Source organism: Halomonas sp. CnH100-B (assembly GCF_024124605.1).
Classification (GTDB): Bacteria; Pseudomonadota; Gammaproteobacteria; order Pseudomonadales; family Halomonadaceae; genus Vreelandella.
On record NZ_JAMXRX010000007.1, the window covers coordinates 1 to 57,515 of the forward strand.

Consider the following 57,515-nt stretch of genomic DNA (forward strand, 5'->3'; position numbering starts at 1 on the left):
ATCAATAACGAGACGGTGCTAACTTCCTGACAAACCAGAGGTTTTTAACCTCATTCACCGCTGGTAACGCTTGGCGTCCCCGGCAGCGGATGCGTACTTTACGGATTCGAAGCCGGGTTGGCAAGAGCTAATGTGAAAAAGTTTTCAGAAAGTTCACACCAGGGTCACGCGAGCGTAACGCTTCTTGCCCGCTTGAATCACATACACTTTACCAGTGGCGAGCATGGTGTCTTGAGCAACGACCTCACCATCCACTTTGACACTGCCGTTTTTCAGCATGTCTTTCGCTTGCGCGCTGTTTTTGGTCAGACCAGAGCGGTTGAGCACGGCTGCAATCGGCGCCTGCTCGCCACCCTCGAAATCGACCTCTACTTCCGGCAGGTCTTCCGGCAGCTCACCATCGGCCAGTTGGTTACCCGCCGACTTGTGCGCATTCGCGGCGGCTTCATCACCGTGGTAACGAGCGATGAGTTCACGAGCCAGCTCCATTTTCACATCGCGAGGATTCGCACCCTGCTCGACACTCTGCTTCAGCGCCTCGATCTCTTCGTTCGATTTGAGCGAGAGCAGCTCGAAGTAACGCCACATCAAGCTGTCGGGCATGGAGACCAGCTTATTGAACATGGACCCCGGTGCTTCATCCACGCCCACGTAGTTGCCAAGCGACTTGGACATTTTCTGCACGCCGTCCAAACCTTCTAGCAGGGGCATCGTGATGACCACCTGAGGCTCCTGGCCGAAGTGCTTCTGAATCTCGCGCCCCATGAGCAGATTGAATTTCTGGTCGGTACCGCCCAGTTCCACGTCGGCTTCCAGCGCGACCGAGTCGTACCCCTGTACCAGCGGGTAGAGGAATTCATGAATGGCGATGGACTGGTTGGCTTTGTAGCGCTTTTCAAAGTCATCGCGCTCCAGCATCCGCGCTACAGTACTTTGCGCGGCCAGCTCGATCATCTTGGCGGCACTTAGCTCGCCAAACCACTCGGCGTTGAAGCGCACCTCGGTCTTTTCTGGATCGAGGATTTTGAACACCTGCTCTTTATAGGTTTCAGCGTTCGCCTTGACGTCGGCTTCGGTCAGCGGCTTGCGGGTGACGTTTTTACCGGTCGGGTCACCAATGCGGCCAGTGAAATCACCAATCAAAAAGATAACGGTGTGACCAAGATCTTGGAACTGGCGCATTTTGGTCAGCAGTACGCTGTGGCCCAGGTGCAAATCAGGTGCTGTAGGGTCGAACCCTGCTTTAATACGCAGCTTGCGACCGGACGCGAGCTTTTTACGCAGCTCGTCTTCTACCAGGATTTCATGCGTCCCCCGCGACAGCAGCGCTAACGCCTGATCCACCTCACTCATTGCCTCTCTCCATGTACTATGTGCCGTTAAAGGCGTTTAAATAATCAATAGTGGGCGATGTTATCACGCTCCACCGCCTTGGTTGAGCCTTCACCCCGTTTTGGATGACTCGCATGATGAAAACCGCTTCCTCCACACCGACGGCCTACTATATCGGGCTCATGTCAGGCACCAGCTTGGACGGCATTGATGCCGCCCTGGTCGCCATCACTCCTGGCACGCCACCTAAGCTATTAGCCACGGCCGCCGTTGCCATGCCCGATACGCTGCACGCGCAGCTACTGCACCTTTGCCACGCGCCAGCAGCGCGCTTTGCCGAACTGGCCGCCGCCGAGGATGCCTTTTGCCGCCTCCAGGCCCAGGCCGTTACAGCACTCTTAACGGAACAGGGGCTCGTCCCGGCTCAGATTACGGCGATTGGCAGCCACGGCCAGACAATTGAGCACGCGCCACAAGGTCACCAGGGGGGACCGGCGTATACGCTACAGCTAGATAACCCGAGCCTGCTGGCAGAATTGACGGGATGTACGGTGGTGGCCGATTTTCGCCGCCGGGACTTGGCCGCTGGCGGCCAAGCAGCGCCTTTAGCACCCGCGTTCCACCAAGCGCTGTTTGGGCAGCGCCCAGGCGAACAGCTCGTGCTGAATCTGGGCGGCTTTGCCAACCTTACGTGGCTTCCTCAAGAGCAGGAGCGCGCCGTGGTGGGCTTCGATACCGGACCGGCGAACGTGCTGCTTGATGCCTGGTTTACCAAGCATCACACCGGGCGATTTGATGAGAACGGCACTTGGGCGGCCAGCGGGCAAATCGACCAAGCGCTGCTCGCCCGCCTGCTGCAAGAACCCTTTTTTCATCAGCCGCCGCCGCGCAGCACCGGGCGCGAGCTGTTTCACTTAGCGTGGTTGAGCGACCACCTCAATGGCGACGAAGTCCCCCGTGATGTTCAGGCAACGCTGGCCGAACTGACGGCGGTGAGTGTCGCGCAAGGGGTGGCCCAACTGCCACTAAGCCAGCCCAGCACCACGCTGCTGGTGGGCGGTGGCGGTGCTCACAATGCCTATTTGATGGAAAGGCTAGCCGCGCACCTGCCCAAGGTCACGCTGCTCTCTCCCGCTACGCTGGGCTGGCCAGAGGATTGGATTGAAGCAGGAGCCTTTGCCTGGCTCGCCCACCAGCGCCTGCACGGGCTACCCGGCAACTTGCCTTCCGTGACAGGCGCCAGCGGCCCGAGGGTGCTGGGCGGTATTTATGCCCCCTAGCGGCGAAGGCCATCAATAATCGTCACCGTCGCGTAGAGTCAGATGAGACGGCACCTGCGCATCTAACGGCTTACCGCTGGCAGCAGCGTCACCCTGCTTGATCATCAGCCGCAGGTCGTTGGCGGAATCCGCATGGGCCAGCGCCACTTGCTGGCTGACTTGGCCCGCTTGATAAAGCGCATAAAGCGCCTGATCGAAAGTTTGCATCCCCGCGTCGCGGGAGCCTGCCATGGCCTGCTTTAATTCATCAATACGCCCTTTTCGGATCAGATCCACCACCCGTGGCGACGAGAGCAGAATCTCGATCGCCGCGCAGCGGCCACCCTGCTGAGTAGGCAGCAGCTGCTGCGCGACCACGGCACGCAGATTCAGCGACAGGTCCATCAGCACCTGCTCGTGCCGCTCATGGGGAAAGAAGTGAAGGATGCGCTCTAAGGCTTGGTTGGCGTTGTTGGCGTGCAATGTCGCCAAACAGAGATGCCCGGTTTCCGCGAAAGTGAGGGCGTGCTCCATGGTCTCGCGGGTACGCACTTCACCAATCAAGATCACATCCGGCGCTTGGCGTAGCGTATTTTTCAACGCCACCTCGAAGGACTCCGTATCCACCCCCACTTCACGCTGATTAACGATGCCCCGCTGATGCGGATGCAGGTACTCGATGGGGTCTTCAATGGTGATGATGTGCCCACCGACTGAGGCGTTGCGCTCCTGAATCATCGCCGCCAGGGTAGTGGATTTCCCCGTTCCCGTGCCGCCCACCACCAGCACCAGCCCGCGTTTGGCATTGGCCAACGTCGATAACTGGCTAGGCACGCCCAGTGCGCTGAGGGTCGGAATGGTCTGCGCAATGCGGCGCACCACCATGGCGGGCTCGTTGCGCTGTTGAAAGGCGCTTACCCGAAACCGCCCCGCACTCTCTAGGCTTAGGGCAAAGTTCGCCTCGTGCTCCTCATGAAATCGCTCCCGCTGCTTCTCGGGAACCGCATTCAGCACCAGGCTGCGCACCTGGCTAGAGGAGAGCGGCTGACGCCCCAGCGGCATCAGCCCCTTGGGCGTTTTCAAGCTGGGCGGCGCGCCCACCGAAATCAGCAGGTCCGATGCCTGCTGCTCGACCATGATGCCCAGCAGTTGGTGCAGCCACTGGGTCGCGGTCATACCGCTGGCTGGCTCACTCATCGCGTCTATTATCCTTTTGCCGCCTTACTCATCTTTTAACGTCAGCGTGCCTTTAGCCCTTGCTTGGGCTTCCTCCATACTCACCACGCCCTCTTTAACCAGCTTGGCGAGCGAGGCATTCAGGGTCTGCATTCCCAGTGCGCCGCCGGTCTGGATGGCGGAGTAGATCTGCGCCACCTTATCTTCGCGAATGAGGTTACGCACCGCAGACGTGGCAATCAGGATCTCGTGGGCCGCCACGCGTCCGCCACCCTGGCGCTTCAACAACGTTTGCGAGACTACCGCCTGGAGCGACTCAGACAGCATCGAGCGCACCATGGATTTCTCTTCACCGGGGAACACATCAATAATCCGATCAATAGTTTTCGCCGCGGAAGTGGTGTGCAAGGTGCCGAATACCAAATGCCCCGTTTCAGCCGCGGTCAGCGCTAAACGGATCGTTTCGAGATCGCGAAGCTCCCCCACCAAAATCACGTCCGGGTCTTCGCGCAGCGCACTACGCAGCGCCCCAGAGAAACTATGGGTGTCGCGGTGAACCTCCCGCTGATTGATCAGGCAGCGTTTGCTGGTGTGCACAAACTCCACTGGGTCTTCGATGGTCAGAATATGCTCGAAGCGCTGTTCGTTGATGTAGTCGATCATCGCCGCCAAGGTCGTGCTTTTGCCCGACCCCGTGGGCCCTGTCACCAGCACCAATCCTCTAGGTAGCATCGAAAGGCGCTGGAACACCTCGCCCATGCCCAGGGTGTCCATGGAAAGCACCTTATTGGGAATGGTACGGAACACCGCCCCCGCCCCGCGTGCCTGGTTAAAGGCATTGACCCTAAAGCGCGCCACCCCCGGCACTTCAAACGAGAAGTCCGCTTCTAAGTGCTCTTCGTAGTCGCGGCGCTGCCGATCGTTCATGATGTCGTAGATCAGCCGCCGAACGTCGCTGTTCTCCATGGCGGGCACATTAAGCCGACGAATATCGCCATCAACACGTATCATGGGAGGCAGACCCGCCGAAAGGTGCAGGTCGGATGCATTCTGCTTTGCCGAGAATGCCAGCAGTTCGGTAATATCCATCTCTCTTTCCCAGCTGCGGTAAGGTGCTTGAGTATGACAGACAACGCGCTCAACAAGTCACTTGCATCTGCGCGTGAACGCCTGCGCCGGGCGCTTGAGGATGCCGGACGCTCGCCCACCAGCGCCACCCTGCTGGCGGTGAGCAAAACCAAGCCCGCCGAGATGCTGCGCGAAGCGTGGCAGCACGGCCAGCGCGAGTTTGGTGAAAACTACCTGCAAGAGGCGCTGGATAAACAAGCGGCACTTGAGGATCTTGACGGCATTGTGTGGCACTTCATTGGCCCGCTGCAATCGAACAAGACCCGCGCTGTGGCCGAGCAGTTTGCCTGGGTACACAGCGTTGATCGGTTAAAGATCGCCAAACGCCTGAGCGAACAGCGCCCGGCAGCGTTACCACCGCTAAACGTCTGCCTGCAGGTCAATATTAGCCGCGAGGCATCGAAATCCGGCGTGCTGCCGGAAGACGCCTTAGCGCTGGCCCAAGAGATTGCCGCCCTGCCAGGCCTCGCCCTGCGCGGGCTGATGGCGATTCCCGCCCCGGCGGAGACGCTAGAGGCACAGCGCCAGCCGCTGGCAGCGCTGCGCCAGCTCTTGGAAGAGCTCCAGACGGCACTGCCTGAAGCGCCGCTGGATACGCTCTCGATGGGCATGAGCGACGATTTAGAAGCGGCTGTCTTAGAAGGCGCCACGCTGGTACGTTTAGGCACCGCCATTTTTGGCGCTCGGGGCTAACTACGGTTCACACAGCACGCGGCTCACACAACACACGGTTTACTTTACACGCTGCAAGACGCAGCCATTTGCGAAAAAGGATACCCCCATGGCGAGCAAGATCACCTTCATTGGCGCAGGCAATATGGCCGGTGCCATTATCGGCGGCCTGATCGAAAGCGGTGTCTCACCTAGCGACATCACCGCCACGGCCCCCAACGAAAGCGAACTGGCTCCGCTCGCGGCGCGCCTGGGTATTCATACCCACACCGACAACAGTGCAGCGGTTAACGGTGCAGATGTGGTCGTGCTGGCGGTCAAACCGCAGATCATGCGCGGCGTTTGTGAAGCCCTGCGTGAAAGCGTTCAGCAGCAGGCGCCGCTGGTAATTTCCATTGCTGCAGGCCTGGATGCCAACACCATCGACCAGTGGCTGGGCGGCGGCAACGCCCTGGTGCGCTGCATGCCCAACACCCCGTCACTGGTCGGTATCGGCGCCAGCGGCCTGTACGCCAACGCGGCGGTCAGCGATGCACAGCGCACCCTCGCCACCCAGCTGATGGAAGCCGTGGGCATTGTCGAGTGGGTCGAGGAAGAGCGTTTACTGGATGCGGTGACCGCGGTTTCCGGCAGCGCCCCGGCTTACTTCTTCTTGATGTTCGAAGCCATGGAAGAGGCCGCCGTGAAGCTCGGCCTGCCTGCCGATACCGCTCGCCGCTTGGCCATTCAAACCGCCTTGGGGGCCTCCACCATGGCCCAGCGCAGCGACAAAGACCCGGCCACCTTGAAGCAGAACGTGATGTCACCCGGCGGCACTACCGAGCGCGCTATTGCGCATATGGAAGATGCGCACCTACGCACGATCATTGCCGACGCCATGCAGGCCTGCGCCGAGCGCGCCGATGCCATGTCCAAAGAGCTCAGCGGACACGAATGAGTCGCACGCCGCTAACGGGCCGTGAATGACGCAATAAGAACGATATGTTTGAGGAGAAGCCGCAATGGGAAGTCAATTAGGCAGCGCCGGATTAATGCTGGTGAACTCGCTGATCAATATTTATCTGTTTCTGTTGATGCTGCGCTTTTTGCTGCAGGCATCCCGGGCGGATTACTACAACCCGCTCAGCCAGTCGGTGGTCAAAATCACCCAGCCAGTCGTGGGACTATTCCAAGGCTTTTTAGGGCCGGTCGCCGGTCGCTTTGACCTTGCCACTCTGGCAGCCGGTTTCGTGCTGAAAATCGTCAGTATGATTGCCATTTTCATGGTGATCGGCGTGGGCATGCCGCCCGTTGCAGGGCTGCTGATTGCCGGGGTGGCGGCGCTGGCCAACGCCATTTTGAAGATCTACTTCTTTGCCATGATCGTGATGATCATTCTGAGCTGGGTCGCGCCGAATGCCAGCCACCCCGGCGCACTGCTGGTGATGCAGTTGGTCGAGCCGATCATGGCTCCAGTGAGAAAAGTGATTCCGCCGCTAGGCATGATCGATCTTTCACCAATCGTGGTCTTTATCGCCATCAACCTGGTAGACGGCGTTGTGGTGGGCTCGCTGATTCGTGCAGCAGGCATTTCGGGGGCACTCGTAGGGCTATAACGCGCCTATCGATGCAACGAACGCCCCGAGCTTACTTTTTGCAGGACTTATTTTTGCAGGACTAGCGCTTTCGATGCCTGATTCAGACACTCTTGCTTATGACGACCGGCCAGCGGACTCCGTTGGCCTCGTGACTCCTCACGTAGTTAAGTTCGATACGCCGCTGCCGCTTGCCTGCGGTAAGACGCTGCCGGAGTACGAGCTTATCTATGAAACCTACGGCACGCTGAATGCGGACCGCTCTAACGCGGTGCTGATTTGCCACGCGCTGTCGGGGCATCATCACGCTGCGGGCTACCACACAGCCGAGGATCGCAAACCTGGCTGGTGGGATGCTCATATCGGCCCCGGTAAATCCATCGACACCAATCGCTTTTTCGTGGTGTCGCTGAACAATCTAGGCGGCTGCCACGGCAGTACCGGCCCGGTGAGCCATAACCCGGACACCGGCCGCCAGTGGGGCCCTGACTTCCCCGTGGTGACAGTGAGCGATTGGGTCACCAGCCAAGCGCGTCTCGCCGACCATCTGGGCATCGAGCGCTGGGCAGCGGCAGTGGGCGGCAGTTTGGGCGGCATGCAGGTGCTGCAGTGGACGATCACCTACCCCGAACGCGTTGCCAATGCTGTCGTCATTGCGGCCACGCCGCGCCTCTCGGCGCAGAACATCGCCTTCAACGAGGTCGCCCGCCAAGCCATCCGCTCAGACCCGGAGTTCTTCGACGGTTGGTACGCCGAACACGACACCGTGCCCAAACGGGGGCTAAAGCTGGCCCGGATGGTCGGACATATCACCTATCTCTCCGAAGACGCCATGGGCAGCAAGTTTGGCCGCGACCTGCGCAGCGATGATTTGAACTTTGGCTTCGACGTCGAGTTTCAGGTGGAGTCGTACCTGCGCTATCAGGGCGATACCTTCTCGACCGCCTTCGATGCCAATACCTACCTGCTAATGACCAAAGCGCTGGACTACTTCGACCCGGCGGCCAGCTGCGACGGCGATCTTGCCTGCGCCCTGGCACCGGCGCAGTGCCCCTTTTTGATCGTCAGCTTTACCACCGATTGGCGCTTCCCGCCGTCGCGCTCCCGGGAATTGGTGGATGCGCTAACGCGCGCGGGCAAATCGGTGAGCTATGCCAATATTGAATCGCCCCATGGGCACGATGCCTTTTTGTTGCCCGAGCCACGTTACCAAGCGCTGTTCAGCGCCTTTATGGGCCGCGTCGCCCGAGAGCAGCACATCGACGCCGCAGGCGCGGAGGAAACACGCTAATGCGCACGGATCTTGAACTGATTTACGACTGGGTTCCCCAAGGTGCACACGTTTTGGACTTGGCCTGCGGCGACGGCATTCTGCTGGAGCGACTGGCCCAAGAGAAAGGTGTGACCGGCTATGGGTTAGAGATCGACCCCGACGGCATCACCCAATGCGTGGCACGCGGCGTCAACGTGATCGAGCATAACCTGGACGACGGCCTGGGCAGCTTCTGCGATAACAGCTATGACCAGGTCATCATGACCCAGGCGCTGCAGGCGCTGCGCCGCCCGGATAAGATGCTAGATGAAATGCTGCGGGTAGCCGAGGAGGGCATTATCACCTTCCCTAACTTCGCCTACTGGCGTCACCGCATTCACCTGGGGTTACGCGGCTACATGCCGGTGTCGAAATCACTGCCCCACGCGTGGTACGACACCCCAAACATCCACCTCTCGACGTTTAACGACTTCGAGCACCTGTGCAAAGAGAAAGGGCTGGTGATTGTTGACCGCGCCGTGGGCGTTGGCGACCACAAGGGGCACTGGACCTCGAAGTGGTGGCCGAATCTGTTTGGTGAAATCGCCATTTTCCGAGTGCGCCGACGCGCCTAATACCGCACTTACCTCACCCATGAGAGGAGACACGCTATGGCTATTGCGACACTGCGACGCTTTCCACTGCTGCTAGTGCTGCTGGGGACACTGCTCAGCGCCACCCAGGCAGCGGCAGAGCAGATGGTGCGAGTGGGCGAATACGAGATCCACTACAACGCCATCGAAACGCGCTTTCTCACTCCAGAAGTGGCGCAGGCAAGCAGTATCCAGCGCAGTATCGGGCACGGTTTGGTGAATGTGAGCGTGCGCGAGCGCCAGCCGGATGGTTCCACACGACCGGTCAACGCCAGTGTTGAGGGCTATGTTAGCGACCTCACCGACACCCGCGAACCGCTCAGTTTTCGCACCGTTCACGATGGCGATGCCACCTACCATCTTGCCACGTTCACCCTGCGCCAAGACGAGCCGATGCGCTTCAATCTCGACGTGCGCTACGACCGCAATGAAAACCCCGAGCCAGTGAGTTTTATCCAGCGCTTCTATATCGAACGCTAAACCCGTACCGGTAGCGACCGCGCCAGGCGGGCCGCTACCGGTACACTCTGCTGCCACTCCACCCTCACGCCATACGCCACTACTTCCACACCCGCGTTCACCGCATCACTTAACGCTGCCGCATAGGTAGGGTCGATATGGGTCGCCGGTGCCACGTCCGCAATCCCCTCATGGGCCACGCAGAACAGCAGCACTGCCCGCTCGCCCTGCTCGGCCAGCGCCGCCAATGTGTGCAAATGCTTGGTACCACGCACGCTCACGGAGTCGGGAAAGTAACCATGCCCATCCGCCTCTTTCAGCGTGACCTGTTTGACTTCCACGTAGGCGGCGCCCTTCTCAGGGTCATCCAAGCGAAAATCGAGCCGCGCTTCGCCTACCTTTACCTCACGCTTTAACGTTTGATAGCCCGTAAGAAGTGCTATCTCGCCTGCATTAATCGCTGCTTCGACCAAGCCATTCGCTCGCCCGGTGTGAACCGATGCCAGCGCCGTTCCACCATCTGGCTCGGGTAGCTCTATCCACTCCCAGGTCCAGGCCAGCTTGCGTTTGGGGTTATGACTGGGCGAGAGCCATACCCGGCAGCCGGGCACGTTCACCGCCTTCATCGAGCCAGTATTCGGGCAGTGAGCCACCACTTCCTCACCGCTATCCAGGCGCACATCGGCCAGAAAGCGCTTATAGCGGCGCAGCAGCGTGCCGGGCACCAGCCCTGGATAGGTCATCATAAGCGGCTCACAAAACGCGCGATGCGCACCACCGCCTCCTGCAGCCGTGCCACGTCGTTGGTGAACGCGATGCGCACATGGTGCTCGCCGCCCTGTACGGCAAAGTCGATACCCGGCGTGATGGCGACGTTCTCCTCCACCAACAGGCGCTCGCAGAAGGCTTGGCTGTCGCGACTGTAGCGGGAGATATCCAGCCAGAGATAGAACGCTCCCTGGGGCGGTAGATCCGGCGCAAGCCCTAGCTCGGCCAGGCCATCCAGCAGCACTTGGCGACGCTGTTTGAGGGTGGCGCGACGGGTTTCCAGAATATCCCGGCACTCCGGGGTAAACGCTGCCAGCGCCGCGTGCTGGGAAGGCGTTGGCGCGGCGAGGAACACATTTTGTGCCAGCCGAGTCAGCGGCTCGACAGCCTGCTCCGGGGCGACCAGCCACCCCAAGCGCCAGCCGGTCATGCCGAAGTACTTGGAGAAACTGTTCACCACAAAGGCGTCATCCGACAATGACGTGGCCGACAGCGGCGCGTCGTCGTAATTCAGCCCCTGGTAAATCTCATCGACGATGATATCGCCGCCCTTGGCCGCCACCGTGTCGATCACCTTCGTGAGCGCCGGGGCCTCCAGCGTATGCCCGGTCGGGTTTGAGGGGCTGGCCAGCATGGCTAAACGCGTCTTGGCCTGCCAATGCTGCTCGATCAGCGGTGCGGTGAGCTGCCAGCCGGTGTCGCGCCCTACCGGCACGGCGTCGACCTCGGCCCCTGCCAACGCCATGAAGTGCCGGTTGCATGGGTAGTTTGGGTCGGCCATGAGCACTCGGTCGCCGCTCTCGACGAGCAGCTGGCTGGCCAACAGCAGTGCGCCAGACGCCCCGGGGGTGACCAGAATACGGGCGGGATCCACCGTGGCGTTGAAGTGCTCGGCGTAGTGCCCCGCAATGGCCTCACGCAGCGACGCCAAACCGGCTGCGGGGGTGTAGCGCGTTCTGCCTTCGGCAAGCGCCTGCTGCCCGGCGGCGACGATGGGAGCGGGCGTTGCGAAATCGGGCTCGCCCACTTCCAGGTGAATCACGTCATGACCTGCCGCTTCACGCGCCTGAGCCATTTCCAATAAGTGCATTACGCGAAAAGGCGCAACGTGATCGACACGCGAATTCCAGGCCATAACGGCTCCTTCACCTAGCAGTAGTTAAACCATGACCCAGGTCGCACAAGATGTGGGACCATGGTCGAAAGCGCACTATTATGCTTGCATCGCGCGCAATTTTCAGCTAAACAAGCATCCCTTTGGCGTGAGATCGTGACACACGCTCATGGTCGATCAGCAGTCACATACGTAAGGGGCACTCCCATGCCAGTAGCGGAAAAGAAACCGGAAGCGTCCAAGTCCTTCACACCGTATGAGCCGGCACCGGGTGAAGAGTATATGAACGAGAAGCAGCTCGCGCACTTCCGCCAGCTGCTTCTGGACTGGAAACAGGACCTCATGGAAGAGGTGGATCGTACCGTACGCCACCTGCAGGAAGATGCTAACAACTACGCCGACCCCGCCGACCGCGCCACGCAAGAAGAGGGCTTTAGCCTGGAACTGCGTACCCGGGATCGCGAGCGCAAGTTGCTGAAGAAGATCAACGAAACCATCGAGAAGATCGATGATGACGACTACGGCTTCTGCGAAGCCTGCGGCGTGGAGATCGGCATTCGTCGCTTGGAAGCACGCCCCACCGCCACACTGTGCGTCGACTGCAAAACCTTGGCCGAGCTGAAAGAGAAGCAGCTAGGCGGTTAAGCATCCTGCCATCTAGCTAAGACGATGGCCGACAGCGGGCACCCTTGAGGTGCCCGTTTTTGTTTGTCATCTTGTGTGCTTCTCACCGCTTGACCGTTTTCACGCACGGGTTGCCATGACCGCCACCGCTCACTATCGAGGGCGCTTTGCCCCCACCCCCTCCGGGCCGCTTCATCTTGGCTCGCTGGTTGCCGCGCTCGGCAGCTATTTGGATGCCCGCGCTGCGGGCGGCCAGTGGCTGGTACGTATTGAAGATATCGACCCACCACGCTGCCCAGAAAGCGCGGACAGCACCATCTTGCGCCAGCTAGAGGCCTTCGGCCTGACATGGGATGGGGAGGTAATATGGCAACGCCATCGTCATGATGCCTACCAGCAAGCCCTGGACCGGCTCATCGATCAGGGGCTGGCGTATCCATGTAGCTGCTCACGCAAGCAGTGGCAGGCTTACGATATTTACCCCGGCTGGTGCCGAGACGGTGTGCGCGATGCCAGCAAGCCGGTCGCATGGCGGCTGCGCAGCGACCTCGCCAAACGCCCCGTCGGCTGGCACGACCGGCTATTCGGCGAGCAGCGCTTCGATCCCACCGAGCTGGGCGATGTCGTGTTAAAACGCAAAGATCAACTATGGGCCTATCAACTTGCGGTGGTCGTGGATGACGCCCATCAGGGCATCACCGATGTCGTACGGGGGTACGACCTGCTGGATAACACGCCTTGGCAGCAGCAGTTACAGGCAGCGCTACAGCTGCCCACGCCGCGCTACCTGCATCTGCCGCTGGTAGTCACGGCGGACGGCCAAAAGCTCTCCAAGCAAAACCTCGCCCCTGCACTGGCCGAGGAGAGCCGCGGTATTCGTCGCCAGCTATTTCAGGCGCTTCAACTCCTCGACCAGACCCCGCCACCGGCTCTAATCGATGAAGCGCCAAGCGTGCAGCTACGCTGGGCCATCGAGCACTGGTCGGTGGCCCAGCTGGCCCCGCAGGCCCACCGCTCTTCGCCACCGGAGCCGTAAGATGTACGTTTACCGCATCATGCTATTTCTTGTCTTTGGCGGGTATCTTCTCTCCCCGCTGTTCATGGATGGCTGGGCTGACCCGAGCGTGGCCTGGTACCGCCCGTTTGCCATTTGGGGGGTCCTGATTGCCCTGACGCTATGGCTCGAGCAGAAGAGGAAGTTGGATGAACGCTGAGTTAGTAGGCGTCGTATTACTGGGGCTTGGCTATCTTGGGCTGCTGTTTGGCTGTGGCATGGCCGTCGAGCGGAGCTGGGTGCCGGTGCGCATTACTCGCCACCCGATGGTGTATACCCTAGCGCTCGGCGTATACGCCAGCGCCTGGGCCATCTACGGCAGCATCGAACTCGCCGCGAATGCCGGGTTTGGCTACCTCGCTTACTACCTAGGGCCAGCGGGAGCTTTCTTACTCGCCCCTGTGCTGCTGGTACCGATTCAGCGCATTACCCGCACTTACCAGCTCTCTTCACTGGCGGACCTGTTCGCCTTTCGCTACCGCTCCCGCTGGGCGGGAACGCTGGTGACGCTCTTGAGCCTGCTCGCCGTGCTGCCGCTGCTAGGCATTCAGGTGCAAACTTTGAGCGATGCCGTGCAACTACTGACCGGCAGTCGCTACAGTGCTGCGGTAGCGCTGCTGTTCTGTGGCATCATTGCCGCCTGCGCCGTGCTATTTGGCGCCCGCCACAGTCATCGGCACCGCCACGATACGCTGCTGAGCGTGATTGCCTTCGAATCGGTGATCAAACTCCTGGCCATGCTCGGGCTCGGTGCCATTGCCTTGTGGTGGGTGTTTGATGGGCCTCAAGACTTACAGCGCTGGCTGGAAGGCCCGGGCGCGGCACTCCAGAGCGCCACCCCACAGCTCGAAGCCCCCCAATGGCGCACGCTTCTGCTGCTGTTTTTCGCGGCGGCCTTCATGATGCCGCACCTGTTTCAGATCACCTTTGCCGAAAGCCTCTCTCGCCATACCTTGCTGCAAGCCAGCTGGACGCTACCGCTCTTTTTGCTCTTGATGGCGCTACCGGTGCCGCTGATCCTGTGGGCGGCGCAGTCGGCCAACGAGAGCGTACCGCTGACCGCTTACGCGGCGTACCTGATGACCGAGCACTGGTGGGTCGGCGCGCTGGCGTTCATTGGCGGTTTGGCGGCCGCCAGCGGCACCATGATGATGATTGCGCTCGCGCTCTCCGGCATGGTGCTGAACCACATCGTGCTGGTCGCCCGTCCGCCAGAGGCACGTAGCGACCTCTACGGCTGGCTGCTGTGGCTGCGCCGGGGCCTGGTCGGGGCCGTGATTGTCGGTGGCTGGCTGTTTGCCGAAAGCGTCGGGCGCTATCACTCCCTGACGAACCTTGGGTTGGCCGCGTTCGTGGGCATGGCGCAGTGTTTGCCGGGCCTTCTAGCACTGCTCTATTGGCCGGGTGCCAACCGCAAAGGCATGATTGCCGGCCTTATCGGCGGTATTGGCGTCTGGCTATGGGGGTTATGGCTCCCGCTGCTGTTCGATATCGCCCTCCCCGCACTGCCGTTCACTCTGTTGATGCCCGCCGATGCACCCGCGTGGTACAACGCCACGCTGATCTCGCTGGCGGTGAATATCGTCTTGCTGATCGTAGTGTCGCTGTTTACGCGCATCTCCGAGGGCGAGCGCTCGGCGGCGGAAGCCTGCTCGGTGGATGCGGTCATCCGCTCGAAACGCCTACCGCTGGAAGCCGCTACGGCGGGGGATTTCCCCGCCCACTTGGCTCAGGCACTTGGCGATGAAGCCGCCAGCCGCGAAGTGGACCGCGCCCTGAAAGCGCTCAACCTGACCCCGCAAGAGCGCCGACCCTATGCGCTGCGCCGTTTACGTGACCGTATTCAGGCCAACTTATCAGGGCTGATGGGGCCGTCGGTGGCGCGGGATATCGTCGACCGCTACCTGCCCTACCGCCACGATGATGCTCCTGTCACCGACGACATCCACTTTGTCGAGAGCCGCTTAGAAGCCTACCGCTCGCGTCTCACCGGGCTTGCCAGAGAACTCGACGGGCTGCGCCGTCACCATCGGCAAACCCTGGCCTATCTGCCGGTGGGGCTGTGCGTGTTGGGCGACGACGATGAGCTGCTGATGTGGAACCAAGCGCTCTCCCAGCTCTCTGGCATCAGCGGCGATAGCGTGATCGGCTCCCGGCGCGACAGCCTGCCGCCGCCCTGGCCCACGCTACTGGGCAGCGTGCTGAACGCCAGCCAAACGCCGCTGTACAAACAGGCGGTCACGCTGCACGGCAAAGACTACTTTTTGACGCTGCATAAAGCGGTGCTCAGCGGCCACGATAGCCGCGGCGGCAGCGTCATTCTGGTCGAGGATCACACCGAGATGAAATGGCTGGAGGAGGAGTTGGTGCACGCCGCGCGGCTCGCCTCCATTGGCCAGCTTGCCGCTGGGGTCGCTCACGAGATTGGCAACCCGATTACCGGCATCTCATCGCTGGCGCAAAACCTGCGCTACGACACCGACGACCCGGCGCTTTTGGAAACCGCCGACCAAATTCAGCAGCTCACTCAGCGGGTGACTAAAATCGTCAACTCACTGGTGGGCTTTGCCCATGGCGGACGCCCGGCACTGCCGCTTCCTGCCGCCCCAGCCTCGCTGAAAACGGTCAGCGACGACGCCCTGCACTTGATCCATTTAGCCCGCTCGGGGGAGGATGTCACCTTTACCAATCACTGCCCAAGTGACATTGTGGTGAGCGGTGATGCTCAGCGTCTTACCCAAGTCATGGTAAATTTACTGAGCAACGCCAAGGATGCTTGCTCCCCCCAGGGAACGGTGCTAATTGAGGCAGGCACTCAGGCCCGCCACGCTTGGTGGCGCGTCGTTGACGACGGCCATGGGATCGACCCCAGCGTCAAACACCGCCTGTTCGAACCGTTCACCACCACCAAACCGGCGGGTGAAGGCACCGGACTTGGGCTATCGTTGGCGTATCAAATTATCAATGAGCACCAAGGCAAAATAGAGGTCGCTTCGCCACCTCCCGGAAAGCCTCGCGGCACGGCCATTACGCTATGGCTACCGCTTTACCAACAGGATGATCACTTGCCCCATGCCCAGGATACTGATTGTTGAAGATGAAGCGATTATTCGCAGCGCGTTAAAGCGCTTACTGGAACGTCATCACTACAGTGTCAGCGAAGCGGCCAGCGCCGAAGAGGCCCGCACGCAGCCACTCAGCGACTTTGACCTCATCATCAGCGACCTGCGCCTGCCGGGGGAGCCGGGCACGACGCTCATTGAACTCGCGGCCCCCGCTCCGGTACTGATCATGACCAGCTACGCCAGCATGCGTTCGGCGGTGGATGCGCTCAAGCAGGGCGCCGTTGATTATGTCGCCAAGCCCTTCGACCACACCGAGCTACTGGAAACGGTTGAACGCATTCTGCATAAGCAGTCGATGCAGCAGGGCACGCCGCCGGATATCACCGACGGAGGCGGCGGCCGTCAAACCATGATTGGCGACTGCATCGCCATGCAGGAGGTTTACACGCGCATCCGCAAAACCGCGCCTGCGGACGTCACCGTGCTCATCCAAGGCGAATCTGGCACTGGCAAGGAGCTGGTCGCGCGCGCCATCCATCAGCAGAGCAAGCGCGCCAAAGCGCCGCTGATTTGCGTGAACTGCGCGGCGATTCCCGAAACGCTGATCGAATCCGAGCTGTTTGGTCACGAAAAAGGCGCCTTTACCGGCGCCAGCGCGGCACGCACCGGCTTGGTCGAAGCCGCCGACGGCGGCACGCTGTTTCTCGATGAGATTGGCGAGCTGCCGCTGGATGCCCAAGCGCGCCTGCTGCGGGTACTGCAAGAGGGCGAAATCCGCAAAATTGGCTCCGTGGAAACCCGCCATGTGAACGTTCGGCTGATTGCCGCCACTCACCGCGACCTGCGCGCGCTTTCCAAAAGCGGCGAGTTCCGGCTTGATTTGTACTACCGGCTGAACGTGATGCAGATCGCCCTGCCACCGCTGCGCGAGCGCGAAGACGACGTACTCAAAATCGCTGACATCCTGCTGGAAAAGGCCTGCAAGCGCCACGAACGCCCAGGACTACGGCTCTCCAGAGCGGCCCGCCAGGATCTACGCGACTACCCCTGGCCCGGTAACGTGCGCGAGCTGGAAAATGCGCTAGAGCGCGGCGTGATTCTTGCCGAAGGCCATTTGATTCATCCCGACGATTTAGGGCTTGGCCCAGTCACCAACCGTTCTCACCCGCCAGCGCCCAGCGCGGCTCCATCCCCCAGCGAGACTGCGGCGACCATCGACGAAGACGACCTCTCGCTGGAAGACTACTTCCAACATTTCGTGCTGGAACACCAGGATCAAATGAGCGAAACCGAGCTAGCGCAGAAGCTAGGGATTAGTCGTAAAAATTTGTGGGAGCGCCGCCAGCGGCTGGGCATTCCGAGAAAGAAAACCGCTCGCCGACAAAGCTAGCCCCCATAAGAGCGGTCAAGACGTTAGCCATTGGCCGTAAGACTAACGTCTAATAGATTGATTTACCTGAGAAATATCCAAAAATCGTTACCCAACCACTGTTACCTTCCCACACAATGACACGCAAAATAGCCGCTAAAATGGGTAACACTTTCTCTTCCAAATAGTTCCCTGGCCTACCCAAAAATCGCCAAACCACTGAAATACATGGGGTATCAAATGAGTGGCACGGCGAGTGCACTATTACTAGGCAAGAAGAACAAACTGGGCAGCGCGGTAAGTCGTTAACAAGAACAACATGACACCGCCCCGACCTGAGCCAAAACAAAAACAACAGGGCCAGGTAGAGATAACGGCACGAATAAGAACAACAGGCTTGAGTCTCATTACTTGCATGCGCAGCACAAGGCCACTAAGCGGAGCCATGCAACAAAGCGCAGCGAACAATAACAACAGTCAGCAAGTACCCAAATAAGGACGCGACGTACACAAGGGTCTGCACCCAAACAACAACAATAGCAGCATACGTGTACACCCCCGGAGCCAATAACAACTCGCCGGGAGAGAAAAGTTCGCGGTTGGATTATTGTTTTGAATACGAGGCGGTCGGAATCAGAGTGGTTCTTTACGCCTACCGACTGCGGTGCGTATTCAGGGCGATGTGCCATCATGAATAAAAACAGCAGCATGGACGCTGATTGTCTGCTTTATAGGGGAGGCTCACGTAGCCTCCCCTTTCCGCGTTTATGGGCACCCATCGACGCTCTGGTCGGCGGCTCTTTGCATACCGCTCTTTGCAAGCCCCAGGGGGTCGGATACACTCAACCCCTTACCGTCCTCCATACGGTCACGTTTTTCGAACCCGTTTTCGCTACACTGCGAGTCGACATCGCCGCATGTTTAAAGGATTTACCCGTTTATTACATAGTCCGGGAGAGCACTTGAAATCCCTGCTCGATTCCCCAGAGAGCGCCTCCGATGCGCCCAGCCCTCGTATTATTCCGCGCTCCGAGCATCCCGTCTCTCGTCAGCAAATCAGTGAAGCCGCGCTCAAGGTGCTGTACCGCCTCAATGGGGCTGGTTTCGATGCCTATCTTGTCGGTGGCTGCATTCGCGACGCACTGCTGGGCAAAATGCCGAAAGACTTCGATGTTGCCACCAACGCAACGCCCGAGCAGGTTCGCGATCTGTTTCGCAACTCACGCCTGATTGGCCGCCGTTTCCGCATCGTTCACGTGCGCTTTGGCCGCGAAGTCATCGAGGTGACCACCTTCCGTGGCAAACCTCAAGACGAGCACGGCGACCATATCGCTCACCAGTCAGACGATGGCCTGCTGCTGCGGGACAACGTATGGGGCAATATCGAAGAGGACGCGCTGCGCCGCGACTTCACGGTCAATGCGCTCTACTACAACATTGCCGATTTCACGATCCATGATTTTGCCAACGGGGCGCGGGACATCGAATCGCGCACGCTGCGGCTGATTGGCGACCCCGCGACCCGCTACCGTGAAGACCCGGTACGGATGCTGCGCGCGGTCCGCTTCGCGGCCAAGCTCGACTTCACCATCGAGCCTGCCACCGAAGCGCCCATGTACGACCTCGCGCCGCTGCTGCTGCAAATTCCGCCAGCACGCCTGTTCGATGAAGTGCTCAAACTCTTCATGTCCGGCCACGGGCTAATCACTTTCCGCCTGCTGAGCCACTACAACCTGTTTGGCATGCTCTTTCCGGAAGCGGAAGAGGCCATGGCCGACGCCGCCTGGGCAGAGGAGCTCATCGAGCAGGCGCTCGCCAATACCGACAAGCGCATTGCCGACGACCGCCCGGTCACGCCCGCCTTCCTGCTTGCGGCTTTTTTATGGGCTCCCGTGGTGCATCGTCAGGCCGAGCTCGAGCGCGAGGGCATGCCTGCCGTGCCCGCCCTACAAACCGCCGCTCAGCAGGTCGTATCGCGCCAGCTTCAGCACACCTCCATTCCCAAACGGTTTGGCATCCCCATGCGCGAAATTTGGGAGCTGCAGGCACGCCTGCCGATGCGCCGGGGCAAGCGCGCGTTCCAAACCCGTGAACATCCGCGCTTTCGCGCCGCCTTTGACCTGCTGATACTACGTGAGCAGGCGGGCGAAATTCCTCGCGGCCTTGGCGACTGGTGGGATGCCTTCCAGAAAGGCGACGATCACGAACAGCGTCGCCTGTTGCAAAAGGTTGGCAGCGACCCGGCCAGCCAAGGCGACCGCCGTCGTAAAAAGCGCCGCAAACCGCGGAAGGCAAACAGTGAATAACGCCGTTCGTTGCTATATCGGCCTTGGCAGCAACTTAGAGAATCCCATTGGGCAGGTGCAGCAGGCGCTCCAGGAATTGGCCGCCTTGCCGTTGTCACGGCAAGTGGCCAGCTCATCGCTCTACGCCACGGCGCCCATCGGCCCTCAAGATCAGCCGGACTTCATCAATGCCGTCGCCTGTTTGGAGACACGTCTATCGCCGCTGGCGCTCCTCGACCAGCTACAGGCGCTGGAGCAGCGCCATCGGCGGCGGCGGTTACGCCACTGGGGGCCACGCACGCTGGACCTAGATGTGCTGCTTTACGGCGAACATATCCTGCAGCACCCCCGCTTGACCGTACCTCATGGGCAGATGCACGCCCGCACTTTCGTACTCGTACCGCTGGCAGAGGTCGCCACGGCGCTTCAGCAGCCCATCACGCTGCACCAGCAACCGCTAGAAGCGTGGCTGTCGCGCCTCAATACGAGCGATATTCGGCACTTAAGTGCTACCGATGTCACCGCCACTGCTACCATCTGACACAAATCTCGACACCATGCCCCCAATCAGGTAACAATTGCCGGTTACGCCACATCGCGCAGGCAGGGACGCTGCGATAATAATGGCCGAGCAGAGCGCAGGTGCCTCACGTGCACTCGCCGCATCGGCCCCATAACGTTTGAATGAGAGCACGCCATGAAAACCGTCACCCTGAGCACTCTGCAGGCGTATAAACGCGCCGGTGAAACGTTCAGCTGCCTGACTGCTTACGATGCTTCCTTTGCCCATGCTGCTAGCGCCGCGGGTATCGATGTCCTGCTGGTAGGCGACTCCCTGGGAATGGTGTTACAGGGGCACAGCAGCACCTTGCCCGTGACCATAGATGACATTTGTTACCACACACGCTGTGCCGCACGCGGCAAAGGCCACAGTTTGCTGATGGTCGACCTACCGTTCATGAGCAATGCCACCACCGAACGCCTTTTAGAAGATGGCGCGGCGCTCATGCGAGCAGGCGCGGAACTGGTCAAGGTAGAGGGCGAAGCGTGGATGGCCGACGGCATACGCGAACTGACGCGCCGCGGTGTACCGGTGTGCGCCCATTTGGGTTTGACGCCACAAACCGTTTACCAACTGGGTGGCTATAAAGTACAGGGCCGCGAAGCGGCGCAAGCCGAGCAGATCATCCACGATGCGACAGTGCTGGTCGAGGCAGGCGCCTCGGTGATTCTGCTGGAGTGCGTGCCCGCCAGCTTGGGCAAAGCAGTGACCGAAGCGCTGGACGTGCCGGTCATTGGGATCGGCGCAGGCCCGGACACCGACGGCCAAATTCTCGTGATGCACGACGTGCTGGGCGTTACCCACGGCCGCACACCGCGCTTCGTGAAGAACTTCATGGCGGAAGCGAGCTCCATTCAGGGTGCTTTCGAGCAGTACCATGAAGCGGTCAAGTCCCGAGCGTTTCCCGCTCCAGAGCACTGTTTTTAAGTAACCGTTTTTCAGTGAGCAACAGCGACTTCACTATGCGCACTTTGCGAGACATATCCGAGCTTCGCGCCACGCTGCGCGACTATCGCCAAAAGGGCCAGCGCATTGCGCTGGTGCCTACGATGGGCAACCTGCATGCTGGCCATCTGGCTTTGATCGCCACCGCCCGCCAGCACGCCGACGTGGTCGTGTCTAGCCTGTTCGTCAATCCCATGCAGTTTGGCCCAGGTGAAGATCTAGACGCTTATCCGCGCACGTTCGACGCCGACCAGCGCCAGCTCACCGACGCCGGCTGTGATCTGCTGTTTGCCCCCACGGTGAGCGCCCTTTACCCCAACGGCTTGGATGCGCAGACTCGTGTTCACGTACCCGAGGTCGGCGACGGGCTTTGCGGTGGCTCGCGCCCCGGCCACTTCGACGGTGTCTCCACCGTGGTGAGCATGCTATTCAACCTGGTGCAGCCGGACGTCGCCTGCTTTGGTGAAAAGGATTATCAGCAACTGGCGGTGATTCGTAAGCTGGTGGCCGACCTGCACATGCCCATCGAGATCATCGGCGTGCCGATCGTGCGCGCCGACGATGGCTTGGCCCTTTCGTCCCGCAACGGCTATCTCAGCGCGCAGGAGCGCGCCACGGCGCCGATGCTCTACAAAACGCTGTGCGAACTGCGTGATGCGCTGGCACAAGGGGAATCCGCCGAACAGGTACTACACCGGGGTAAAACGGCGCTGTATGATGCCGGCTTTACGCCGGATTACCTCGAACTCCGGGATGCTACCCTTGGCCCGGTCACCGATACTACGCGTCATGCCGTACTGCTCGCCGCCGCCAAGCTCGGTCCTGCCCGGCTCATCGACAATCTCAGCGTGCAGCTACCCAGCGCTGCTCGTCGCTAGCCTGCAAGGCTTGCCCGTTACTCAGGAGTTTCCATGCACACCATCATGCTAAAAGCCAAGCTGCACATGGCCCGCGTTACCCATGCCGTTCTCAACTACGAAGGCTCGTGCGCCATCGACGGCGACCTGCTGGATATGGCCGGTATCCGCGAAAACGAACAGATCCAGATTTACAACGTCGAGAATGGCGAGCGCTTCACCACCTACGCCATCCGTGGCGAAGAGGGATCGCGCCTGATCTCGATCAACGGCGCGGCAGCGCACTTGGCCTCGCCAGGGCATCGCATCATCATTTGCAGCTATGCGCACTACTCGGAGGCCGAGCTGGAGAATCACCAGCCCGCGCTGGTGTATCTACAGGAAGGCAACCACGTCAGCCATACCAGTAACGCCATTCCGGTACAGCTGGCGTAAGCCAACTGACGCGCTAAGAACGGGCCGTTGATCGGCCCGTTTTTTATTGGCGTTAAAAGCGTATTGCCGCAATGCACAACCTTCCCCTATGCTGATAGCCAAGCCTGACACGACACGCTAATAACGACGCTAACAACAATGGATAGGCGACACGTCTATCTGCCGTAGGAACGATGCGACACTTACTCAAGGAGTTATTGTATGCAAGACGTGGTCATTGTGGCGGCTCGCCGCACCGCTGTAGGTAGTTTTGGGGGTTCACTCGCCGGGATTCCAGCTAGCGATTTGGGTGCGCTGGTCATCAAAGACATTATCGCTTCCACCGGCGTTGCGCCGGAGCAGATCGACGAAGTGCTGCTGGGCCAGGTGCTGACCGCAGGCGTTGGTCAAAACCCGGCGCGCCAAGCGGCCATCAAGGCAGGCCTGCCAGACACCGTCCCGGCCATGACGATCAATAAGGTGTGTGGATCGGGTTTGAAAGCGCTGCATCTGGCGACCCAAGCCATCCGCTGCGGCGATGCCGAGATCGTGCTGGCCGGTGGCCAGGAGAACATGTCCGCCTCTCCACACATCCTGCCGAACTCGCGCAACGGCCAGCGCATGGGCGATTGGAAAGCTATCGACTCCATGGTGCACGACGGCTTGTGGGATGCTTTCAATAACTACCACATGGGCATTACTGCCGAAAATCTGGCAGAGAAGTACGGCATCACCCGGGAAGAGATGGACGAATTTGCCGCCGCGTCCCAGCAAAAAGCCGCTGCCGCCATCAAAGAGGGTAAATTCAAAGGCCAGATCGTGCCGGTCGAGGTGCCGCAGCGTAAAGGCGACCCGGTGGTGTTCGATACCGACGAAAACCCTCGCGAAGTCACGGCAGACAAGCTGGCTGGCATGCGTCCTGCGTTCAAGAAAGACGGCACCGTGACGGCGGGTAACGCCTCGTCGCTGAACGACGGCGCGGCCGTGGTTATGCTCTGCTCGGCGGAAAAAGCCAAAGAGCTTGGCTTGGAGCCCCTAGCCCGCATTGCCGCCTACTCCAACGCAGGCGTCGACCCGGCCATCATGGGGATCGGACCGGCCCCTGCCACCCGTCGATGCCTGGAAAAAGCGGGCTGGAGCCTGGATGACCTAGACCTCGTCGAAGCCAACGAAGCCTTCGCTGCTCAAGCGCTGTCGGTCAATAAAGAGCTGGGCTGGGACACGTCGAAGGTGAACGTCAACGGCGGCGCCATCGCGCTAGGTCACCCCATTGGTGCGTCGGGCTGCCGCGTGCTGGTGACACTGCTCCACGAAATGATTGCTCGCGATGCCAAAAAAGGCTTGGCGACGCTATGTATTGGCGGCGGCCAAGGGGTTGCCCTGGCCATCGAGCGTCCGTAACGCCCGCTGTGCCTTGCTAAAGCGTGCCCCCGCCACGGCGGGGGCTTTTTTTGCCTACCGCGTATTAGCGGCGCTTTTCACCAACGATGCGCGACGGCGTGCGCCATACCAATAGCACGCCCATGAGAAACAGTCCCGAGGCGACCCACATCGTCACCGGTAGACTAGTGCCATCGACCACTTGACCACCTACCATGGCCCCAAGGCCAATCGACATGTTGAAGACGAACGCCATTAACGCCGTGGCGGCTTCCGTGTTGGGCGCCGTGCGTAGAATCCACGTCTGAATACTCACTGATACGCTGCCAAATACAGCGCCCCACAGCATTAACAGCAGCACGCCACTGGTCGGCTCTACGCCTACCACCGGGAAGATCGCCACGACCACCAGCAGTACGCTAGGAATCGCGAGCACCGCACGGTAGGGGTGACGGCCAGCAAACATCCCCGCAACGATATTGCCCAAAATCCCCGACGCACCGTACAGCAGCAGCAGGCTTCCGACATGGCGCTGCGCTACCCCGCTGATCTCTTGCAAAATAGGACTAATGAAGGTGTAGGCCGCAAAGTGGCCAACCACGACAAACCCCGTGGTCAACACGGCTACCCGCACGCCACGATTCTTTAGCTGTTGCGCCAGCACCCGAAGCCGCACCGGCTCTCGAGGCGGCAGTGGCGGTAGCCAGCGCCAAAGCGCCAACGCCGTGAGCAAACTCAAGCCCCCCAAGGCACCAAAGGCAACGCGCCAGTTACTGATATCACCCAGCAGCGTGCCCAACGGTACGCCGAGCACCGAGGCCGCCGCCACGCCGCCAAAAATGATGGTCATGGCCCGCGATACCTGATCGCTAGGCACCAGGCGTGGCGCAATACTGCCCGCAATGGCCCAAAAACCGCCGATACTGATCCCCACCAACACTCGCGCCGCCAACAGTAGGGCAAAGTTGCTGGCCATGGCGGAGAGCACGCTGCCCAGCACCATCACTGCCATCATCAGCGTCAGCATGATACGGCGATCAAGACGCCCTACCGCCACCGGTAGCAGCGGCGCTGAAAACGCCGCCACGACGCCGGGCACCGTCACCATCAACCCTGCCATACCCGGGGTCACGCCCATCGACTCTGCCACCTGAGAGAGCAAACCGATAGGTAGTTGCTCTGCGGTCACCAACAAAAAAATACCGATCATCACGGCCACCACCGCCCACCAACGCGGCGATTCCTGCTGCTCCATGCTATGTCCTCGCATTCCTGACCTATCAAAACGACACCGCCCCCACAGCCAAGGGCTGCGGGGGCGGTACATCCTACGCTGAGCGCTAGTTAGCTAGCGACATCCGCCTCGGCAGCTTCAAACGCTGCTTTCTCTTCTTCGGTGATCTCTTTGATTGAGAGCTTCACGCGGTTGCGGTTGTCGATATCCAGCACCTTCACGATGACATCGTCGCCTTCGTTCAGGAAGTCGCGCACGTTATTGACGCGCTCCTGGACGATTTGCGAGATGTGCACCAGGCCATCGGTTCCCGGCATGATGTTCACGAACGCACCAAAGTCGGCGATACGTACGACCTTGCCTTTGTACAGCTTGCCGATTTCCGCTTCGGCAGTGATCGCCAGTACGGTATCGATCGCTTTCTTGGCAGCGGCTTTGTCTTCGGCGTAGATGCGAACGGTGCCATCGTCATCAAGATCGATCGATGCGCCGGTGTCTTCGCAAATCTTGCGGATGGTGGCGCCGCCCTTGCCGATGACGTCGCGAATCTTGTCCGGATCGATTTTGATCGTCGCCATGGAGGGGGCGTTTTCCGACACCTCGTTACGGCTCTGGCTGATCACGGCGTTCATCTGCGCCAGGATACCGATGCGCGCATCGTGGGCCTGCTGCAGCGCGGTCTCCATGATCTCTTCGTTGATGCCCTCAATCTTGATGTCCATCTGCAGGGCAGTGACGCCCTCTTCAGAACCGGCCACTTTGAAGTCCATGTCACCCAGGTGGTCTTCGTCACCCAGGATATCGGTCAGCACCGCGTAGCCGTCTTCGTCTTTGACGAGGCCCATGGCAATACCGGCCACCGGGGCTTTCAGCGGAACGCCCGCATCCATCAACGCCAGCGAGGAGCCGCACACGGACGCCATGGAGCTAGAGCCGTTGGATTCGGTGATTTCCGACACCACACGAATGGTGTAGGGGAACTCTTCTTCAGACGGCAGCATCGCTTGAACACCACGACGCGCCAAACGGCCGTGGCCGATTTCGCGACGCTTGGGGCCACCCATGAAGCCAGCTTCACCTACCGAGTAGGGAGGGAAGTTGTAGTGAAGCATAAAGCGGTCTTTACGCTCCCCTTCCAGCGACTCGATGAGCTGAGAATCACGCAGCGTGCCGAGTGTTGCGACCGCAATGGCCTGGGTTTCACCACGGGTGAAGATGGCCGAACCGTGAGTTTTCGGCAGCACGCCGACTTCGATGTTCAGCGGACGCACGGTGACGTTGTCGCGGCCATCGATACGCGGCTCGCCCTTGACCACGCGGGAACGCACCACACGCTTCTCAAGCGCTGCGAACGCGCCTTTCACGTCATCCTTGCTGAACTTGCCTTCCGCTTCCTCTTCGCCTTCCGCGGCCGCCAACTGCTCGACGGCGTCGTCTTTCAGCGCCGCGAGTGCATCTTGGCGGGCCATCTTGTCGGTGATGCGATAAGCCTCGCCCACTTTGGCTTCAAAGGCATCGGCCATGGCCGTTTTCAGCGCCACGTTTTCTGCCGGTGCCTGCCACTCCCAGCGCGGCTTACCGGCTTCAGCGGTCAGCTCTTTGATGGCGTTGACCGCGACTTGCATCTCCTGGTGGCCAAACAGTACGGCACCCAGCATTTCGTCTTCGAGCAACTCTTGCGCTTCGGACTCCACCATCAGCACGGCGTTTTCGGTACCGGCCACGACCATGTCCAACTCGGAGGTCGTCAACTCTTCAACGGTGGGGTTCAGGAAGTAGCCTTGCTCTTCGTTGAAGCCAACGCGGGCGGCACCAATCGGGCCATTGAACGGTACGCCAGAAATACTCAGCGCTGCCGAGGTGCCCAGCATGGCCGCGATATCCGGATCGTGGTTACGGTCGGTGGAGAGAACGGTACAGATGACCTGCACTTCGTTCATGAAACCTTTAGGAAACAGCGGGCGAATCGGACGGTCGATCAAACGCGACGTGAGGGTCTCTTTCTCCGTCGGGCGGCCTTCACGCTTGAAGAAACCACCGGGGATTTTACCCACGGCGTAGGTTTTCTCTTGGTAGTGTACCGAGAGCGGGAAAAAGGGCTGGCCTGGGTTGACGTCTTTCTTCGCCACCACCGTACACAGCACGACGGTTTCGTCCATGGTGACCATCACGGCACCAGTGGCTTGGCGAGCGATACGCCCAGTTTCGAGGGTGACGGTGCTGCGACCGTATTGGAACGTTTTTTTGACCGGATTCACGGCTACTTCCTTTAACATTAATAGCTACTTGTCTTTTCGCTTGGGTCGTTTGACTCGCCACCATTCTAGGCGTTGACGCGCCGTACGGCTACCAGAAACAAAAAAACGGGCAGCCCACAAGGAGCTGCCCGTTTCGAATCATTGCCGTTAAGAACTTAGCGGCGCAGACCCAGACGCTGAATCAGAGACTGATAGCGTTCGAAATCTTTACGCTTCAGGTAGTCCAGCAGCTTACGACGCTGGTTTACCATGCGGATCAGACCACGACGAGAGTGGTGATCCTGCTTGTTGGTCTTGAAGTGGTCCTGCAGGCCGTTGATGTTGGCGCTCAGCAGTGCAACCTGAACTTCAGGGGAACCGGTATCGTTATCGCCGCGGCCGTATTCGTTGACGATCTCGGCCTTTTTCTCAGCGGTTAATGCCATCTGTCTCTCCAGTAAGCAATATGCCTAAAAATGAATGGGTGAGACCACGCATATTTGCAGTCTCAAGCGACTATTTTCGCGCAAATCGCCACATCCTTGCAACGCTTTACGAGATAGCGACCGTACTTAACAGCCGCTTGGGGGCCACTTCCCGCGGCCCTTTTACAACGCCAAGGCCGATAAACGTCTCGGCGTAATAAAGTCGTGCCAACGCATCGGGGGCCAGGTCATCGATGGCGAGCGTGGCTGACTGCCCGTGGGCCAGTCGGCCAAACGAGGTGTCATCGACGCTAAGCGACGGCAGGTGATCGACCAGCACGTCCACGGGCATCAGTTCTGCCTCGCGGTCGGCTTGGCTGGCGAGGGCTTCCAGCGCCTCGAGTGTCCACATCGCATCGCCATCGAACGGCCCGGTTTTGAGCCGACGTAGCTGGCTGATATGGGCACCACAGCCCAGCGCGTGGCCAATGTCTTCCGCCAACGTGCGGATGTACGTGCCTTTGCTGCAGCTGACTTCCAGCTCGAACGCCGTGCCCTCGAACGAAAGCAGGCGCGCATCATACACGCTTACCCGCCGCGCTGCACGTTCAACCTGTTTCCCCTCGCGGGCCAACTCGTAGAGCTTTTTGCCCTGATGCTTCAGCGCCGAGTACATGGGGGGCACCTGATCGATCTCACCGCGAAAACGCGTCAAGACGGATTCGATGTCCTCGACCGCAAGGCTTGGCACCTCGCGACGCTCCAGCACCGTGCCTTCGGCATCGCCGGTGTCGGTGATCACCCCCAGTTCGACCCGGGTGCGATACATCTTGTCGGCTTCCAGCAGGTGCGCGGAAAACTTGGTGGCCTCCCCCAGGCAGATAGGCAGCAAGCCTGTCGCCATCGGGTCCAACGTGCCGGTATGCCCGGCTTTTTGCGCGTCGAACAGACGGCGCACACGCTGCAGCGCGTGATTGCTGGAGAGGCCTTTCGGCTTATCCAGCAGCACCACGCCATTGACCGGTAATCCGCGACGGCGACGGGCCATTAGCGCGTCTCCTCACCTTGCTCTTCACTGCCGCCCTCGTCTTCCGCTTGACGGGCACGGTCAGAAGAGACCGCTTCGTCGATCAGCGATGAGAGGTGCTGGCCGCGCACCACGCTTTCATCGAAATGAAAGCGCAGTTCGGGTACGTGACGCAGCTTGATGCGCTGGGCGATTTGGCTTCTCAGAAACCCTGCTGCACGTTTCAGTACCTGCAGGTTCTCCTTGATACGCTCGGGATCCTGTTCACCCAGCAGGGTGACGTAGATATCGGCGTAGCCAAGGTCACGACTGACGGTTGCACCGCTCACCGTGACCATGCCCAAGCGCGGGTCTTTCACTTCGCGTTGGATCAGTACCGCCAGCTCCTTCTGGAGCTGGTCGGCTACTCGGTCGGTACGCTTGAATTCGCGCATGGTTGCTCCTCGCGCGGCCTTACAGGCTGCGCTCGACCTTCACTTGGTCAAAGACTTCGATCTTGTCGCCGACCTGGACATCGTTGTAGTTCTTCACGCCGATGCCACACTCCATACCGTTACGCACTTCTTGTACGTCGTCTTTGAAGCGGCGCAACGATTCGAGCTCACCTTCGTAGATGACCACGTTGTCACGCAGAACGCGGATACGCTTGCTGCGCGACACGATGCCTTCGACGACCATACAGCCAGCCACCGCACCGATCTTCGGCGCACGGAACACGTCGCGTACTTCGGCCACACCCACGATCTCTTCTTTCCACTCGGGGGCGAGCATACCGCTCATCGCCTGTTTGACTTCGTCGATCAGGTGGTAGATGACGCTGTAGTAGCGCAGATCCAGACCCTCACGCTCGATGATCTCACGAGCAGCGGCATCGGCACGGACGTTGAAGCCCACCACGATGGCTTCCGAGGCCAGCGCCAAGTTGGCGTCGGTACCGGTGATACCCCCCACACCAGAGGAGACCACGGCCACCTGTACTTCTTCGGTGGAGAGCTCTTCCAAGGCGCCTTTGATCGCTTCCAGCGAGCCCTGTACGTCGGCTTTGAGGACGATGTTGACCTTGGCCACTTCGTCTTGGCCCATCTGGCTGAACATGTTCTCCAGCTTGGCCTTCTGCTGACGTGCCAGACGCACTTCGCGGTATTTACCCTGACGGAAGTTAGCTACCTCGCGGGCCTTCTTCTCGTCGGCCACGACCATGAAGTCGTCACCGGCATCCGGCGTACCATCCAGGCCCTGGATCTCGACCGGCATGGCGGGGCCTGCGGTATCGACTTGCTTGCCCAGCTCGTTGGTCAGCGCACGAACGCGGCCGTAGTGCAGGCCCGCCAGGACGATATCGCCCTTCTTCAGCGTACCGTTTTGTACCAGCACGGTAGCGACCGGACCGCGTCCTTTGTCCAGGCGCGACTCGACGACGACCCCTTTACCCGGCGCAGACGGCACGGCTTTGAGTTCAAGAACCTCGGACACGAGCTGAATCGCTTCCAGCAGGTCTTCGATGCCTTCACCGCTCTTTGCAGAGACGTGAACGAACTGTGTATCGCCGCCCCACTCTTCCGAGATGACGCCGTGCTGAGACAGCTCGTTCTTGACACGATCGGGATCGGCCTGGGGCTTATCGATCTTGTTCACGGCCACGACCATCGGTACGCCAGCGGCTTTCGAGTGCTCGACGGCTTCGATGGTTTGCGGCATGACGCCGTCGTCGGCCGCCACCACCAGGATGACCACGTCGGTGGCTTTCGCACCACGAGCACGCATGGCGGTAAACGCCGCGTGACCCGGGGTATCCAGGAAGGTCACGCCACCGTGGTCATCTTCCACATGGTAGGCACCGATGTGCTGGGTAATACCGCCCGCTTCGCCAGTGGCGACTTTCGCACGACGGATGTAGTCCAGCAGCGAGGTCTTACCGTGGTCGACGTGACCCATGACGGTGACGACCGGTGAGCGGGTGATCTCTTCGCCTTCGTAGGAGATGCCTTCCAGCATTTCCGTTTCCAGCGCGTCATCCTTCACCAGTTTGACCTTGTGGCCCATCTCTTCCACCACGATCGCGGCGGTATCCTGATCGATGGTCTGGTTGATGGTCACCGCCGCGCCCATGGTGAACATGGCCTTGATGACTTCGTTGGCCTTGATCGACATCTTGTCGGCCAGCTCAGCTACGCTGATCGATTCAGGGATCGAGACTTCACGTACGATCGGCTGCGTCGGCTTCTGGAAGCCGTGCTTGCCGTTGCCGCTTTGGCTTGCGCCACCGCGGCGTCCGCCACGGCGCTCGGCACGCTTCACTTTCTTGCCGCCGCCACGCTTGCGCTCTTCGCGATCGCCGCGATCGTCGTCGTCGTCACGACCTTTCTTCTTCGCAGCCGCCTTTTTGGGCGGTGCAGTACGACGGTCGGTACGACCCTCTTTCGGCGGTGCAGGCGGCAGGTCATCGGCCGCTGGCGTATCATCGATTTCCAGCTCGGGCACTTCGATATCCGGCACTTCAGCGGCTTTGGCCTTGGCCTGCTCTTCCGCTTCTTTACGCGCGGCATCTTCGGCAGCCTTGGCTTTGGCCGCTGCGGCTTTTTCTTCCGCGGCGCGGGCATCGCGTGCTTTACGCTCGGCTTCCGCTTCTGCCATGTCGCCCACTAGCTGACGCGGACCAGAGTGCTTGGGCTCAGGCGCTTTCGGCTTCTCTTCTTCCTCACGCTTGACGTACGTTTTCTTCTTACGTACCTGCACTTCGATCGTTTTACCACGCTCGCCGGTCTTGATACGGCTGCGGGTTTTACGGGTCAGCGTAATGCGATTCTTGCTCGGCTCGCTGTCGCCGCCGCCGTGGCTTTTCTTCAAAAAGCTCAGCAGCGTCTGCTTGTCGTCTTCAGAGACGGCGTCGCTTTCTGAACGGTGTTTCAAACCGGCTTCTTTCATCTGTTCCAAGAGGCGGGGCACATCGCGGCCCACCTTTACTGCAAAATCTTTAACTGTCATATCTGACATAGTGACCCTCCTCAGCCCGTGACCTGTTTACTGTGTGTTTGAGTCCGATGCGTCATCGACTTCAAACCAGGGCGCACGGGCAGTCATGATCAGTGCCGCTGCGCGCGCTTCGTCCAACTCCTCGATATCGACCAGATCGTCGACAGACTGCTCGGCGAGATCTTCCATTGTGACAATGCCGCGGCTAGCCAGGATGAAGGCCAGGTGGCGCTCCATGCCGTCCATTTCCAGCAGATCGTCCGCTGGCTGGGCACCGTCTAGCGCTTCTTCCGAGGCAATGGCCATCGTCAGCAGCTCGTCTTTCGCACGTGCACGCAGCTCTTCTACCAGCTCTTCGTCGAACTCTTCGATTTCGAGCATCTCTTCCAGCGGCACGTAGGCAACTTCTTCCAGGGTGGTGAACCCTTCTTCCACCAGCAATCGAGCGACGTCTTCATCGACACCCAGGTGCTGGACGAACGAATCCACTAAGCTGTCGATTTCCTGCTCGCGCTTGGACTCGGCTTCGTCTTCGGTCATGACGTTGATCCGCCAGCCGGTCAACTCAGACGCCAAACGTACGTTCTGGCCGCTACGGCCAATCGCCTGTGCCAGGTTGTCCTGAGCCACTGCGACGTCCATGGCATGCGCGTCTTCGTCCACTAGGATAGACGCCACATCGGCCGGTGCCATGGCGTTGATCACCAGCTGTGCGGGATTGTCGTCCCACAGGACGATGTCTACGCGCTCGTTTTGCAATTCAGACGAGACCGCCTGAACGCGAGAACCGCGCATACCGACACAGGCACCGACGGGGTCGATGCGACGATCATTGGTTTTCACGGCGATCTTCGCCCGTGACCCCGGATCGCGAGCGGCACCCTTGATTTCGATCAGCTGCTCGGCGATTTCCGGCACTTCGATCTTGAACAGTTCGATGATGAACTCAGGACAGGTACGCGAAAGCTGCAGTTGAGCACCGCGAGCATCCGGATCGACTTTGACTAGCAGTGCACGTACGCGCTCGTTCATCCGGTAGCGCTCGCCGTGAATCATCTCGTTGCGCGGCAAAAACGCTTCGGCGTTCTCACCTAGGTCGATGATCAGACCGTCACGGGTAGTCTTCTTGACGATACCCGCCACCAGCTCGCCTTCACGATCGGCGTATTGACGCACGACTTCGGCGCGCTCGGCTTCACGCACCTTCTGCACGATCACCTGCTTGGCGGTTTGCGCAGCAATGCGCCCAAACACGGCGTTTTCGATCTTTTGCTCGACCACGTCGCCCAGTTTCAGCGGCGGATCGCGCTGCTCGGCGATGCTCTCTTTGATTTCGTAGTCTGGCGTTTCGAATTCGTCATCTTCGACCACGGTCCAGTAGCGGAACGTATCGTAGTCGCCCGTGCGGCGATCGATATGCACGCGCACATTGGCCTCTTCATGCTCAAAACGCTTGCGCGACGCGCTGGCCAGCGCGGCTTCTACCGCTTCGAAGATGACATCGCGGGGGACGCCTTTTTCATTAGAGATCGCGTCCACGACCATTAAAATTTCTTTACTCATGCGTTTGCCTCGCCAGAAAACCTGTCCTTTTGTGCATCATCCCGGCGCCTGCCGGAAGCCGCGACCCGTATTATTCGTCGAACTGCGGGACAACGTGCGCAGAATCGATGCTTTCGATAGGAAAGCAGTACTCTTCGCCTTCCAGTTGCAGCAGCACTTCATCACCCTCGACACCTGCGAGGAGCCCTTGGTATTTGCGACGCCCATCAAACGCGACGCGCAGCTTCAGAGCCACCTGATGGCCCTGATAGCGGATAAAGTGATCCAGGGAGTAGAGGGGGCGTGCCATGCCGGGCGACGAGACTTCCAAGCGATACTCGCCGGGAATCGGGTCTTCCACATCCATCACGGCACTGACTTGACGGCTAATATCAGCGCAGTCTTCCACGCTGACACCGCTCTCGCGCTCGATGTAAATCACCAGCCGCGAATGCTTGCCCTGGGAAATATGGTCGATACCCCATAGCTCGAAGCCCATGGCGGCAACGACAGGTTCGATCAGCGCGTGAAGCGCAGCGTGTTTTGTGGCCACAGACAAAGCTCCTATAGCCGTTGCATCAGGCACCTGGCCAGGAGTCATAAGAAAAGCTAGGTGGCTGATTGGCATTACCTGGGAATGTGTCTCTGGCTATTCGGACAACATCCGCTCGTGAGACACTCTTGGCTCGCAAAAAGCTATTTACAAAAAGCTACTAACAAAAAGCCCCTTCACAGGAAGGGGCTTTTCGAAAGAAACCTGTAGTACCATTCTAGCAACATGTCGCGAACTTTTCGCCGTCTCACCAAGTACCATCTTGATCACTTGTAGACATGCCATGTTACTAACTAAATGGTAGCGGGGACCGGATTTGAACCGATGACCTTCGGGTTATGAGCCCGACGAGCTACCAGACTGCTCCACCCCGCATCAATCTAGGTCGACGATAATAGACACTTGAAGAGGTTACGTCAAGAACTCATTCCGAGCACTTGTTTCAAATGCGTCTTACGTCTCAGGTGCCAATCCTGACATTCTGGGAAGCTGGTAAACCAGCGAATCAGATGGTGCCGAAGGCGGGACTTGAACCCGCACGACCGTAAGGTCACTACCCCCTCAAGATAGCGTGTCTACCAATTCCACCACTTCGGCATCAGGGGAGGCTAAAGAAAGCGACATCAAGATGTTACTCGCTGCTTTCCTCTAGCACTGGCGCGGTATTATCCATACTTGCAGGGGAGTCGTCAAGCGTTGGAACGTTTTGCTGCTGCTCGATCATTCGCGCATCGGGAATACCGGCTTCCGGTGCTTGGCCTGCCTGAGTGGCAAAGTACGCCAGCGCCATCGATGTCACGAAAAAGCCTGCGGCCAAAATACCGGTCGTGCGGGAAAGAAAGTTACCGCTACCCCGTGAACCAAAGACCGTTTGCGATGCACCGCCACCAAAGGCCGCGCCTGCTTCGGCACCTTTACCCTGCTGAAGCAGGATGAGTACAACCAAGGCGACCGCAATCACCACGTGAACCATAAGAATTGCAACTTGCATGGAGTTATCCTGCTGACTGACAAATGGCGTAGAAATCGTCGGTTTTGAGCGAGGCACCGCCCACCAAACCGCCGTCGATGTCCGGCTGAGCCAGCAGCTCAGCCGCGTTACTTGCGTTCATGCTACCGCCGTAAAGCAGTGTCAGCTGCTCAGCAAGCGACGCATCAAACCCTGCCTGATAGGCACGAATGCCTGCCATGACCTCTTGCGCTTGCGCTGGCGTCGCCGTGCGACCAGTACCGATGGCCCAAACAGGCTCGTAGGCAATGACGACCTGCAAGCGCTGTGCAGGCGATAGGCGATCCATGATATAGCCTACTTGGCCTAGCACAACGTCCATCGTGTGGCCCGCATCGCGCTCTTCCAGCGTTTCGCCCACACACAAAATCGGCGTAAGCCCGGCGTCCAGCGCCGCCAATAGACGGTCACACACCTGCTCATCGCTTTCACGGTAGAGCTGCCGACGCTCCGAGTGTCCCACCAGTACGTAAGCCGCGCCAACCTCTTTGAGCATACCGCCGCTCACTTCGCCGGTATGCGCACCGGCGGGGTGGGGGTTGAGCGTTTGCGCCCCTAACTGCAACGGCGTGCCGCTAAACGCCTGACGCGCAGCGTCTAAATAGGGAAACGGCGGAATCACGACCACGTCGATGGACGTGGGCAGCGCCGCTGACGCAAAGGCTTGGCCAAACGCGTCGATGAGCGCCTTGGAACCGTTCATTTTCCAATTGCCGGCAATCAATGGCGTACGCATGGAGAATCCTCACTCAAGGTGGAGCGAAATGGTATAGGAGCCGCCTTGTCAAGACAACCGCTGTTGCACGGCCAATCGCAGGCACAGCGCGCTTTTCGCACTAAAGCGGCTCCCACTTTTCGAAATCGTTAGCTAAGCAGCGCCTCGACTTGGCCCGCCAATTTATGGGCCAAGCGATCAACGTCAAGATGTGCGCGCCCTTCGACCATGACACGAATCAAAGGCTCGGTGCCCGATGGCCGCAGCAGCACCCGCCCCTGATCACCCAGCTCCGCTTCCAAGGCGGCCACGGCGTCGAGAAGCGGCTGGGCCATCATCACGTCGCTGGCATTCGATCCTGCGGGCAGGCGCACATTGACCAGCGATTGCGGCACTTTTTCGAGCCCTTTCAACAGGGTGGGCAACGGTTTCTGCTCGCGCACCATCAGCGCCAACACCTGTAGCGCCGATACAACGCCGTCGCCTGTGGTCTGCACGTGACCGCAAACGATGTGCCCAGAGGCTTCGCCGCCCAGCTCCCATCCGTTGGCGGCCATCATTTCCATGACGAAGCGGTCACCTACCTTGGCACGCTGGAAAGGTATGCCGAGCCGATCCAGCGCCATGGCAAGGCCGAAATTGCTCATCAGCGTGCCGACCACGCCGCCGTCCAGCAGCCCGCGCTCGTGGCGGTCGCGAGCAATCAAGTAGAGAATATCGTCGCCGTCGACTTCGCGGCCATCGGCATCGACGAGCAGCACGCGGTCGCCGTCACCATCGAAGGCGACCCCCAAATCGGCGCCTTGCTGGATGACCGCCGCGCGTAGCGCCGCCGGGTGCGTCGAGCCAACTTGATGGTTGATATTCAAGCCGTCCGGCGCAGCACCGATCACGCTCACCTCCGCGCCTAACTCGCGAAACACGCTGGGGGCGATATGGTAAGTGGCCCCATGAGCGCAATCCAATACCACTTTCAGTCCGTGCAGGCTCAGCCGGTCCGGCAGCGTCGATTTGCAGAATTCGATATAGCGACCAGCGGCGTCATCGATGCGCGTCGCCTTACCCAACTGCGCCGCATCGGCAGTGCTGAGCGGCGCTTCCAGCATCGTCTCGATGCGGTCTTCCACTTCGTCTGGCAATTTCTTGCCTTCCGCAGAGAAAAACTTGATGCCGTTATCGTCAAACGGATTGTGCGACGCCGAAATCACGATACCGGCGTCGGCACGGAAGGTGCGCGTCAGGTAGGCGATGCCCGGCGTGGGCATTGGCCCGAGCAGCGACACATCGACCCCGGCCGCCGACAGACCGGCCTCCAACGCAGATTCGAACATATAACCGGAAATCCGCGTATCCTTACCGATCAACACGCGAGTACGCCCCTTTTCACGGCGCAACACCTGCCCGGCCGCCCAGCCCAGTTTGAGCATGAAGTCGGCCGTAATGGGCGCTTGCCCCACGGTACCGCGAATGCCGTCGGTACCAAAATAGCGTCTTGTCATTATCAAAGTTCCTTATCCACGGGCGGCTCACAGCCTTCCTGCAGCACCGCCCACGCCATGTTCACGGCATCCACCGTTGGCCCTACATCATGCACCCTTAAGATGCTCGCCCCACGCTCCACCGCCATGGCCGCCAGCGCCAAGCCACCGGCTAGCCGCTCTTCCACAGGACGCCCCAGCACTTTACCGATCATGCTTTTGCGTGACATGCCAACCAGAATGGGAAGTTCCAGCGCCCTCAGCGAGTCCATATACTTCAGCAGCCGCAGGTTGTGCTCGACGGTTTTACCAAAGCCAAACCCTGGGTCGATCAGCAAGCGCTGACGGCGCAGGCCGACGGCTTCGCAGGCAGCGATGCGGTCGGCAAGGTAGGCGGCCACTTCACGCTCGACGGGGTCGCGGTAGCTCGGCGCTTGCTGCATGCTCTGGGGCTCACCCTGACGATGCATTAAACATACGGGCAAGCCGCTGCTGGCGGCGGCGGCCAGAGCACCCTCGCGCTCTAGGGCCCGCACATCGTTGATCATGCCTGCGCCCAAGGCACTGGCTTCACGAATCACCGTGGCGCTACTGGTATCCACCGAGACCAACGCATCGAGTTCCCGCACCAGCGCCTCGACCACCGGCGCGACCCGATCCAGCTCCTGCTGCTCGGAAACCGGCGTTGCCCCGGGACGGGTCGATTCGCCGCCCACGTCGATCATCGCCGCCCCTTCGGCCAGCATACGCTCGGCGTGGCGCAGCGCATCGTCCAGCGCGACATGCTGACCGCCATCGGAGAACGAATCCGGAGTGACGTTCAAAATTCCCATGACGCGCGGGAATGAAAGATCAAGCGTATGGCGCCCACAGCGCAGCTGCAACGCACTCTCTGCTTGGCGTGAAGGCGATGAAGGGTCAACGTTCGGAGTCATGCTGCCGCCTAAAATCAAAAATGAAACGTAACTGTCACTGCCTCACAGCATAACAAAAAGGCGCCCCCATTGGGGACGCCTTTAGCTGCGCGACCTGCGTGGCCTAGGGGCCGGCAGGGCCGCCCAGCGGATCGGAGGGCCGACGACGAGGCTCGTCGTCATCCTCTTCACCATCGTCGCTCGATGCGTTCGATGCTTGATCGTCTGCCTTGGTGTCGGGCTTGTCATCGCTGACACGCATGCCGCCACCGGAGGAGTCACCGTCGTTCCAACCTTCCGGCGGACGAGGATCACGACCTTCCATGATATCCTTCAACTGGTTGGCATCGATGGTTTCGAACTTCATCAGCGCTTCTGCCATGGCATCCAGCTTATCGCGGTTGTCATGCAGGATTTGACGCGCCTGCTCGTAGCACTCATCGATGATCTTGCGCACTTCTTTATCGAGCCGCGTCGTGGTTTCGCCCGACTTCAGCTTGCCGCCACCTTGGCCTGGGCCGCCGAGGAACTGGTGAGACTCGTCCTCGTCGTACATGATCGGACCCATCTCATCCGAGAGCCCCCACTTGGCGACCATGTTATGGGCCAATTCGGTCGCCCGCTTGATATCGTTGGAAGCACCGGTCGTGACACCGTTGGCACCCAATGTCATCTCTTCGGCGATACGACCACCAAACAGCGAGCAGATTTGGCTAATGATTTGCTGACGCGACAGGCTGTAGCGATCTTCTTCGGGTAGGAACATCGTCACACCGAGCGCGCGGCCACGGGGAATGATCGTCACCTTATAGACCGGGTCGTGCTCGGGCATGACCAAACCGATGATCGCATGGCCCGCTTCGTGATAAGCCGTATTGAGCTTCTCTTTGTCGGTCATGACCATGGATTTGCGCTCTGCGCCCATCATGATCTTGTCCTTGGCAAGCTCAAGCTCATCCATGCCCACCAAACGCTTGTTACGGCGTGCGGCAAACAGAGCAGCTTCGTTCACCAGGTTTGCGAGATCGGCCCCTGAGAAGCCCGGCGTACCGCGAGCGATGAGCTGCGGCTTGACGTCATCGGCCAGCGGCACCTTGCGCAGGTGAACGCCCAGAATGTGCTCGCGGCCTCGAATGTCTGGCAGACCAACGGTGACCTGACGGTCAAAACGACCGGGGCGCAGCAGCGCCGGGTCGAGAACGTCCGGACGGTTGGTGGCGGCGATGACGATGATGCCTTCGTTGGCTTCAAAGCCGTCCATTTCCACCAGCAACTGGTTCAGCGTTTGCTCACGCTCATCGTTGCCGCCCCCCATGCCGGTACCGCGCGAACGGCCAACGGCATCGATCTCATCGATGAAGATGATGCAGGGCGCCTGCTTCTTGGCCTGTTCGAACATGTCGCGAACGCGAGACGCGCCCACACCGACGAACATCTCGACGAAGTCGGAACCAGAAATCGAGAAAAACGGCACTTTGGCTTCGCCCGCAATGGACTTGGCCAGCAGTGTCTTACCGGTACCGGGCGGGCCCACCATCAGCACGCCACGGGGAATCGTTCCACCCAGGCGCTGGAACTTGGTCGGGTCACGCAGGAAGTCGACCAGCTCTTCGACCTCTTCCTTCGCTTCGTCACAGCCTGCCACGTCGGCAAAGGTGGTTTTGATCTGGTCCTGAGAGAGCAGCTTCGCTTTGGACTTGCCAAAGCTCATCGGGCCGCCTTTACCGCCCCCAGCGCCGCCTTGCATTTGGCGCATGAAGAACATGAAGATGGCCAGAATCAGCAGAATCGGGAAGCTGGCGATCAGCAGGCGTGTCCAGATGCTCTGCTGCTCTGGCTCCTTACCGACCACGGTGACGTTATTGCTGAGCAGGTCGTCCATCAGCTTGGGGTCTTCCGCTGCTGGTCGAATGGTCTGGAACTGCGAACCATCCGTGCGCTCACCGGTGATGGTGTAGCCATCGATGGTGACGCTACGTACCTGCTGATTTTGCACCTGTTGCACGAACTGGGAGTAGTTCGTGGTCTGCGGTGCGCTTTCCGTACTGAAATTATTGAACACTGTCAGTAGAACGGCCGCGATGACCAACCACAGAATCAGGTTCTTCGCCATATCGTTCAAGGGGCTACCCTCATTACAAGAATCCGTCAGTTAACCGCTAATACTCTGACCTTACACTAGAGCTTAACGTTCAACCATTGCCAAAGCCCATTGGGCGTTGGGCCATCTGTGTCACGCTCGTCCATTGTGCCTAATGTGACACACCTTGCGCTTGCCTGTCTGGCAATCGCGGTGATAAATCTTTGCTATTGCGCCAGCGCCTTGCCAGCCCTGGTTAACCGCGAAAGCCCTCCGCTAAAAAGTAGACTTCCCGAGAGCGCGCACGCGAGGCGTCTGGCTTACGAGTGACCACACGGTCGAAACTGCCGCGCAGTTCTTTTAGATACGCATCGAACCCTTCGCCTTGAAAGACCTTGACCAAAAACCGACCTTTGGGTGAAAGCGTTTCCCGGGCCAGTTCCAATGCCAGCTCGACGAGATACATGGCCTGGGGCTGATCGATGGCTGCCATACCACTCATATTGGGGGCCATGTCCGACATAACAAGGTCTACCGGACGATTTCCCAAACGTTCAAGAATCGCATTGAGCACGCTCTCTTCGGTGAAATCGCCCTGAATGAAGTCCACACCGGCCAGAGCGTCCATTTCCAAGATGTCCGACGCAATGACGACCCCTTCCGGGCCGACTTTTTCGGCAGCGATTTGGCTCCACCCACCTGGGGCAGCGCCGAGGTCGATGACCGTCATCCCGTTGCGAAACAGCTTATCTTTCTCGTCCAACTCTAGCAGCTTGTAGCTCGCCCGAGAGCGGTAGCCATCCTGCCAGCTCTGCTTCACATACTGGTCGTCGAAGTGTTCTTTCTTCCAGTTGTTGCTGGTTTTGCTCACTGAATGTTTACGGCTTGGGGGCTTTTGCTGCATGTGGGAATCTGACACTGGAATAAGAGATGGGCGCGTTCACGTGATTGCTTTCACTTAGCGGCATTTCACCGTAAGATGGAACGTTAAGCGCTAACCGGGATACCGCAAGATACCATGAGCTTGTCACAGGCACAAAAGAAAGCATTTCGTAGCATTGGCCACCATTTGAACCCCGTGGTCACCGTTTCTGAGAACGGCGTCTCCGAAAATCTGCTCGCAGAACTCAGCCGCGCGCTCAATGATCACGAGCTAATCAAAGTAAAGCTCGCCCTACCCGAACGGGATGACCGCGCTGCGATGATCAACGAGCTGCTGGCTGACAGCAACGCCGAGCTGGTGCAGACCATTGGCAAAATGGCGCTGCTTTATCGCCGCAACCCAAAGGCTAACCCCAAGCTCTCCAACGTTACCCGCTTCGAGAACCATCACGGGCGGCACTAACGCGCACAGCACTATGCTGACACGGCGCCAAGCGCCGCTAAGCTAAAAGGCCCGAAGCAGCTACCTGCATCGGGCCTTTTTTATGGCGCTATCTGCACAGCATTAGAGGTGTTCAACACTCTCAATTTCGTACTCAACGTCGCCGCCGGGGGTTTTCACCACCACCACATCGCCCTCTTCTTTACCGATCAGCGCCCGAGCGATGGGTGAAGTGACCGAGATACGGCCCGCCTTGATGTCGGCCTCATCTTCCCCCACGATCCGGTAGGTCACGCTAGCATCGCTATCGAGATTCAGCAGCGACACGGTCACTCCAAAAATTACCTTACCGGTCTTCGGCAGCTTGGTGACATCGATCACCTGGGCGCCCGAAAGCTTGCTCTCGATTTCCTGGATACGACCTTCAATAAACCCCTGCTGCTCGCGGGCGGCGTGATACTCGGCGTTCTCCTTGAGGTCACCGTGTTCACGCGCTTCGGCGATGGCCGCAATCACTCGGGGGCGCTCTTCGCCCTTCAAGTGGTTGAGCTCTTCGCGAAGGCTTTTTTCTCCCGCTACCGTCATCGGGACCTTGTTCATTGACTTGCTCCTGCATGCAGATCCTGAAGGCGCCGCACCGTAATCTCCCTACCGTACTCTAGCGCCATGCAAACAGCATTAGCGCCCGCCAAGGTGGTCGCATAGGGCACCTTGCGCGCGAGAGCAGTACGGCGAATGATCGAAGAGTCGTTAATTGCCTGACGACCTTCGGTAGTGTTCACGATGTAGGCGATTTCGTCGTTCTTCAGCAGATCGACGATATGGGGACGGCCTTCGTAGACTTTATTGACGTGCTCCACGGGTAGCCCTGCGGCTTCTATGGCCGCTGCCGTACCGCGTGTTGCACAAAGTGTGAAGCCCAATGTTAGCAGAGAACGGGCCACTTCGATAATCCCCTGCTTGTCAGGTTCACGCACCGACAGGAACGCTTTACGGTCGCCATCCAGCGCCGGGATCGCTTCGCCCGCGCCTAGCTGCGCCTTGAAGAAGGCTTCAGCGAAGGTATCGCCCGAGCCCATCACTTCACCGGTGGACTTCATCTCCGGCGAGAGAATCGGGTCAACGCCCTGGAACTTGTTGAACGGGAAGACCGCTTCTTTGACGCTGTAGAAGTGCGGCACGATTTCCCGCTCGAAGCCCTGCTCGGCGAGGGTTTTACCGGCCATGCAGCGCGCAGCAATCTGGGCCAGCGAGGTGCCGATGCACTTGGAAACAAACGGCACGGTACGCGAGGCGCGGGGATTGACCTCGATCACGTAGATCTCACCATCTTGCCACGCCAGCTGCACGTTCATCAGGCCTTTGACGCCCAGCTCCACGGCCATTTTCTTGACCTGCTCGCGCATCTCGTCCTGCACGTCGGCAGGCAGCGAGTAAGGCGGCAGCGCACAGGCGGAGTCGCCGGAGTGAACGCCCGCTTGCTCTACGTGCTGCATGATACCGCCAATTACGACCTGCTGGCCGTCAGAGACTGCATCGATATCCACTTCCACCGCGGCGCTCAGGAAGTGATCCAGCAGTACTGGCGAGTCGTTAGAGACCTTCACCGCGTTGGTCATGTAGTTTTCGAGCTCGGAGGCGTCGTAGACGATCTCCATCGCCCGGCCGCCCAGGACGTAGCTCGGGCGCACGACCAGGGGGTAGCCAATTTTTTCGGCTTTGGCGAAGGCATCTTCGAAACTGCGCGCAGTGGCGTTGGGCGGCTGTTTCAGGCCGAGCTTGTCGATCATCACCTGGAAGCGCTCTCGGTCTTCAGCGCGGTCGATGGCGTCCGGCGTGGTACCGATAATCGGCACGCCTGCAGCTTCCAGCTCGCGGGCCAGCTTCAGCGGCGTTTGACCACCAAACTGTACAATCACGCCTACCGGCTTCTCTTTATCGGCAATTTCCAGCACGTCTTCCAGCGTGACCGGCTCGAAGTAGAGACGATCAGAGGTGTCGTAGTCGGTAGAGACGGTTTCCGGGTTGCAGTTGACCATGATGGTTTCGTAGCCGTCATCGCGCATGGCGAAGGCGGCGTGAACGCAGCAGTAATCGAACTCGATACCCTGGCCGATACGGTTCGGGCCACCGCCCAACACCATGATTTTCTGGCGATCAGACACGTCCGCTTCGCACTCTTCCTCGTAGGTGGAGTACATGTAGGCCGTGTCCGACGCAAATTCGGCAGCGCAGGTATCCACGCGCTTGTAGACCGGACGGATATTGGCTGCCTGACGAGTCTTGCGGAACTCTTTTTCGGACACACCCAATAGCTTCGCTAGACGTGCATCCGAGAAGCCCTTGCGCTTGAGCTGGAACAGCTCGCGAGCGGAGAGATCCGCCAACGCGCGCTTGGAGACCGCCGCCTCGGTCAGAATCAGGTCCTCCAGCTGAACCAGGAACCAACGGTCGATGTTGGTCAGCGCAAACACGTCGTCCACGCTCATGCCCGCGCGCATGGCGTCGGCCACGAAGAAGATACGCTCGGCCCCTGCCGCCTGCAGCTCGCCCTTGATTTGGGCCATGGCGTCATCGGTGAACTCGGTAATGATCGGGTCGAGGCCGTCGTTACCGGTTTCCATGCCACGCAGCGCTTTTTGCAGCGATTCTTGGAACGTACGGCCAATCGCCATCACCTCGCCCACCGACTTCATCTGGGTGGTCAGGCGATCGTTCGCTTGGGGAAACTTCTCGAAGGTAAAACGCGGAATTTTGGTCACGACATAGTCGATGGACGGCTCGAAGGACGCTGGGGTTTGGCCGCCCGTGATGTCGTTCTGCAGTTCGTCCAGGGTATATCCCACCGCCAGCTTCGCCGCGATCTTGGCAATTGGGAAGCCGGTGGCCTTCGAGGCCAGCGCCGACGAACGGGAGACGCGGGGGTTCATCTCGATGACGACCATGCGGCCAGTCTTCGGGTCCATACCGAACTGAACGTTCGAGCCACCGGTTTCCACGCCGATCTCGCGCAGCACCGCGAGGCTGGCGTCGCGCATGATCTGATACTCTTTATCGGTCAGCGTTTGCGCCGGTGCCACGGTGATGGAGTCGCCGGTGTGGACGCCCATCGGGTCGAAGTTTTCGATCGCGCAGACGATGATGCAGTTATCGTTCTTATCGCGCACCACCTCCATTTCGTACTCTTTCCAACCCAGCAGCGACTCATCGATGAGCAGCTCGTGGTTGTTGGACAGTTCGAAACCGCGGGTGCAGATCTCTTCGAACTCTTCCTTGTTGTACGCCACACCGCCGCCGGAGCCGCCCATGGTGTAGGAGGGGCGAATGATCGTCGGGAAGCCAAGCTCCGCCTGGATTTCCCACGCCTCGTCCATGGTGTGCGCCACTTTCGCTTTGGGGCACTCCAGGCCGATGTTCTTCATCGCCTTGTCGAACAGATCGCGGTCTTCGGCTTTGTTGATGGCATCGGCATTGGCACCGATCATCTCGACACCGTACTTGGCCAATACGCCGTGCTTGTCCAGATCGAGCGCGCAGTTCAGCGCGGTCTGGCCACCCATGGTGGGCAGAATCACGTCAGGACGCTCGGCTTCGATGATTTTCTCGACCGCCTGCCAGGTAATCGGCTCGATGTAGGTAGCATCGGCCATGGCGGGATCGGTCATGATCGTGGCCGGGTTGGAGTTGACCAAAATAACCCGGTACCCCTCCTCGCGCAGGGCTTTACACGCCTGGGCGCCGGAGTAGTCGAATTCGCAGGCCTGGCCGATGACGATCGGACCAGCGCCAATGATAAGAATGCTATTGATATCGGTACGCTTAGGCATAACGGTTCCCGCAAAAAGTGGTGACGATGAGCATCAAAACGGCGTAACTAGGCAATGAGAGGCAGCGCGGCGAACCTAGCGGCGCGCCTGCATCATGGCGATAAAGCGATCGAACAGCGGCGCTACATCGCGCGGGCCAGGGCTGGCTTCCGGGTGGCCCTGAAAGCTAAACGCCGGACGATCGGTACGCTCAATCCCCTGCAGAGTGCCGTCGAACAGCGAGCGGTGCGTGGCACGTACGTTGCTCGGCAGGGTCGCTTCATCGGCCGCAAAGCCGTGGTTCTGGCTGGTGATCATCACCGTGCCGGTATCCAGGTCTTGTACCGGATGGTTGGCACCGTGGTGGCCGTGGCCCATCTTGACGGTTTTGGCACCGGAGGCCAGCGCCAGCAGCTGGTGGCCCAAGCAAATGCCGAACACCGGCGTGTCGGTTTCCAACACTTCCTGAATCGCTTTAATCGCGTAGTCACAGGGCTCGGGGTCGCCGGGGCCGTTGGCCAGGAACACGCCGTCCGGGTTCATCGCCAGCACCTCTGCCGCAGGCGTTTGCGCCGGCACCACGGTCAAGCGGCAGCCCCGCGCCGCCAGCATGCGCAGGATGTTGAACTTCACGCCGTAATCGAACGCCACCACGTGGTAGGGGCGCTCGCCCTGGCTCGCATCCGCGTAGCCTTCGCCCAAGGTCCACTCGCCTTCCGACCACTCGTAAGCCTCTTTGCAAGAGACTTCTTTGGCCAAATCCATGCCCTTCAAGCCCGGAAACGCCTTCGCCGCTGCCAGCGCCCGCTCGACGGCATCGTCGCCCTCTGCATCGGCACCTGCCAGAATCGCGCCGTTCTGGGCACCTTTATCGCGCAAAATACGCGTTAGGCGGCGGGTATCGATATCCGCAATGCCCAGCACGTTTTGGCTTTTCAGATAATCAGAGAGGGTTTGCTCGGAGCGGAAGCTGCTGGCCAGCAGGGGAAGATCGCGAATCACCAGGCCCGCTGCCGCAATGGAGGCGGACTCCACATCTTCGGAATTAATACCGGTATTGCCGATATGCGGGTAAGTCAGAGTGACGATTTGGCGGGTGTAAGAGGGGTCGGTGAGGATTTCCTGGTAGCCGGTCATGGCTGTATTGAACACCACCTCACCGCTTGTGACTCCATCCGCGCCAATGGCCGTTCCATGAAACACACTGCCATCTTCCAGGGCCAATATCGCGGGTTTGCTCAATGCGGGGTTATTCAAGACAAGTTCTCCCATGCTGGTGGGAGCCTGTGGGCGCAGGCTCGGCGATCCGGTTGTCGGCGTTTGCGTGCAAACGTCGGGTCGTAAAAAAGCGGGACGAAGCCGACAATAAAAACATCGGTTTCATCCCGCTTGTTGTTCTCATCCATGCCACCGTAACGGTCGTGACCATGGCGCAGCAGTTCGCTGACTCTTTTCTCTAACCTAACGGCCAGTGCAACAAGCGTGGTTCACTTTCCACTGACATCGACTACCACAGACATTCGCTGCAGGCGTTTTACTGGCTATTGAAAGCCACTCGGCCAAAATTTTTGGAATGTTACAGGATTTACCGACCGTCGGCTAGCCCTTTATTTTCAGCATAGGGTAAAGAACGCTTTGCCAATCAATGAAGCTCCAAGACGTCTTGCATGTCGTAGCGGCCATGAGGCTGGCTGGCGACCCAGCGAGCGGCGCGCACAGCGCCTTTGGCAAAGGTCATGCGGCTTGAGGCCTTGTGGGTAATCTCGATGCGCTCGCCTTCGGTGGCGAACATCACGGTATGCTCACCGACGATATCGCCTGCGCGAACGGTCGCAAAGCCGATCTCTTTGTCGGTGCGCGGGCCACACTGCCCTACCCGCTCGAACACGCCGTGCTCTTTTAGGGTGCGGCCAAGACTTTCCGCGACCACTTCCCCCATTTTGATGGCCGTACCGGAAGGCGCATCGACTTTATGGCGGTGGTGCGATTCGATCACTTCAATGTCGTACCCTTCATCACCCAGCGCTTTGGCCGCCGTTTCCAGCAGTTTCAGCGTTAGGTTCACGCCCACGCTCATGTTGGGGGCGAAGACCATGGCGACTTTATCGCGGTAGCTATCCAGCTCGGCCAGTTCGTCATCGTTCATGCCGGTGGTGCCGATCACGATGCGCTTACCGTGCTCGGCACAGAATGCCAGGTTCGCCAGCGTCACCTGTGGTGCGGTGAAGTCGATCAGCACGTCGAAGTCATCGACGATGGCGCTGAGCGAATCGACCGCCACCACGCCCCGCTTGCCTACGCCCGCCAGCTCGCCGATATCGGCACCGGCCAAGGAGCTGCCCGGCTCCACGATACCGCCCGCCAGGGAGGCATCGGCTTCTTGCTCGACGGCGTTGACTAACGTGCGGCCCATGCGGCCAGCTACGCCTACAATGGCAATTCGGGTCATGGAAACTCCTACGCGTGCGCTATTTGGCATCAATCTAGAAACAAAAAGGGTGGCCGCGATTATAGCAGACCACCCCGGCCGATGCGGCGCTAACGCCGCCGCCCCTCGATCACTTCAATTTTCCCAGACGATCTCTAGCGGTTCGTCTTTCGCCATCCGCACCAAATGGCTTTCGACCACGCCTTCGAGCTGGTCCAGGTGCTCCTCTTCGAGGGTTTCGATAGAGACCAGCAGCCGCTCTGGCTCGGCGTGCATCAGGCAGGTACCGCTGGCAAACACGATTTTGGCGTCCTGCTCGGTGTATTCCACCTCAAGTTTATGGGCCCAGTGCTTGCACAGGCGGTTGATCAACCGCGCGCCGGATGGGGTGGCAATCTCTGCTCGGGATAAAGGCATGCGGTTCTCTCCAAGTCGACAGACGTGATGCCCTACTAGCCTAATCGCCGCCCCCGCAAGAGCCAAGCAACGAATGAGAATTCGTTGCAACGGCGTGTTGCTCAACGCTAACGCTTATCGCTTACCTCGACACCTTTCCCGCTTTTGAGGATAATGCCGACATGAGAATAGCAATTAACATCAACATCTATGTTTGATTAAACATTCATCGTTAGCGTAGACGCTAAAGAACTCAGGTAACCAATGCCACTATGCTGTTACGTCTCTCTCTTCCTTTCGTCGGTGCGCTGACATCTCTCGTTTGCGCGTCGGCTATCGCGGCGCCCATCACGGTCACTGATATTGCTGGCCGACAGATCACCCTAGACGCCCCTGCCGAACGCGTCATCCTGGGCGAAGGCAGGCAAATCTATCTGCTGGGCATGCTCGAACCCGACGCACCACTGGCCCACGTGGTGGGCTGGCGAGAAGACTTTTCACAAGCAGACCCTGACAACTACCAGCGCTACTTAGAGCGCTTCCCCGAGATGGCTTCGATTCCCACCTTTGGAGGCTTCAAAGATGGCACCTTCGATGTCGAACAAGCGGCGTCGCTGAATCCCGACCTGATTCTGATGAACATCGAGGCAAAAGCAGCCACCGAGGATGCCGCCTACGATGACAAGCTCGCGGAACTGGACATTCCCATCGTGTACGTGGACTTCCGCGAAGACCCCATCGAGAACACCATTCCATCGATGCGTCTGATCGGCCAGTTGATGAACGACGAGGCCGCTGCCGAGGAGTTCATCACCTTTGCCGAAGCGCAGCTCGCCCGGGTTACGGAGGTCATCGAGCAAGCCAATCCCGAACGACCACGGGTCTTCGTCGACCGTGCAGGCGGCTATTCGGATGAGTGCTGCATGAGCTTCGGCCCTGCCAACTTTGGCGAGTACGTGACGCTGGCAGGCGGCACCAACATCGCCGACGGCATCATCCCCGCCAGCTTTGGCAACCTCAACCCCGAGCAAATCATCGCCGCCAACCCGCAGCACGTGGTGGTCACGGGCGGCAGTTGGGATGCCTACGTGCCAGGCGGTGACTGGGTTGGTGTTGGTCCCGGCGCCGACCAGGCGCAGGCACGGGAAAAACTGCAAGCGTTAACGACCCGCACCGCCATGACCGGCATCGACGCCGTCGAAACAGGGAACGTTCACGCGATTTGGCACCAGTTCTATAACAGCCCCTACTACTTCGTTGCCGTACAGCAGCTGGCCAAGTGGTTCCATCCCGAGCTGTTTGAAGATTTAGACCCCGAAGCCACCTTGGAAGAGCTTCACGACCGGTTTCTGCCGATCGACTATCAGCCCGGCTACTGGATAACGCTTCATGATGAGTAATGCCAACGTCGCCCACCCAACCGCCGGACGCACGTTCTATCGCGCTCAAGTGTGGCGTCGACAGCTGATTCTGGTGGGGCTGACCCTCGCGCTGCTGCTCAGTCTCTGTGTGGATTTGGCACTCGGCCCCGCCCGTTTCAGCTTGGCCGAAGTGGTCGCTGCGCTGGTGACTCCCGATGCCGTCAGCCAGCAGGCGCGAGTCATTCTGTGGGACATTCGTATGCCAGTCGCGCTCATGGCCATCGTCGTGGGGGCTAGCCTCTCGGTGGCGGGCGCGCAGATGCAGACCATCCTCAGCAACCCGCTCGCCAGCCCGTTCACGCTGGGGATATCCGCAGGCGCCAGCTTCGGTGCTGCCCTGGGCTTGGCCTTTGGTGTGGCCATCATCCCCACCGCCATCGAATACGTGGTGCCCATCAACGCGTTTCTGATGGCCATGTTCACCGCGTTTTTGATTCACGCGCTGAGCCTCAAACGCGGCGTCACCGTGGAAACCATCGTGCTACTCGGCATTGCGATGGTGTTCATCTTCAACTCGCTGATGGCGCTGATTCAGTTCTTTGCCAGCCAAGAGGCCGTGGCCGCCGTGGTGTTCTGGACGATGGGCAGCCTCACCAAAGCCACCTGGCCAAAGTTCTGGATCGCGCTTGGCGTACTCGCCCTGGTAATGCCGCTTTTGGCACGCCACGGCTGGGCGCTCACCGCCATGCGTTTAGGGGATGCCAAAGCGGAGAGCATGGGCGTTAACCCTCGCGCGCTGCGCCTAGAGGTATTGGTGCTTGTGTCGCTGCTGGCCGCCATCGCCGTTGCCTTCGTCGGTACGATTGGCTTCATTGGCCTGGTGGGCCCGCACATTGCCCGTATGCTGCTGGGCGAAGATCAGCGCTTCTTCCTGCCCGGCTCGGCCCTGTGCGGGGCGCTGATTCTCTCGGTGGGGTCGGTGCTGTCGAAGATCATCATTCCCGGCACCATCATTCCCATCGGCATCATCACGTCGCTCGTGGGCATTCCCTTCTTCCTTTTCCTCGTGCTCAATCACAAGAAGGCCGCATGGTAACGCTACAGCTCAAGAACGTGTGCGCCCGCTATGGGCGCAAAACCATTGTTCACGACATCTCCACGCCCTGCTTTCAAGGCGGGCAAGTCGTGGCGCTGCTTGGCCCCAACGCGGCAGGCAAATCGACGCTGTTCCGTCGCATTCTAGGGTTGCTGAAAGGCAGCGGCGACGTGCTCATTTCGCACACCACCGCCGAGCGGCCCGTGGCCTACATGCCCCAGGACACCGGTGCCAAAGCCGTCTTATCGGTGTATGAGTCCGTGCTGTTGGCCCGCATGCAAGGGCGTAGCCTGACGGTACAAGCAGGCGACCTTGCCCAAGTGGACAAAGCGCTTGCCGAGCTGAACATTAGCGCGCTGGCCGAGCGTGACATCGGCGATTTGAGCGGCGGCCAGCGCCAGCTAGTGAGCGCCGCCCAGGCGCTGGTGCAGGAGCCTGAAATCCTCATGCTGGACGAGCCCACGTCCGCGCTCGATCTCAACCGGCAAATTAGCCTGTTGAGCGTACTGAGACGCCTAGCCGACGAGCGGCAAATGCTGATCCTGGTCGCCCTACACGACATTGGCCACGCCCTGCGCTTTACCGATCACGCCATGGTCTTGGAACAAGGCAGGTTGATCGCCTGCGGCGCCACGGAGGACGTCATTACCCCCGAGCTGCTGCGCAGCGTTTACCACGTGAACGCTCGCATCGAGCCCTGCTCGAAAGGGCGGCCTCAGCTTATCGTCGAAGAGGCCATTTAAGGCGCTTACCTTCCAGCGCCGCCAAGACGACACCGCCCAACATCAAAGGCAGCGCCAAGAAGAAGTGGTGCGAGGCCGGAATATCGAATAACAACCAATCTGCCAACACCGGCCATAGCAAGGCGAGGTACTCGAACGGCGCTAACCGCGACGCCTCGGCATAGCGAAATGCCAGCGTCATCGCGATATGCGCCGCCCCGCCCAACAGCCCCGCCAGCACGAGCAGGCTCAACACCTCTAGGCTTAACGCTGCCCAGCCCAGCGGCAGCGTCGCCAGCCCCGCCAAGGCCGACACTAAAATGAAGTAAAATGCGATAGCGCCTGCCGTTTCCGTGCGCGAAATGCGCCGCACGGTCAGTAACGCGCCCGCCGTTAGCACCGCGCTCAGCACCGCCAATAGATAGCCCACCAGCTGGCCCGACTGGGAAGCACCGCCCACGTTCGGCAACACCAGTACGGCCATTCCCCCCATCGCCAGCCCCATGGCCAGCGCACGCACCCACGTAAAGCGCTCGCCCAACAGCAGTACACCGCCTAGTGCCATAAAAATAGGCGTCAACTGCGCCAGCAGCGTGGTCTCTGCTACCGGCAACACCGCCACAGCGGCAAACGAGGCAAACATCGCCGCCGCGCCCAATCCTGAACGCAAGGCATGGCCCAATGGCCGCCGGGTCGCCAACCCCTGAGGAAACTCCCGGCGTAGGGCCAGAAACACCACGATCGGCAACAGCGCAAACAGCGAACGGAAAAATACCGACTGCCCCACCGGCACCTCATCGCTCACGGCTTTGATACACACCAGCATGCCCGTAAACAGCACCCCCGACAGCACGCGCAGCCAAATCCCTACGTAGGGGCGATCAACAGCATCCAAAGGCATTAGGTGACTTCCTTCATTCGTTAGCGTCCAGCGACTGATAAGCGGATGCTGTTATTGTGACGTAAAATACGTGTCATTAACGCATCCAGTACCTTCTACGTGGATCATTTTTGGCAAGAAGGTCGTTATTGAGCACAAGACAATACTTCGCAGGTTTAACCGAACTTGAGAACAAAATGGAAGATGTAACGCTCACCTGCCTGACCAACCTCCGCGCTGGCCGAAGCCGGGGCCAATTGGCAGCGAATAAACCTTGCTTATTGCTCGCAATCCTATGCGAAATTCAACGCGGCCATATTTCAACACCCCAGGTGTATATTGATGATCGTTTAATTGCGCGCTATTTCGATCTGTATGAGATAGCCACCGGCGATCGGCATGCCGCCAACCCTCACTTACCGCTTTGGCACTTAAAGAGCGATCAAGGAGTTACAGGTGCTCTTTGGGAACCCAACTTCGAGAGCAGTATTGCCAATGTCGCGGACAGCATCGGGCAGCCGAAATCACTTAAAAAGCTCTCTACACTGTTCACCGAGGCAACGCTTGATCCAGCGTTATTCAATGCCTTTCAAGATCCATCGACCGCCCGTTCGGCCTGCGCCCTCATCGTGACGCACTATTTCGCTCGCTCTGACCAGCAAAACGATCTCAATGTTTACTTAAATAACGCTTTTGCTAGTGGCGAGTACGAGAAACAAACTGATCGCTTAGTTGGCGAGGTAACAGAGAATGCTCAACAGCAGGCACGCTCTGCAGCATTTCGCATGTTGGTGCTGGAAGCTTACGACTATCGCTGTGCGGCCACTCGTTTACGCTTTATTACACCAGACTATCGCTACCTCGTGGAGGCCGCTCACTTGATTCCCTTTGCCGAGAGCTTCGATGACCGGCCCTCCAACGGGTTAGCACTAACACCGAACTTGCACTGGGCAATGGACAACTACCTGATTGCCCCTGGCCCCGATCATAAGTGGCATGTCAGCCCCACTCTTGATGAACTGATGCCAGACAACGCATGGCTTCATCAGTTGGATGGCCAAGCGGTCATACTCCCCAGAGCTAAGCACAGCCAGCCTGATCCGCTGGCTTTGTCGTGGCGGATGGATCACCTGCTGCGTTGATGCAGATAAAAAAGCCCCAGCACCGGGGTGCTGGGGCTGTTACCTCAAAGCGCTCTGGGTTCTTACGGCTTCATCTCTTCAAAGAACTTCTTCACGCTGTCGAAGAAACCGGTTTTCTTCGGCGAGTGGCTGTGGCTGTTGCTGCCATCGAAGCTCTCTTGCAGTTGGCGAAGCAGGTCTTTCTGCTCGTCGTTGAGGTTGACGGGCGTTTCCAGCACTACTTTGCACAGCAGGTCGCCGGGGGCGCCGCCGCGAACGGGCTTCACGCCTTTACCGCGTAGGCGGAAGAGTTTGCCGGTTTGGGTTTCCGGCGGAATCTTCAGCTTCACGCGGCCATCCAGCGTGGGCACTTCCAACTCGCCACCGAGTGCTGCATCGACGAAATTGATCGGCACGTCGCACTGCAGGTGTTTACCGTCACGCTTGAAGATGTGGTGCGGCTTGATGGAAACCTGAACGTACAGATCGCCCGCCGGGCCACCGTTCACGCCGCTCTCGCCTTCGCCGTTGAGACGAATACGGTCGCCGGTATCCACACCCGGCGGAATCTTCACCGAGAGCGTGCGGGTTTCACGCACGCGGCCTTCGCCGTTACATTTGTGGCACGGCACTTTGATGTGCTGGCCACTGCCGTGACAGGTCGGGCAGGTTTGCTGAACCGCGAAGAAGCCCTGCTGCATGCGTACCTGACCGTGGCCGTGGCAGGTGGGGCAGGTCTCTTTGGTGGAGCCCGGCTCGGCACCGCCGCCGTCACAGCGGTCACACTCGATATGGCGCGGGACGCGGATATCCACCGTGGTGCCCGCCACCGCACTCTCTAGATCCAGCTCTAAGTTGTAGCGCAGGTCGGAACCCCGTGCGGGTGCGTTGGGCCCACGACGACGGCCACCGCCGCCACCGAAGATATCGCCAAACACATCGCCGAAGATGTCGCTGAAATCGCCAGCGCCGCCGCCACCGAAGCCACCGCCGCCAAAGCCGCCGCCCTGGCCATCCACACCGGCATGACCAAACTGGTCGTAGGCCGCGCGTTTCTCGCCGTCGCTCAAGACTTCGTAGGCTTCCGACACTTCACGGAATTTTTCCGCTGCGGTGTTATCGTCCGGGTTTCGATCAGGGTGGAATTTTTGCGCCAGACGGCGATAGGCCTTTTTGATCTCTTTCTGATCGGCCCCTTTTTCGACACCCAGGACTTCGTAATAATCGCGTTTGGACATGGGTCCTACGCCTCCTGGTTAGCTACGCACTATAGGCGTCTCGGCCGCGGAAACAGCAACGCGGGAGTTGCCTCCCGCGTCACCGCTTTCCTTGGCAGAAAGAGGTGGGTTACTGCTTCTTCTTGTCGTCGTTGACTTCTTCGTACTCGGCGTCAACCACGTCATCGTCCTGCTTGGTGTTGGCCTCTTCTGCACCTTCACCACCCGCCTGCGCGGCGTCTGCCTGCTCGGCGTACATCTTCTGCGCCAGCTGGCCGGACACTTCGGTCAGCGCATCCAGTTTCTTCTGGATATCGTCCTGGTCATCGGTTTTCACCGCTTCTTCCAGCTCGGCGATGGCGTTTTCGATGGCCTGTTTCTCGTCATCGGTCGCCTTGTCGCCCGCTTCTTGAACGGTCTTGCGAGTGGCGTGAATCATGCCGTCCGCTTGGTTACGCAGCTGCACCAGCGCTTCGAACTTTTTATCTTCGTCCGCGTGGGCTTCAGCGTCGCGTACCATTTGCTCGATCTCTTCATCGGAGAGGCCGCTGGACGCTTTGATGACGATGGACTGCTCTTTGCCGGTTGCCTTGTCTTTGGCAGACACGTTCAGGATACCGTTGGCATCGAGGTCGAACGCCACTTCGATCTGCGGTACACCGCGCGGTGCCGGCGGAATGTCGGCGAGGTCGAAGCGACCCAGCGACTTGTTCTGCGACACTTGCTTACGCTCACCCTGGACGACGTGAATGGTCACGGCAGTCTGGTTGTCATCCGCGGTCGAGAAGGTTTGGGTCTTCTTGGTCGGGATGGTGGTGTTCTTGTCGATCAGCGGCGTCATCACGCCACCCAGGGTTTCGATACCCAGGGTCAGCGGGGTCACGTCGAGCAGCAGTACGTCTTTAACGTCGCCACCCAGAACACCGCCCTGAATCGCAGCACCCACGGCCACTGCTTCGTCCGGGTTCACGTCTTTACGCGCTTCTTTACCGAAGAAGTCTGCCGCTTTCTTCTGAACCATCGGCATACGGGTCTGACCGCCGACCAGAATCACTTCGTCGATTTCAGACGCGGACAGGCCTGCATCTTTCAGCGCCATTTTGCACGGCTCGAGCGAACGCTGAACCAGGTCTTCGACCAGCGACTCCAGCTTGGCACGGGTCACCTTCACGTTGAGGTGTTTCGGGCCAGTGTTGTCGGCGGTGATGTACGGCAGGTTCACGTCGGTCTGCTGCGCGCTGGAAAGCTCGATCTTGGCTTTCTCGGCGGCTTCTTTCAGACGCTGCATAGCTAGGTTGTCGCCAGACAGATCGATGCCGCTGTCCGACTTGAACTGGTCAACCAGATAGTTGATCAGCGCCAGGTCGAAATCTTCACCGCCCAGGAAGGTGTCGCCGTTGGTCGCCAACACTTCGAACTGCGTTTCGCCATCAACGTCGGCGACTTCGATGATGGAGATATCGAAGGTACCGCCACCCAGATCGTACACCGCGATGGTTTTATCACCACGGGATTTGTCCATGCCGTAGGCAAGCGCTGCGGCGGTCGGCTCGTTGATGATGCGCTTGACGTCCAGACCGGCAATGCGGCCCGCATCTTTAGTAGCCTGACGCTGGCTGTCGTTGAAGTAGGCCGGTACGGTGATGACCGCTTCGGTGACCGCTTCGCCGAGATAGTCTTCGGCGGTCTTCTTCATTTTCTTCAGCACTTCCGCGCTTACCTGCGGCGGTGCCATTTTTTTGCCTTTCACTTCTACCCACGCATCGCCGTTATCGGCTTCAGCGATTTTGTAGGGCACCATCTTGATGTCTTTTTGAACGACGTCGTCTTTGAAGCGACGGCCGATCAGACGCTTGATGGCGTAAAGGGTGTTTTCCGGGTTGGTCACGGCCTGGCGCTTGGCGGCCTGACCTACCAGGGTTTCGCCGTCGTCGGTGTAGGCAATGATGGAAGGCGTGGTACGACCGCCTTCGGCGTTTTCAATGACTTTAGCGCTGTCACCATCGAGCACGGCCACACAAGAGTTAGTGGTGCCCAGGTCGATACCAATAATGCGTCCCATAGCAAAAACCTCGAATTCGGTTGAAACAAAACTGATGTTTTACGCCGCTGTTACTTACTTGGCGTCTGCGGGTTTTCCCGCGGGTTGCCCTTTATTTGGGGGCCGCTTGCAGCATTTCAAGGGCTTTTTTTACTGCAATGCGTCAACGCGGCTTAATTCGCTTTTTGGCTGACCACGACCATGGCAGGGCGCACGAGGCGGCCGTTCAGCAGATAGCCCTTCTGCATCACATCCATCACAGTGTTGGGGTCGAGCTCTGGGTTCGGCACCATCGCCATGGCTTCATGCACCTGTGGGTCGAAGGGCTCGCCCTGGGGCTCGATGCTTTCGACGCCAAATTTGCTCAGCACGTCTAGCTGCATTTTGAGGGTCATGGAGACACCTTCACGATGCACGTCGGACGCGTCGTCCTGCATGCTTTCCAAGGCTTTCTCAAGGCTATCCACCACGGGCAACAGCTCTTTGACGAACTTCTCCAGGGCAAACTTGCGCGCTTTTTCGGCTTCTTGCTCCGCCCGGCGGCGAACGTTTTGAGCCTCGGCAGCGGCGCGCAGCGCTTGGTCTTTGGCTTCCGCTAGGCTCTGCTCCAGCTCTTCTACCTGGGCGGCCAACACGTCGGCTTCGGGGCTGCCGGCGCTGCCTTCCAGCGGCGCATCGTCATCGATCAGCCCTTCCAGCTCGCCTTCCACCAACCGCTCCTCGGCAGATTGGTCGATGACCTCTGCTTCCTGCTCTTGGCGTGCCAGCTCATCTTCCAACGGGGTTTGCGGTTCTTTTGCCATGCCTTGCTCCTGAAATAAGTAACGGTGCCGGTGGCGGCCACCTGAGTTAAGTAGCGGGTGTTAACCACGTATGCAGCCTATATGGGGGCCATAAAAGCCATCTCAAGAGGGGCATTGAAGTGAGTTATCGACTACTGTATAAAACAACAATTATTGGATAAGTATCCAGCTTCTGTGCCGCACCGCCTCAG

The 57,515-nt window shown here is 59.5% G+C and carries 51 protein-coding genes and 2 tRNA genes; 23 read left to right on the forward strand and 30 right to left on the reverse strand.

What is annotated here, in order from left to right; translation table 11 throughout:
• Positions 1–153: 153 nt before the first annotated feature.
• Positions 154–1,353: a tyrosine--tRNA ligase gene (gene tyrS, locus NH398_RS15000; protein WP_253019158.1), complete on the reverse strand. Its 1,200-nt coding sequence runs from the start codon at positions 1,351–1,353 to the stop codon at positions 154–156.
• 116 nt (positions 1,354–1,469) lie between these two features.
• Between tyrS and NH398_RS15005 the strand changes: the two genes are divergently transcribed.
• A complete protein-coding gene (locus tag NH398_RS15005; RefSeq protein ID WP_253019242.1) occupies positions 1,470–2,612 on the forward strand; it encodes an anhydro-N-acetylmuramic acid kinase in 1,143 nt (380 codons plus the stop codon).
• A gap of 12 nt (positions 2,613–2,624) precedes the next feature.
• Here the strand turns inward: NH398_RS15005 and NH398_RS15010 are convergent, their stop codons facing one another.
• Together NH398_RS15010 and NH398_RS15015 are read right to left on the reverse strand one after the other, a co-directional pair.
• Positions 2,625–3,788 (reverse strand): PilT/PilU family type 4a pilus ATPase, encoded by a 1,164-nt coding sequence (locus NH398_RS15010; protein ID WP_290441537.1) that lies wholly within the window; start codon positions 3,786–3,788, stop codon positions 2,625–2,627.
• A gap of 24 nt (positions 3,789–3,812) precedes the next feature.
• Positions 3,813–4,856: a type IV pilus twitching motility protein PilT gene (locus NH398_RS15015; protein ID WP_253019159.1), complete on the reverse strand. Its 1,044-nt coding sequence runs from the start codon at positions 4,854–4,856 to the stop codon at positions 3,813–3,815.
• Between the two features lie 33 nt (positions 4,857–4,889).
• Here NH398_RS15015 and NH398_RS15020 point away from each other — a divergent pair, with 33 nt between their 5' ends.
• The 6 genes from NH398_RS15020 to NH398_RS15045 all read left to right on the forward strand — a co-directional run bounded on the left by NH398_RS15020 (position 4,890) and on the right by NH398_RS15045 (position 9,526).
• Positions 4,890–5,588, forward strand: a complete 699-nt coding sequence (locus tag NH398_RS15020) for a YggS family pyridoxal phosphate-dependent enzyme (protein ID WP_253019160.1) — start codon at positions 4,890–4,892, stop codon at positions 5,586–5,588.
• A gap of 88 nt (positions 5,589–5,676) precedes the next feature.
• Positions 5,677–6,504 (forward strand): pyrroline-5-carboxylate reductase, encoded by an 828-nt coding sequence (gene proC / locus NH398_RS15025; protein ID WP_253019161.1) that lies wholly within the window; start codon positions 5,677–5,679, stop codon positions 6,502–6,504.
• 64 nt (positions 6,505–6,568) lie between these two features.
• The gene (locus NH398_RS15030) at positions 6,569–7,162 is read left to right on the forward strand and encodes a YggT family protein (protein ID WP_253019162.1); all 594 of its coding nucleotides are present in this window, start codon (positions 6,569–6,571) and stop codon (positions 7,160–7,162) included.
• A 73-nt stretch (positions 7,163–7,235) separates the two neighbouring features.
• On the forward strand, positions 7,236–8,432 hold the full coding sequence (locus tag NH398_RS15035; protein ID WP_253019163.1) for a homoserine O-acetyltransferase: 1,197 nt from the start codon (positions 7,236–7,238) through the stop codon (positions 8,430–8,432).
• Positions 8,432–9,028 carry a methionine biosynthesis protein MetW gene (gene metW / locus NH398_RS15040; RefSeq protein WP_159340815.1) on the forward strand — a complete coding sequence of 199 codons (597 nt, stop codon included), beginning with the start codon at positions 8,432–8,434 and terminating at the stop codon, positions 9,026–9,028. The genes NH398_RS15035 and metW overlap by 1 nt, the downstream gene beginning before the upstream one ends.
• A 36-nt stretch (positions 9,029–9,064) precedes the next feature.
• Positions 9,065–9,526, forward strand: a complete 462-nt coding sequence (locus NH398_RS15045) for a DUF4426 domain-containing protein (protein WP_253019164.1) — start codon at positions 9,065–9,067, stop codon at positions 9,524–9,526.
• On the opposite strand, the gene sfsA is transcribed toward NH398_RS15045, so the two are convergent.
• The gene (gene sfsA / locus NH398_RS15050; protein WP_253019165.1) at positions 9,523–10,251 is read right to left on the reverse strand and encodes a DNA/RNA nuclease SfsA; all 729 of its coding nucleotides are present in this window, start codon (positions 10,249–10,251) and stop codon (positions 9,523–9,525) included. The two genes, NH398_RS15045 and sfsA, sit on opposite strands and share 4 nt — an antisense overlap.
• Positions 10,248–11,408 (reverse strand): aminotransferase class I/II-fold pyridoxal phosphate-dependent enzyme, encoded by a 1,161-nt coding sequence (locus tag NH398_RS15055; protein WP_253019166.1) that lies wholly within the window; start codon positions 11,406–11,408, stop codon positions 10,248–10,250. Before NH398_RS15055 ends, sfsA begins: the two co-directional genes overlap by 4 nt.
• Before the next feature lie 186 nt (positions 11,409–11,594).
• Here NH398_RS15055 and dksA point away from each other — a divergent pair, with 186 nt between their 5' ends.
• The 11 genes from dksA (at position 11,595) to NH398_RS15110 (ending at position 23,963) form a co-directional block, all read left to right on the forward strand.
• Complete coding sequence (gene dksA, locus NH398_RS15060) at positions 11,595–12,032, forward strand: RNA polymerase-binding protein DksA (RefSeq protein WP_139527987.1); 438 nt, start codon at positions 11,595–11,597, stop codon at positions 12,030–12,032.
• 115 nt (positions 12,033–12,147) lie between these two features.
• Positions 12,148–13,047: a tRNA glutamyl-Q(34) synthetase GluQRS gene (gluQRS, locus tag NH398_RS15065; protein WP_253019167.1), complete on the forward strand. Its 900-nt coding sequence runs from the start codon at positions 12,148–12,150 to the stop codon at positions 13,045–13,047.
• Between the two features lies 1 nt (position 13,048).
• Positions 13,049–13,225, forward strand: coding sequence for a hypothetical protein (locus NH398_RS15070; protein WP_167520868.1), 177 nt, complete (start codon positions 13,049–13,051; stop codon positions 13,223–13,225).
• Positions 13,215–16,160: an ATP-binding protein gene (locus NH398_RS15075; protein WP_253019168.1), complete on the forward strand. Its 2,946-nt coding sequence runs from the start codon at positions 13,215–13,217 to the stop codon at positions 16,158–16,160. The genes NH398_RS15070 and NH398_RS15075 overlap by 11 nt, the downstream gene beginning before the upstream one ends.
• On the forward strand, positions 16,138–17,520 hold the full coding sequence (locus NH398_RS15080) for a sigma-54 dependent transcriptional regulator (RefSeq protein ID WP_253019169.1): 1,383 nt from the start codon (positions 16,138–16,140) through the stop codon (positions 17,518–17,520). Before NH398_RS15075 ends, NH398_RS15080 begins: the two co-directional genes overlap by 23 nt.
• 896 nt (positions 17,521–18,416) lie before the next feature.
• Positions 18,417–19,805, forward strand: coding sequence for a polynucleotide adenylyltransferase PcnB (gene pcnB / locus NH398_RS15085; protein WP_159340809.1), 1,389 nt, complete (start codon positions 18,417–18,419; stop codon positions 19,803–19,805).
• Positions 19,798–20,325 carry a 2-amino-4-hydroxy-6-hydroxymethyldihydropteridine diphosphokinase gene (folK, locus tag NH398_RS15090; protein ID WP_253019170.1) on the forward strand — a complete coding sequence of 176 codons (528 nt, stop codon included), beginning with the start codon at positions 19,798–19,800 and terminating at the stop codon, positions 20,323–20,325. The genes pcnB and folK overlap by 8 nt, the downstream gene beginning before the upstream one ends.
• A 156-nt stretch (positions 20,326–20,481) precedes the next feature.
• A complete protein-coding gene (panB, locus tag NH398_RS15095) occupies positions 20,482–21,273 on the forward strand; it encodes a 3-methyl-2-oxobutanoate hydroxymethyltransferase (RefSeq protein WP_159340807.1) in 792 nt (263 codons plus the stop codon).
• 35 nt (positions 21,274–21,308) lie between these two features.
• Positions 21,309–22,169, forward strand: coding sequence for a pantoate--beta-alanine ligase (gene panC / locus NH398_RS15100; RefSeq protein ID WP_253019171.1), 861 nt, complete (start codon positions 21,309–21,311; stop codon positions 22,167–22,169).
• Between the two features lie 33 nt (positions 22,170–22,202).
• The gene (gene panD / locus NH398_RS15105; RefSeq protein ID WP_058578292.1) at positions 22,203–22,583 is read left to right on the forward strand and encodes an aspartate 1-decarboxylase; all 381 of its coding nucleotides are present in this window, start codon (positions 22,203–22,205) and stop codon (positions 22,581–22,583) included.
• A gap of 201 nt (positions 22,584–22,784) precedes the next feature.
• Positions 22,785–23,963: an acetyl-CoA C-acetyltransferase gene (locus NH398_RS15110; protein WP_159340805.1), complete on the forward strand. Its 1,179-nt coding sequence runs from the start codon at positions 22,785–22,787 to the stop codon at positions 23,961–23,963.
• 64 nt (positions 23,964–24,027) lie between these two features.
• Here NH398_RS15110 and NH398_RS15115 read toward each other — a convergent pair whose 3' ends face one another.
• The 16 genes from NH398_RS15115 to rlmE form a co-directional block, all read right to left on the reverse strand.
• Positions 24,028–25,197: an MFS transporter gene (locus tag NH398_RS15115; RefSeq protein WP_159340804.1), complete on the reverse strand. Its 1,170-nt coding sequence runs from the start codon at positions 25,195–25,197 to the stop codon at positions 24,028–24,030.
• Positions 25,198–25,286: 89 nt separating this feature from the next.
• Entirely contained in the window at positions 25,287–27,452 is a 2,166-nt protein-coding gene (gene pnp / locus NH398_RS15120; RefSeq protein WP_159340803.1) for a polyribonucleotide nucleotidyltransferase, read from the reverse strand.
• A 137-nt stretch (positions 27,453–27,589) separates the two neighbouring features.
• Positions 27,590–27,859 carry a 30S ribosomal protein S15 gene (gene rpsO / locus NH398_RS15125; protein ID WP_009723734.1) on the reverse strand — a complete coding sequence of 90 codons (270 nt, stop codon included), beginning with the start codon at positions 27,857–27,859 and terminating at the stop codon, positions 27,590–27,592.
• Positions 27,860–27,965: 106 nt separating this feature from the next.
• Positions 27,966–28,886 (reverse strand): tRNA pseudouridine(55) synthase TruB, encoded by a 921-nt coding sequence (gene truB, locus NH398_RS15130; protein ID WP_159340802.1) that lies wholly within the window; start codon positions 28,884–28,886, stop codon positions 27,966–27,968.
• Positions 28,886–29,299, reverse strand: coding sequence for a 30S ribosome-binding factor RbfA (gene rbfA / locus NH398_RS15135; protein WP_159340801.1), 414 nt, complete (start codon positions 29,297–29,299; stop codon positions 28,886–28,888). The genes truB and rbfA overlap by 1 nt, the downstream gene beginning before the upstream one ends.
• Before the next feature lie 19 nt (positions 29,300–29,318).
• Complete coding sequence (gene infB / locus NH398_RS15140; RefSeq protein ID WP_253019172.1) at positions 29,319–31,859, reverse strand: translation initiation factor IF-2; 2,541 nt, start codon at positions 31,857–31,859, stop codon at positions 29,319–29,321.
• A 27-nt stretch (positions 31,860–31,886) separates the two neighbouring features.
• Positions 31,887–33,401: a transcription termination factor NusA gene (gene nusA, locus NH398_RS15145; protein ID WP_159340799.1), complete on the reverse strand. Its 1,515-nt coding sequence runs from the start codon at positions 33,399–33,401 to the stop codon at positions 31,887–31,889.
• Between the two features lie 70 nt (positions 33,402–33,471).
• Complete coding sequence (rimP, locus tag NH398_RS15150; RefSeq protein ID WP_044629473.1) at positions 33,472–33,933, reverse strand: ribosome maturation factor RimP; 462 nt, start codon at positions 33,931–33,933, stop codon at positions 33,472–33,474.
• A gap of 298 nt (positions 33,934–34,231) precedes the next feature.
• A tRNA-Met gene (locus NH398_RS15155) sits at positions 34,232–34,308 on the reverse strand.
• 135 nt (positions 34,309–34,443) lie between these two features.
• Positions 34,444–34,530: transfer RNA gene (locus NH398_RS15160), tRNA-Leu, on the reverse strand.
• A gap of 34 nt (positions 34,531–34,564) precedes the next feature.
• Positions 34,565–34,924, reverse strand: a complete 360-nt coding sequence (secG, locus tag NH398_RS15165; RefSeq protein WP_159340798.1) for a preprotein translocase subunit SecG — start codon at positions 34,922–34,924, stop codon at positions 34,565–34,567.
• A gap of 4 nt (positions 34,925–34,928) precedes the next feature.
• On the reverse strand, positions 34,929–35,678 hold the full coding sequence (gene tpiA / locus NH398_RS15170; RefSeq protein WP_159340797.1) for a triose-phosphate isomerase: 750 nt from the start codon (positions 35,676–35,678) through the stop codon (positions 34,929–34,931).
• A gap of 128 nt (positions 35,679–35,806) precedes the next feature.
• Positions 35,807–37,156, reverse strand: a complete 1,350-nt coding sequence (glmM, locus tag NH398_RS15175) for a phosphoglucosamine mutase (RefSeq protein WP_253019173.1) — start codon at positions 37,154–37,156, stop codon at positions 35,807–35,809.
• A gap of 2 nt (positions 37,157–37,158) precedes the next feature.
• The gene (gene folP / locus NH398_RS15180) at positions 37,159–38,070 is read right to left on the reverse strand and encodes a dihydropteroate synthase (protein ID WP_159340795.1); all 912 of its coding nucleotides are present in this window, start codon (positions 38,068–38,070) and stop codon (positions 37,159–37,161) included.
• Positions 38,071–38,173: 103 nt separating this feature from the next.
• Complete coding sequence (gene ftsH, locus NH398_RS15185) at positions 38,174–40,171, reverse strand: ATP-dependent zinc metalloprotease FtsH (protein WP_159340794.1); 1,998 nt, start codon at positions 40,169–40,171, stop codon at positions 38,174–38,176.
• Between the two features lie 214 nt (positions 40,172–40,385).
• Positions 40,386–41,033: a 23S rRNA (uridine(2552)-2'-O)-methyltransferase RlmE gene (gene rlmE / locus NH398_RS15190; RefSeq protein WP_159340793.1), complete on the reverse strand. Its 648-nt coding sequence runs from the start codon at positions 41,031–41,033 to the stop codon at positions 40,386–40,388.
• A 114-nt stretch (positions 41,034–41,147) separates the two neighbouring features.
• Between rlmE and yhbY the strand changes: the two genes are divergently transcribed.
• Positions 41,148–41,474: a ribosome assembly RNA-binding protein YhbY gene (yhbY, locus tag NH398_RS15195; protein WP_062360548.1), complete on the forward strand. Its 327-nt coding sequence runs from the start codon at positions 41,148–41,150 to the stop codon at positions 41,472–41,474.
• A gap of 102 nt (positions 41,475–41,576) precedes the next feature.
• Here the strand turns inward: yhbY and greA are convergent, their stop codons facing one another.
• The 5 genes from greA to NH398_RS15220 all read right to left on the reverse strand — a co-directional run bounded on the left by greA (position 41,577) and on the right by NH398_RS15220 (position 48,104).
• On the reverse strand, positions 41,577–42,053 hold the full coding sequence (gene greA, locus NH398_RS15200) for a transcription elongation factor GreA (RefSeq protein WP_139527965.1): 477 nt from the start codon (positions 42,051–42,053) through the stop codon (positions 41,577–41,579).
• On the reverse strand, positions 42,050–45,280 hold the full coding sequence (gene carB, locus NH398_RS15205) for a carbamoyl-phosphate synthase large subunit (protein WP_159340792.1): 3,231 nt from the start codon (positions 45,278–45,280) through the stop codon (positions 42,050–42,052). Before carB ends, greA begins: the two co-directional genes overlap by 4 nt.
• A gap of 75 nt (positions 45,281–45,355) precedes the next feature.
• Positions 45,356–46,501, reverse strand: coding sequence for a glutamine-hydrolyzing carbamoyl-phosphate synthase small subunit (gene carA / locus NH398_RS15210; RefSeq protein ID WP_174788540.1), 1,146 nt, complete (start codon positions 46,499–46,501; stop codon positions 45,356–45,358).
• 400 nt (positions 46,502–46,901) lie between these two features.
• The gene (dapB, locus tag NH398_RS15215; RefSeq protein WP_253019174.1) at positions 46,902–47,708 is read right to left on the reverse strand and encodes a 4-hydroxy-tetrahydrodipicolinate reductase; all 807 of its coding nucleotides are present in this window, start codon (positions 47,706–47,708) and stop codon (positions 46,902–46,904) included.
• A gap of 114 nt (positions 47,709–47,822) precedes the next feature.
• Positions 47,823–48,104: a DUF2218 domain-containing protein gene (locus tag NH398_RS15220; protein ID WP_139527961.1), complete on the reverse strand. Its 282-nt coding sequence runs from the start codon at positions 48,102–48,104 to the stop codon at positions 47,823–47,825.
• 251 nt (positions 48,105–48,355) lie between these two features.
• Here NH398_RS15220 and NH398_RS15225 point away from each other — a divergent pair, with 251 nt between their 5' ends.
• The 3 genes from NH398_RS15225 to NH398_RS15235 are packed head-to-tail and all read left to right on the forward strand — an operon-like array spanning position 48,356 to position 51,283.
• Complete coding sequence (locus tag NH398_RS15225; protein ID WP_253019175.1) at positions 48,356–49,483, forward strand: ABC transporter substrate-binding protein; 1,128 nt, start codon at positions 48,356–48,358, stop codon at positions 49,481–49,483.
• On the forward strand, positions 49,473–50,540 hold the full coding sequence (locus NH398_RS15230) for an iron ABC transporter permease (RefSeq protein ID WP_153843164.1): 1,068 nt from the start codon (positions 49,473–49,475) through the stop codon (positions 50,538–50,540). Before NH398_RS15225 ends, NH398_RS15230 begins: the two co-directional genes overlap by 11 nt.
• The gene (locus NH398_RS15235) at positions 50,534–51,283 is read left to right on the forward strand and encodes an ABC transporter ATP-binding protein (protein ID WP_253019176.1); all 750 of its coding nucleotides are present in this window, start codon (positions 50,534–50,536) and stop codon (positions 51,281–51,283) included. The genes NH398_RS15230 and NH398_RS15235 overlap by 7 nt, the downstream gene beginning before the upstream one ends.
• Here the strand turns inward: NH398_RS15235 and NH398_RS15240 are convergent.
• Positions 51,261–52,163 carry a DMT family transporter gene (locus tag NH398_RS15240; RefSeq protein WP_253019177.1) on the reverse strand — a complete coding sequence of 301 codons (903 nt, stop codon included), beginning with the start codon at positions 52,161–52,163 and terminating at the stop codon, positions 51,261–51,263. The two genes, NH398_RS15235 and NH398_RS15240, sit on opposite strands and share 23 nt — an antisense overlap.
• 176 nt (positions 52,164–52,339) lie before the next feature.
• On the opposite strand from NH398_RS15240, the gene NH398_RS15245 reads away from it, so the two are divergent.
• The gene (locus NH398_RS15245; protein WP_253019178.1) at positions 52,340–53,284 is read left to right on the forward strand and encodes an HNH endonuclease; all 945 of its coding nucleotides are present in this window, start codon (positions 52,340–52,342) and stop codon (positions 53,282–53,284) included.
• A gap of 62 nt (positions 53,285–53,346) precedes the next feature.
• On the opposite strand, the gene dnaJ is transcribed toward NH398_RS15245, so the two are convergent.
• The 3 genes from dnaJ to grpE form a co-directional block, all read right to left on the reverse strand.
• On the reverse strand, positions 53,347–54,501 hold the full coding sequence (gene dnaJ / locus NH398_RS15250; protein WP_159340785.1) for a molecular chaperone DnaJ: 1,155 nt from the start codon (positions 54,499–54,501) through the stop codon (positions 53,347–53,349).
• A 109-nt stretch (positions 54,502–54,610) separates the two neighbouring features.
• Complete coding sequence (dnaK, locus tag NH398_RS15255) at positions 54,611–56,542, reverse strand: molecular chaperone DnaK (RefSeq protein WP_159340784.1); 1,932 nt, start codon at positions 56,540–56,542, stop codon at positions 54,611–54,613.
• Between the two features lie 152 nt (positions 56,543–56,694).
• Positions 56,695–57,324, reverse strand: a complete 630-nt coding sequence (gene grpE / locus NH398_RS15260) for a nucleotide exchange factor GrpE (RefSeq protein ID WP_253019179.1) — start codon at positions 57,322–57,324, stop codon at positions 56,695–56,697.
• Positions 57,325–57,515 lie beyond the last annotated feature (191 nt).

What these genes read in the sequence shown, in the direction of transcription:
- NH398_RS15055 (WP_253019166.1), bottom strand. Translation starts at nt 11,408, where the DNA reads ATGGCCTGGAATTCGCGTGTCGATCACGTTGCGCCTTTTCGCGTAATG.
- NH398_RS15010 (WP_290441537.1), bottom strand. Translation starts at nt 3,788, where the DNA reads ATGAGTGAGCCAGCCAGCGGTATGACCGCGACCCAGTGGCTGCACCAA.
- truB (WP_159340802.1), bottom strand. Translation starts at nt 28,886, where the DNA reads ATGGCCCGTCGCCGTCGCGGATTACCGGTCAATGGCGTGGTGCTGCTG.
- panB (WP_159340807.1), top strand. Translation starts at nt 20,482, where the DNA reads ATGAAAACCGTCACCCTGAGCACTCTGCAGGCGTATAAACGCGCCGGT.
- NH398_RS15035 (WP_253019163.1), top strand. Translation starts at nt 7,236, where the DNA reads ATGCCTGATTCAGACACTCTTGCTTATGACGACCGGCCAGCGGACTCC.
- carB (WP_159340792.1), bottom strand. Translation starts at nt 45,280, where the DNA reads ATGCCTAAGCGTACCGATATCAATAGCATTCTTATCATTGGCGCTGGT.
- folP (WP_159340795.1), bottom strand. Translation starts at nt 38,070, where the DNA reads ATGACTCCGAACGTTGACCCTTCATCGCCTTCACGCCAAGCAGAGAGT.
- grpE (WP_253019179.1), bottom strand. Translation starts at nt 57,324, where the DNA reads ATGGCAAAAGAACCGCAAACCCCGTTGGAAGATGAGCTGGCACGCCAA.
- NH398_RS15225 (WP_253019175.1), top strand. Translation starts at nt 48,356, where the DNA reads ATGCTGTTACGTCTCTCTCTTCCTTTCGTCGGTGCGCTGACATCTCTC.
- dnaK (WP_159340784.1), bottom strand. Translation starts at nt 56,542, where the DNA reads ATGGGACGCATTATTGGTATCGACCTGGGCACCACTAACTCTTGTGTG.
- greA (WP_139527965.1), bottom strand. Translation starts at nt 42,053, where the DNA reads ATGAACAAGGTCCCGATGACGGTAGCGGGAGAAAAAAGCCTTCGCGAA.
- proC (WP_253019161.1), top strand. Translation starts at nt 5,677, where the DNA reads ATGGCGAGCAAGATCACCTTCATTGGCGCAGGCAATATGGCCGGTGCC.
- NH398_RS15230 (WP_153843164.1), top strand. Translation starts at nt 49,473, where the DNA reads ATGATGAGTAATGCCAACGTCGCCCACCCAACCGCCGGACGCACGTTC.
- pnp (WP_159340803.1), bottom strand. Translation starts at nt 27,452, where the DNA reads ATGTTAAAGGAAGTAGCCGTGAATCCGGTCAAAAAAACGTTCCAATAC.
- NH398_RS15235 (WP_253019176.1), top strand. Translation starts at nt 50,534, where the DNA reads ATGGTAACGCTACAGCTCAAGAACGTGTGCGCCCGCTATGGGCGCAAA.
- infB (WP_253019172.1), bottom strand. Translation starts at nt 31,859, where the DNA reads ATGTCAGATATGACAGTTAAAGATTTTGCAGTAAAGGTGGGCCGCGAT.
- gluQRS (WP_253019167.1), top strand. Translation starts at nt 12,148, where the DNA reads ATGACCGCCACCGCTCACTATCGAGGGCGCTTTGCCCCCACCCCCTCC.
- panD (WP_058578292.1), top strand. Translation starts at nt 22,203, where the DNA reads ATGCACACCATCATGCTAAAAGCCAAGCTGCACATGGCCCGCGTTACC.
- rpsO (WP_009723734.1), bottom strand. Translation starts at nt 27,859, where the DNA reads ATGGCATTAACCGCTGAGAAAAAGGCCGAGATCGTCAACGAATACGGC.
- metW (WP_159340815.1), top strand. Translation starts at nt 8,432, where the DNA reads ATGCGCACGGATCTTGAACTGATTTACGACTGGGTTCCCCAAGGTGCA.
- secG (WP_159340798.1), bottom strand. Translation starts at nt 34,924, where the DNA reads ATGCAAGTTGCAATTCTTATGGTTCACGTGGTGATTGCGGTCGCCTTG.
- NH398_RS15045 (WP_253019164.1), top strand. Translation starts at nt 9,065, where the DNA reads ATGGCTATTGCGACACTGCGACGCTTTCCACTGCTGCTAGTGCTGCTG.
- dnaJ (WP_159340785.1), bottom strand. Translation starts at nt 54,501, where the DNA reads ATGTCCAAACGCGATTATTACGAAGTCCTGGGTGTCGAAAAAGGGGCC.
- NH398_RS15245 (WP_253019178.1), top strand. Translation starts at nt 52,340, where the DNA reads ATGGAAGATGTAACGCTCACCTGCCTGACCAACCTCCGCGCTGGCCGA.
- NH398_RS15080 (WP_253019169.1), top strand. Translation starts at nt 16,138, where the DNA reads ATGCCCAGGATACTGATTGTTGAAGATGAAGCGATTATTCGCAGCGCG.
- tpiA (WP_159340797.1), bottom strand. Translation starts at nt 35,678, where the DNA reads ATGCGTACGCCATTGATTGCCGGCAATTGGAAAATGAACGGTTCCAAG.
- NH398_RS15240 (WP_253019177.1), bottom strand. Translation starts at nt 52,163, where the DNA reads ATGCCTTTGGATGCTGTTGATCGCCCCTACGTAGGGATTTGGCTGCGC.
- glmM (WP_253019173.1), bottom strand. Translation starts at nt 37,156, where the DNA reads ATGACAAGACGCTATTTTGGTACCGACGGCATTCGCGGTACCGTGGGG.
- NH398_RS15030 (WP_253019162.1), top strand. Translation starts at nt 6,569, where the DNA reads ATGGGAAGTCAATTAGGCAGCGCCGGATTAATGCTGGTGAACTCGCTG.
- rbfA (WP_159340801.1), bottom strand. Translation starts at nt 29,299, where the DNA reads ATGCGCGAATTCAAGCGTACCGACCGAGTAGCCGACCAGCTCCAGAAG.
- tyrS (WP_253019158.1), bottom strand. Translation starts at nt 1,353, where the DNA reads ATGAGTGAGGTGGATCAGGCGTTAGCGCTGCTGTCGCGGGGGACGCAT.
- sfsA (WP_253019165.1), bottom strand. Translation starts at nt 10,251, where the DNA reads ATGATGACCTATCCAGGGCTGGTGCCCGGCACGCTGCTGCGCCGCTAT.
- panC (WP_253019171.1), top strand. Translation starts at nt 21,309, where the DNA reads ATGCGCACTTTGCGAGACATATCCGAGCTTCGCGCCACGCTGCGCGAC.
- pcnB (WP_159340809.1), top strand. Translation starts at nt 18,417, where the DNA reads ATGTTTAAAGGATTTACCCGTTTATTACATAGTCCGGGAGAGCACTTG.
- NH398_RS15110 (WP_159340805.1), top strand. Translation starts at nt 22,785, where the DNA reads ATGCAAGACGTGGTCATTGTGGCGGCTCGCCGCACCGCTGTAGGTAGT.
- yhbY (WP_062360548.1), top strand. Translation starts at nt 41,148, where the DNA reads ATGAGCTTGTCACAGGCACAAAAGAAAGCATTTCGTAGCATTGGCCAC.
- dksA (WP_139527987.1), top strand. Translation starts at nt 11,595, where the DNA reads ATGCCAGTAGCGGAAAAGAAACCGGAAGCGTCCAAGTCCTTCACACCG.
- NH398_RS15075 (WP_253019168.1), top strand. Translation starts at nt 13,215, where the DNA reads ATGAACGCTGAGTTAGTAGGCGTCGTATTACTGGGGCTTGGCTATCTT.
- nusA (WP_159340799.1), bottom strand. Translation starts at nt 33,401, where the DNA reads ATGAGTAAAGAAATTTTAATGGTCGTGGACGCGATCTCTAATGAAAAA.
- rlmE (WP_159340793.1), bottom strand. Translation starts at nt 41,033, where the DNA reads ATGCAGCAAAAGCCCCCAAGCCGTAAACATTCAGTGAGCAAAACCAGC.
- NH398_RS15015 (WP_253019159.1), bottom strand. Translation starts at nt 4,856, where the DNA reads ATGGATATTACCGAACTGCTGGCATTCTCGGCAAAGCAGAATGCATCC.
- NH398_RS15220 (WP_139527961.1), bottom strand. Translation starts at nt 48,104, where the DNA reads ATGCCTTTATCCCGAGCAGAGATTGCCACCCCATCCGGCGCGCGGTTG.
- NH398_RS15005 (WP_253019242.1), top strand. Translation starts at nt 1,470, where the DNA reads ATGAAAACCGCTTCCTCCACACCGACGGCCTACTATATCGGGCTCATG.
- dapB (WP_253019174.1), bottom strand. Translation starts at nt 47,708, where the DNA reads ATGACCCGAATTGCCATTGTAGGCGTAGCTGGCCGCATGGGCCGCACG.
- NH398_RS15070 (WP_167520868.1), top strand. Translation starts at nt 13,049, where the DNA reads ATGTACGTTTACCGCATCATGCTATTTCTTGTCTTTGGCGGGTATCTT.
- NH398_RS15020 (WP_253019160.1), top strand. Translation starts at nt 4,890, where the DNA reads ATGACAGACAACGCGCTCAACAAGTCACTTGCATCTGCGCGTGAACGC.
- NH398_RS15115 (WP_159340804.1), bottom strand. Translation starts at nt 25,197, where the DNA reads ATGGAGCAGCAGGAATCGCCGCGTTGGTGGGCGGTGGTGGCCGTGATG.